Source organism: Brucella grignonensis, assembly GCF_002252505.1.
Taxonomy (GTDB): domain Bacteria; phylum Pseudomonadota; class Alphaproteobacteria; order Rhizobiales; family Rhizobiaceae; genus Brucella; species Brucella grignonensis.
This window is the reverse complement of the sequence record NZ_NNRL01000154.1, coordinates 1-56,091: the sequence shown is the minus strand read 5'-3', so window position 1 is coordinate 56,091 and position 56,091 is coordinate 1. Positions and strand designations below refer to the sequence as shown.

The window sequence follows — 56,091 nt, the reverse complement described above, 5'->3', positions numbered from 1 at the left end:
AATCCTGAAGCGCTTGCGCAGGCATTCCAGCAGCATAGCCAGGGTGTTCTTGGGCTTTTCAACATGTTTGCCGGTGGTGCTGTTGGTCGTATGGCCATTTTCGCACTTGGCATCATGCCCTACATTTCCGCTTCCATCATCGTGCAGCTCATGACGTCGGTTGTTCCGTCTCTTGAAGCGCTGAAGAAGGAAGGCGAATCGGGCCGCAAGATCATCAATCAGTACACGCGCTACGGTACAGTGCTTCTCGCACTCGTGCAGGCTTACGCGATTTCTGTTGGTCTTCAGTCGGGTAACGGCATTGTTACAAATCCCGGACCAATGTTCCTGGTTTCATCGGTCATCACGCTCGTTGGCGGTACGATGTTCCTAATGTGGCTCGGTGAGCAGATCACTGCGCGCGGTATCGGTAACGGTATTTCGCTCATTATCTTCGCCGGTATTGTCGCAAACCTTCCACATGCTATTTCCGGTACACTGGAACTGGGCCGCACGGGCGCTCTGTCCACCGGTCTTATTCTTGGCGTTATCGTTTTGGCTGTCGCGCTTATTGCGATCATCGTTTTTGTCGAACGTGCACAGCGTCGCCTTCTGATTCAGTATCCGAAGCGCCAGGTTGGCAATCGCATGTTCCAGGGCGATACATCGCATCTGCCGCTCAAGCTGAATACTGCTGGTGTTATCCCGCCGATCTTCGCTTCGTCACTCCTGCTTTTGCCGGCGACCGTTGCAGGCTTCGCAAATACGGCTGAAATGCCAGCCTGGGGTACGACCATTCTCAATGCTCTCGGCCATGGTCAGCCGCTTTACATGCTGTTCTATGCTGCGTTGATGGCATTCTTCTGCTTCTTCTATACGGCTATCGTGTTTAATCCCAAGGATACGGCAGACCAGCTCAAGAAGCATTCTGGCTTCATTCCGGGCATCCGCCCAGGTGAACGTACAGCAGAGTATATAGACTATGTGTTGACGCGCATTACGGTTGTCGGCGCCATCTATATTGTGCTTGTCTGTCTTCTGCCGGAATTCCTGATTTCTGCGACCGGTGTACCATTCTATCTTGGTGGTACTTCGCTGCTGATCGTGGTCAGTGTAACACTTGACACGGTTGCGCAAATTCAGGGACATCTTGTTGCCCATCAGTATGAGGGGTTGATCAAGAAGTCCAAACTCAGAGGTGGGAAACGTAGTAAATGAGACTGATACTTCTTGGGCCGCCCGGAGCAGGTAAGGGGACGCAGGCTGGACTTCTTACCAAGAAGCATGGAATACCTCAGCTTTCGACGGGCGACATGCTGCGTGCAGCAGTCGCTCAACAAAGCGAAATCGGGAAGCGCGCCAAGGCCGTCATGGATGCAGGTCAGCTGGTTTCCGACGAAATCGTAAACCAGATTGTATCCGAGCGCATCGATGCGCCAGATTGTGCAGCTGGTTTCATTCTCGACGGCTATCCGCGTACTGTTCCACAGGCACAGGCTCTTGGCGAAATGCTTGTCGGAAAAGGCCTTAAGCTTGATGCTGTCATTGAGTTGAAAGTCGATGAGAATGCATTGGTCAACCGGATGGAGAGCCGTGTTGCCGAGACGATTGCCAAGGGTGGTCAGGTTCGTTCGGACGACAACCCGGAAGCCTTCCGCAAGCGTCTTGTAGAATATCGCGAGAAGACAGCACCGCTTTCGGCTTATTATGCCGGTACGGGTGAGTTGCGTGTTCTCAACGGTATGGCGCCGGTTGAGGAAGTTACTGCAGAGATCGAAAGAATTCTCGTTCCTGCATGACGTGGGCCCTCAAGGCTCATTGGATTGAATAAGAATTACGGACAGAGGAACATTTAGTGTTTTTCTGTCCGTTTATTGCTTCTGAAAGTTGCTTTTAATGTCTGCAAAGTCGCTATGGTGACTTTACGGACAGTTAGGAGTTGACTTTTTCGGGCGATTCCGTCAAAGACTGCGCCACTTCAATTGGTTTTGAATGGTCGGTTCTGGCGGAAATAGTAAGAGGCCGGGACCGGTCAAACAATGCTGTCTGGTTGATCGCATCTGCCAGATGGATTTTTATGTAACTCAAGGAGAACAGACGTGGCACGTATCGCTGGCGTCAACATCCCGACGAACAAGCGCGTAATCATTGCGCTTCAGTACATTCACGGGATTGGACCAAAATTTGCTCGTCAGATCGTAACGAAGGTCGGCATTGCTGACGATCGTCGCGTGAACCAGCTTTCGGATGCTGAAGTCCTTCAGATCCGTGAAGCAATCGATGCTGACTACCGGGTCGAAGGCGACCTGCGTCGTGAAGTTTCGATGAACATCAAGCGCCTGATGGACCTTGGCTGCTATCGCGGTCTGCGTCATCGTCGTTCGCTGCCGGTTCGCGGTCAGCGTACGCATACCAATGCACGCACCCGTAAGGGTCCTGCAAAGGCTATCGCAGGTAAGAAGAAGTAATTTTCGGCAGAACCAATCGTTCTGCCGGGCTTGCCCGATAAACGGGTGGGTTCGGTGCTGGTCCTTATCAAAGGGCCGGTGGAGCCGCTGGAACTACGGCGGTGTCGAGATCGAGTTTTGAGAGGACTATCATGGCTAAGGAAGCCCAGCGTATTCGCCGTCGCGAGCGCAAAAACATCTCGTCGGGCGTTGCCCACGTAAATTCGACGTTCAACAACACCATGATCACCATCACGGATGCACAGGGCAATGCGATTGCCTGGTCGTCTGCAGGTGCTCAGGGTTTCAAGGGTTCGCGTAAGTCGACCCCGTTTGCCGCACAGATCGCTGCTGAAGATTGCGCCAAGAAGGCTCAGGAACATGGCATGCGCTCCCTCGAAGTCGAGGTTTGCGGACCGGGCTCTGGCCGTGAATCTGCGCTGCGCGCCCTTCAGGCTGCCGGCTTTGTGATTACGTCGATCCGCGATGTTACGCCGATCCCGCACAACGGCTGCCGTCCGCGCAAGAAGCGCCGGGTCTGATTTTCACTTATATGCCGCATGAGCCCCGGATTCAGGTCCGGGGCTCCTCTGCGGTTCTTCACAAGATCGCTACGATAGGATGGTAGCGACAGTTGATAGAGGAAAACCACATGATCCAGAAGAACTGGCAGGAATTGATCAAGCCGAACAAGGTGGAATTCAACACCAACGGCTCTCGCACGCATGCAACCGTCGTTGCTGAGCCGCTGGAACGCGGTTTTGGTTTGACGCTCGGAAATGCACTGCGTCGCGTGCTTCTGTCGTCGCTTCGCGGCGCTGCCGTGACCGCCATTCAAATCGATGGCGTTCTGCATGAATTCTCTTCCATTCCGGGCGTCCGCGAAGACACCACGGATATCGTTCTGAACGTTAAGGAAATCGCCATCCGTATGGAAGGCGAAGGCCCGAAGCGCATGGTTGTCCGCAAGGAAGGCCCGGGCGTTGTTACGGCTGGTGACATTCAGACTGTTGGCGATGTCGAGATCCTTAATCCGGATCACGTCATTTGCACGCTGGATGAAGGCGCTGAAATCCGCATGGAATTCACCGTCAACACCGGTAAGGGCTATGTGCCTGCCGACCGTAATCGTGCGGAAGATGCTCCAATCGGCCTTATTCCGGTTGACAGCCTTTACTCGCCGATCCGCAAGGTATCGTACAAGATTGAGAACACCCGTGAAGGTCAGGTTCTCGATTACGACAAGCTGACGCTCAACATCGAAACCAATGGTTCCGTGAGCGGTGAAGATGCAGTTGCTTATGCAGCGCGTATCCTTCAGGACCAGCTCGCGGTCTTCGTCAACTTCGAAGAGCCACAGAAGGAAGCTCCGCAGGAACAAGTTGCGGAACTCGCTTTCAATCCGGCTCTGCTCAAGAAGGTAGACGAGCTCGAATTGTCGGTACGTTCGGCAAACTGCCTGAAGAACGACAACATCGTCTACATCGGCGATCTGATCCAGAAGACGGAAGCCGAGATGCTGCGGACTCCGAATTTCGGCCGCAAGTCGCTCAACGAGATCAAGGAAGTTCTGGCATCGATGGGTCTCCATCTTGGTATGGAAATCCCAGCCTGGCCGCCAGAAAACATCGAAGATCTCGCCAAGCGCTACGAAGACCAATATTAAGACCGGCATATCCCGGTACGTTACGAATTAAAGGAGAAGGCCATGCGCCACGGTAATGGACAGCGTAAGCTGAACCGCACTGCCTCGCATCGCAAGGCAATGTTCGCCAACATGGCGGCTTCGCTCATCGAGCATGAACAGATTGTGACCACGCTTCCTAAAGCTAAGGAAATCCGTCCAATCGTAGAAAAGCTTGTCACTCTCGGCAAGCGCGGTGACCTGCATGCACGTCGTCAGGCGATTTCCGCCATCCGCGACGTTAAGCTGGTTGCTAAGCTGTTCGACACGCTGGCTGCACGTTATGCAACCCGCAACGGCGGCTACATCCGTATCATGAAGGCAGGCTTCCGCACCGGCGACAATGCGCCGCTCGCAGTTGTCGAATTCGTTGAACGCGATGTTGATGCCAAGGGCAAAGCTGATCGCGCACGCGTTGAAGCTGAAGTTGCTGCAGCAGCTGACGCAGCGTAATCTTACGCGACATAGCATATTGAAAGGGCCGCCTCGTGCGGCCCTTTTTGCATTTAGAGCGTGTTTCGATCTAATTGAAACAGATCGACGCTCTAAACCTCTGATTTAACGCGTATCTTTTCCCAGAGCCGTTTCACGCTTTTCGGGACGTGCTCTAAAAGCAATTTGATCTGATTGTAATCAAGGCTGATAGTCTTGCGATAATTCATTACGAAGCTGTAATGCGCTTTGCCTTATTCCAGCCCTTTATCCTTGGCCTTGTTATCTCCATATTGCCTGTAATGATCCGAGGAATCGGAATCTTGATTATGGAAACTGGAGTTTGCGAATGAATTGGCGACGTTATGGAATTACGGGTCTGGTTCTTGCATCGATCAGTATGGTCACCTTGCCAGCGATCGCTCAGGAAACCGCTGTTCCTGCTCAGGGCAAACAGATCCCTCTAAGTCGCGCAGATATGCAGCTTTCCTTTGCGCCTCTTGTGAAGGAAACAGCACCAGCTGTCGTCAATGTGTATGCCGCACGACAGGTGCAGGCGCGTTCGCCTTTCGCAGGTGATCCGTTTTTCGAACAATTCTTCGGTAATCAGTTTGGTGGTGGTAAATCGCGAACCGAGCAATCGCTCGGCTCGGGCGTCATCGTCGATGCATCTGGTATTGTGGTCACGAATAATCACGTCATCAAGGATGCTGATGAGATCAAGGTGGCTCTCTCTGATGGCCGACAGTTTGAGAGCAAGGTTCTGCTTCGCGATGAAACCACGGATCTGGCTGTACTGAAAATAGATGCCAAGGAGAAATTCCCGGTATTGGCTCTTGGGAACTCCGATGAGGTCGAAGTTGGCGATCTGGTTCTGGCGATAGGCAATCCGTTCGGGGTGGGGCAAACAGTGACGAGCGGTATCGTTTCGGCCCAGTCAAGAACCCAGGTTGGAGTTTCAGATTTCGACTTCTTCATTCAGACCGATGCTGCGATCAATCCCGGTAACTCCGGTGGTGGTCTCCTTGATATGCGCGGTCGTCTGATTGGTATCAATACGGCAATTTTCTCGCGGTCTGGTGGTTCGGTGGGCATTGGCTTTGCCATTCCATCGAACATGGTGCGCGCAGTTGTTGATGCCGCATTGAGTGGGAGTTCAAGCTTTGAACGCCCATTCATTGGCGCTACCTTCCAGAACATCACGCCTGATGTTGCCGAGAGCCTCGGCATGGATAAGTCGTTCGGTGTTCTTGTGACAGCTGTTATCAAGGGTGGTCCTGCGGAAGAAGCCGGACTGAAAGTCGGTGACGTGGTCCTGTCGGTTCAGGGGGTGCGTGCCGACAATGTTGATGTACTTGGTTATCGCCTATCGACAGCAGGTATCGGAAATACCGTTACGCTGGATATTGTTAGGAATGGCAATGAAAGCAAGCTGCCAGTGAAACTGGTGAAAGAGCCAGAAGCCAAGCCACAGCAAAAGCAGACCATCAAAGGGGACAATCCATTTGAGGGTGCAGTGGTTGAGGAGCTTACCCCCGCGATGGCATCCAAGATGCGACTGCGTGACGGTGCACGCGGCGTCATCGTCACAGATGTTATAGTCAATTCGCAAGCAGCCCAGCTTGGTTTGCGTCAACGGGACATTATTCGCGGCATCAATGGCAATCCGATCCGCACAATTGCCGATCTGATAACTGCGTTGAGCAACGGGCGTGGTCTGGCATGGCGACTTGAAGTGGAACGCAATGGCGCATTGATCCGCCAGTTTGTACGCTAGAGCGCGCTTCGATCTGATTGGATCAGATCGGCGCTCTAAATATTTGTTTTAACGCGCATCTTTGTCCGAAAACCGTTTCACACTTTTCGGGATGCGCTCTAATACACCGTCCCAAACAGTTGCATGTCGTTTCAGGCGAGACTATGCCTGAAACGACATTTGCTTTTCTGACATTGAGCGCCGCGAAATGAGTGATCTATTCTCCACTGCATCTGATCCGAATGCGGACCGTAACAGGCCACTTGCTGATCGCTTGCGCCCGCGTCATCTGTCGGAGGTAACCGGCCAGGAACACCTGACAGGACCGGAAGGTGTGCTAACGCGTATGATTGCATCCGGGTCGCTTGGGTCCATGATTTTCTGGGGACCTCCGGGCACTGGCAAGACAACCGTTGCCCGGCTGCTTGCTGGCGAAACCGAACTCGCTTTCGAACAGATCTCGGCGATTTTTTCGGGTGTAGCTGATCTGAAGAAGGTGTTTGAATCAGCACGTGCACGACGCATGTCGGGCCGTCAGACCTTGTTGTTTGTGGACGAAATTCATCGCTTCAACCGCGCGCAGCAGGATAGTTTCCTACCGGTGATGGAAGATGGTACGGTTATTCTGATTGGTGCCACGACAGAAAACCCTTCGTTTGAACTTAATGCCGCTTTGCTGTCGCGGGCGAGGGTACTGACATTCCATCCGCATGATGGCACAAGCATTGCAACGCTTCTGATGCGTGCGGAAGAACAGGAAGAACGTCCGTTGCCTCTGGATGATGAGGCTCGGGCAAGTCTTATCCGAATGGCCGACGGAGACGGTCGTGCGGCCCTGACGCTTGCTGAAGAAGTATGGCGTGCCGCCCGACCTGATGAAGTGTTCGATGCCGAAAAACTGCAGTACGTGGTTCAACGCCGTGCCCCGGTTTACGACAAGGGACAGGACGGGCATTACAACCTGATTTCGGCTCTGCATAAGTCTGTGCGTGGCTCTGATCCTGATGCCGCTCTTTATTATCTCAGCCGCATGTTCGATGCTGGCGAAGACCCGCTTTATCTGGGGCGCCGGCTGGTTCGGATGGCGGTTGAAGATATTGGCCTTGCCGATCCACAGGCGCTTGCAATATGCAATGCTGCGAAGGATGCCTATGATTATCTTGGCTCGCCCGAAGGCGAACTCGCTTTGGCGCAAGCCTGCGTTTATCTCGCGACAGCACCCAAATCAAACGCGGTTTATATGGCTTACAAAGCCTCCATGCGTGCGGCGAAGGAAAATGGCTCACTGCTTCCACCCAAGCATATTCTCAACGCGCCGACGAAGCTGATGAAGAATGAAGGCTATGGCGATGGTTATGCCTATGACCACGATCAGCCGGATGCGTTCTCAGGCCAGGATTATTTTCCAGAGGCGATGGGACGGCAGGTTTTCTATGATCCGCCGGAGCGTGGCTTTGAGCGCGAAATTCGTAAACGGCTTGATTATTGGTCACGCCTGAGAGCAGAACGCCAAACTCGGCGCTGAACGCATATTTTCGTTTCTGTGTCAGAGTTGTGTTTCAATGGCTGCTTTATCGAGAACAGACCAGACTTTACTGATTTTTTTGTCCGCAAATTCGTAAAAAACATTCTCGGAAAACTGGATCTTCCTGCCATTAATGGGGAGCCCAAGAAAGTCTCCGACTGGTGTGCAATCAAAATCCAAGCGGCTCGCAACGATTGGCGGCTCCACAACCAAGAGACCTATATTGAATTGCAGATCGGGTATTTGCTGAAAATCTCGAATGAGCATATCGCAATATCCCTCGACACCCAGCCTCCGACCATTGTGTTGGACACCCTCTGTCACATAAAGCTTTAGCGATGCCCAGTCCTGCGCAATTGAGGCAGGATATATACTCGTTATAAATTTCGCGAAGCATTTGCGCATTCATCAAACTTTCCTCTGCTGATTTGTATGTGGGTGCCATCTTCGATAGACGAGTTTTACCAGCACTTGTAATTTTGGTCACAATTCGGCCTTCATCCTGCAGGCCAGAGTTAAATCTCTGTCAATTATGAGTTGCATTTCATGGTTGCACCGGACGCTTGATTCATCAATGAATTCAATCGCTCAACAACCATGAGGGGCGGTGGTAAACCATGTGGTAACCATAATAAAATCAATGTCTTAGTTTAAGTCCTCCTTAATTTTTACAATTTATCAATTTTTCTAATTGCAATGAGGTTCCCTTATGACGCGCGTTTTGTTTCTCGTCGCGCTCGTTATTCTCGGTGGCTGCGCGACCGCCCCACGGCAGGTCAGCAATGTATGCGCAGTCTTTGATCAACGCGACGGCTGGATAAATAATTGGCAGAAGGATGCGACCCGTGCTTCACGCGAGTTCGGTGTGCCTGTCCATGTTTTGATGGCGACAATTTACACTGAATCCGGGTTCCGCCCCTATGCACGTCCGCCGCGTACCAAGCTGCTTGGCTTTATCCCGTGGAAACGCGCTTCAAGTGCGTATGGCTATTCGCAAGCGCTGAACGGGACCTGGGATCGTTACAAGCGTGAGACAGGTCGTTGGACAGCTTCGCGTAGCAACTTTGGCGACGCCATTCACTTCATCGGCTGGTATCACAATCAAAGCTATCAGAAGAACGGCATTAACCGGGCTGATGCCTACAGTCTGTATCTCGCTTATTATTCCGGTCACGGCGGCTATGCACGCGGTGCCTGGCGCGGCAACGCAACCGCGTTGAACGGTGCGAGACGCGCGCAGTCGATGGCCAATCGTTATGCCACACAGCTGCGCCAATGTGGGCGGATTGGCTGAAGCACTGCGATCAAGTGTCGGCAATCTGTTGCAAACAGAACAAAACGCGTTTTAAAAGTCGCGGATGGGGATTTAAAGACACCATCCGGCCTTAATCGAAGTTATCATTCGCGACGAATCGACAATTGAGGATAACCTATACATGCTGAAGAAAATCGGGATTGCCCTTATCGGTGCCACATTTCTGGCAGGCTGCACCACCGATCCTTATACCGGTGAACAGAAGGTGTCGAACACCGCTGGCGGTGCCGCAATCGGTGCCGCTGTAGGCGCTTTGGGCGGCCTTATGGTTGGCGGCTCCAGCCGCGCACAGCGTAACGCAGTTCTGATTGGCGCAGGTATTGGTGCGCTCGGGGGCGGCGCTATCGGCAACTATATGGATCGCCAGGAATCCGAGCTGCGCAACCAGCTGCAGGGAACGGGCGTCTCGGTTACCCGTAACGGCGATCAGATTATCCTGAACATGCCATCAGCTATCACTTTTGATACCGATCAAGATCAGGTTAAGAGCCAGTTCTACCCAACGCTCAATTCGGTTGCGATTGTTCTGCGTAAGTTCAATCAGACCCTTGTCGACGTGCTCGGTCATACCGACTCAACAGGCAGTGCGAGCTACAACCAGGGTCTGTCGCAGCGCCGCGCGTCGTCTGTTGCAACCTATCTCGGCTCGCAGGGCATCGATCCTCGCCGCTTCGCAGTTATTGGTTATGGCGCCAGCCAGCCGGTGGCAACCAATGCGACACCGGATGGTCGTGCACAGAATCGTCGCGTGGAAATTCAGATTTCACCGCTTCGTGGTGCAAGCTGATAAGTTCAAAGATTCGGATATTGATCCGTTTTTTGGCGCAGCTCTTCGAAAGGAGAGCTGCGTTTTTACGTTATGAGAGCGAATCGCCGAACCCAAACACCTATTTTTTTGAACTAAAGCGTGGACAGTCGTGCAGATTACGTGTTCCTAATGTTAAGGAACAATAATAGAACAAAAAATTTATATCTATTTAAATCAACTGCTTGACCTTATTGCAAAATGAGAACAAAACAGATACAAATAGATATTGGCGATGAGCCCCCGGGGCTTCTAGCGAGACAAGAGGATGGTGTAAGATGTCTCAGAAATCATTGCGACTTGTTGAGGAAAATTCAGTGGACAAGACAAAGGCACTCGATGCGGCGCTGTCGCAGATTGAACGGGCGTTCGGCAAAGGCTCGATCATGCGATTGGGCCAGAACGAAGTGGTCGATATTGAGACCGTGCCTACCGGCTCGCTTTCTCTCGATATTGCATTGGGCGTCGGCGGTCTGCCCAAGGGACGTATCGTGGAAATCTATGGCCCGGAAAGCTCGGGTAAGACGACACTTGCACTCCACACGATTGCGGAAGCTCAGAAAAAGGGTGGTATTTGCGCATTTGTGGATGCGGAACATGCGCTTGATCCGGTCTATGCCCGCAAACTTGGCGTCGATCTTGAGAACCTTCTGATTTCGCAGCCTGATACTGGTGAGCAGGCGCTTGAAATCACGGATACGCTTGTGCGTTCCGGCGCAATTGATGTTCTGGTCGTTGACTCGGTCGCGGCTCTGACGCCACGCGCCGAAATTGAAGGTGAAATGGGCGATTCATTGCCTGGTCTTCAGGCACGTTTGATGAGCCAGGCATTGCGCAAGCTCACGGCTTCGATCTCGCGTTCGAACTGTATGGTGATCTTCATCAACCAGATTCGTATGAAGATTGGCGTCATGTTTGGTTCGCCTGAAACGACAACTGGCGGTAATGCGCTCAAGTTCTACGCATCAGTGCGTCTTGATATTCGTCGTATTGGCTCGATCAAGGAGCGTGACGAGGTTGTGGGCAACCAGACTCGCGTGAAGGTGGTGAAGAACAAGCTTGCACCTCCATTCAAGCAGGTTGAATTCGATATCATGTATGGTGCAGGCGTTTCCAAGATGGGCGAACTGGTCGATCTTGGTGTCAAAGCCGGTGTTGTTGAGAAGTCGGGCGCGTGGTTCTCCTATAATTCCCAGCGTTTGGGACAGGGTCGGGAAAACGCCAAGCAGTATCTCAAGGATAATCCGGAAGTCGCGAAAGAGATCGAAATGACGCTCCGTCAGAATGCTGGCCTGATTGCCGAGCAATTTCTTGAAGATGGCGGTCCTGAAGCGGATGATGGTCCGGAAGCTGCAGAAATGTAGAATCCGTCTTATGATGAAATGGATGAAAGCCCTGCGTATTACGCAGGGTTTTTGTTTTTTTGCTTTTAGCGGTTTCAGTTAAGACTGAATCGCTGGAACCGCTGTAACTATTTGTTTTTGGGCATTATCCTACGCAAAGCCGCTTCGCACTTTTGCTGGAAATGCTATGAACACTGTTGCATAGTTGTCGTTTTCATACTTTCCGGGAGAAATTGCTTTTATAGCGCACACTGCTTATCTGGACAGAAAAGCGGTGCCCCGTTAAAAGCGGTCAACCGAAACTCCACCTCACGGACTTTCCATGATCGGGCAGTCGAAGCGTGGCGGCATGAAAATGCCGGATATCGTTGCAACCTTGCGGGTGGTGAAAAGATAATCGATGCGCCTTGTTAAGAGGGGCGTCTCATGCAGGGCAGAAAATGTCCAAGGGTGAATTATGGCTGGCGTCAACGAGATAAGGTCCACATTCCTCGACTATTTCCGCAAGAACGGACACGAGGTTGTTTCATCAAGCCCGTTGGTTCCGCGCAACGATCCAACGCTGATGTTCACCAATGCGGGCATGGTGCAGTTCAAGAATGTCTTCACTGGTCTTGAACAGCGCCCATACAGCCGCGCGACCACATCGCAGAAATGCGTGCGCGCTGGCGGCAAGCATAACGATCTGGACAATGTCGGCTATACGGCTCGTCACCACACCTTCTTTGAAATGCTCGGCAACTTCTCCTTTGGCAATTACTTCAAGGAAGAAGCGATCAACCATGCCTGGAACCTGATCACAAAGGAGTTTGGCCTGAACAAGGACAAGCTGCTGGTCACCGTTTATCACACCGATGATGATGCCGCGAATTTTTGGAAGAAGATTGCCGGCCTTTCTGATGATCGCATCATCCGCATTGCTACGAATGATAATTTCTGGGCGATGGGTGATACCGGCCCTTGCGGTCCTTGCTCGGAAATCTTCTACGATCATGGCGATCATATCTGGGGCGGTCCTCCCGGATCCGCTGATGAAGATGGCGATCGTTTCATTGAGATCTGGAATCTCGTTTTCATGCAGTTCGAGCAGCTCTCTCCTGAGCAGCGTATCGATCTGCCACGTCCGTCGATTGATACGGGTATGGGGCTGGAGCGCGTTGCAGCGGTTTTGCAGGGTGTGCATGACAATTACGACATTGATCTTTTCAAGGCGCTGATCCGCGCATCGGAAGATGCAACTGGCGTTAAGGCTGAGGGCGATTTCCGCGCCAGCCATCGCGTAATTGCCGATCATCTGCGTGCATCGAGCTTCCTGATTGCCGATGGCGTTCTGCCGTCGAATGAAGGTCGTGGCTATGTGCTGCGCCGCATCATGCGCCGCGCTATGCGTCATGCGCAGCTGCTCGGTGCGAAAGAGCCATTGATGTGGCGTCTGCTGCCAGCGCTCATTCGGGAAATGGGGCAGGCCTATCCGGAGCTGATCCGCGCGGAAGCACTGATTTCCGAAACCCTCAAGCTCGAAGAAACCCGTTTCCGCAAGACGCTGGAACGCGGCCTTGGCCTGCTTTCCGATGCTTCGGAAAATCTCGTTGAGGGTGATCGTCTTGATGGCGAGACGGCTTTCAAGCTTTATGACACCTACGGTTTCCCGCTCGATCTCACTCAGGATGCATTGCGCCAGCGCGGCGTAACGGTCGATACCGATGGTTTCAACGTCGCCATGGAACGCCAGAAGGCAGAAGCACGCGCCAACTGGACCGGTTCGGGCGAAGCCGCAACTGAAACCATCTGGTTCGGTATCAAGGATAAAGTCGGCGCGACCGAATTTCTCGGCTATGAAACTGAAAGCGCTGAAGGCGTTATCACGGCACTCGTGCGCGATGGCGCGGAAGTGGCATCTGCGGCCGAAGGTGAAACCGTTTCCGTCGTTGTCAACCAGACGCCGTTCTATGGCGAATCCGGCGGTCAGCAGGGCGATACCGGAACGATTTCCGGTGAAGGCTTTGTCATCACCATCAAGGATACACAGAAGAAGGGCGAGGGCGTTTTCGTTCATACGGGCGAAGTTACCAAAGGGTCAGCAAAGGTCGGCGAAGCGGTCGAGTTGAAGGTTGATGGTGAGCGTCGTACGCGCATCCGTTCCAACCATTCGGCAACCCATCTTCTGCACGAGGCCCTGCGTGAAACGCTTGGATCTCACGTTGCGCAGAAGGGGTCGCTCGTGGCTCCCGATCGTCTGCGTTTCGACTTTTCGCACCCAAAGCCGATTTCGGCGGAAGAACTGACGGCTGTCGAGAACTTGGCAAATGAGATCATCCTGCAGAACGCACCGGTTTCGACGCGTTTGATGGCCGTGGATGATGCTATTGCCGAAGGGGCGATGGCGTTGTTCGGCGAAAAATATGGTGACGAAGTCCGTGTTGTTTCGATGGGAACGGCTAAGCACGGCGAAAAGGCTGGCAAGGCTTACTCTGTCGAGCTTTGCGGCGGCACGCATGTTCGTCAGACGGGTGATATCGGCCTCGTGCGCATTCTGTCCGACAGTGGTGTCGCTGCCGGCGTTCGCCGCATGGAAGCACTGACCGGCGAGGCGGCTCGCTTGTACCTCGAAGAGCAGGATGAACGCGTCAAGGCAATCGCCGGTGTTCTTAAGACAACGCCATCAGAAGCACTTGAGCGTGTCAACGCTTTGGTTGATGAGCGTAAGAAGCTGGAACGTGAACTTGCAGAAGCCCGCAGACAACTGGCGTTGAGTGGCGGTGCATCTGATGGCGGCAGTGCTGTGGAAACCGTCAATGGCGTCAATTTCCTCGGCAAAGTTGTGACCGGCGTTTCGCCGCGCGATCTCAAGCCGCTTGCTGACGAAGGCAAGAAGCAGGTTGGTTCAGGCGTTGTTCTCTTCATCGGCGTTGGTGAAGATGGCAAGGCAAGCGCGGTTGCCGCTGTGACTGAAGATCTGGTTGGTCGTTTCAGCGCGGTTGATCTGGTGCGTGCTGCATCCGGCGCCCTCGGTGGTGCTGGCGGCGGCGGTCGTCCAGACATGGCGCAGGCCGGTGGCCCAGATGGCACCAAGGCAAACGAAGCGATTGCCGCTGTAAAGGCGCTGATCGTCTGATCGATTGCTGATTAGAGCGCATCCCGAAAAGTATGAAACGGTTTTCGGACAAAGATGTGCGTTAAAACAAATATTTAGAGCGCCGATCTGATCCAATCAGATCGAAACGCGCTCTAAAGCGAAAAGGCCGGGAATTTCCCGGCCCTTTTTATTCGGCGTGAACTTTCCGGTTATCGTCGGGAGCTTCTTCGCGTTCATCGAGACCATAGTCCCGCAACACGCTTGCGACGCGCAAACGGTAGTTTTCAAATACACCGCCGCGTCCTTTCGTCTGTGCAATCCGATGGGTGGGCAAGTTGCGCCACTGTTTGACAGCTTCTTCGTCACGCCAGAAAGAGAGCGACAACAGCTTTTCTGGCTTAACCAGACTTTGAAAGCGTTCGATGGATATGAAGCCGTCGATTTTGACCAGATCGGCCCGCAGGCTTGCAGCGATATCGAGATATTGCTCGCGCCGCTCATCATCCGCAGGCCAGACTTCAAAGATAACGGCGATCATGGCTTGATAAACTCCGCATGTGGGGCCGATTGCAGTTTGAGAAAGATACGCTCTTCCGAGCGGATAAACTGTTCTCGCTTTGCAAAATCATAGTTTGCCCGACCGATTGGATCCGCGGCCAGACGTGCGCGAAACTGTTCATAGGCAGCAAGGTCTTCGACGGAATAAACACCATAAGCTGTTGTGGTGGAGCCTTCATGCGGCCCGAAATAACCAATCAGGTTTGCACCGCAACGTGGGCTCGCTTGTCCCCAATTGCGCGCATATTCCGCGAAAGCGTCGGCTTTAAACGGGTCGATCTGATAGCGGATGAAACAGGTAATCATTTTTGTCTCCTGAAATTAACTGGTTTGCTGGAGACGTTTTAGCCTATTGAACTTCATCCATACTTCGGTTAGCATCGAAGTATGAAAGACGGACCGATCATAGCTTCTGTTGCAGCCCTGCTGGGTGATCCGGCGCGTGCAAACATGCTGACCGCGCTGATGGACGGACGTGCTTTGACAGTGAGTGAACTTGCTGCAGCAGCAGGTGTGACGATTCAGACTGCCAGCGGGCATCTCTCAAAGCTTGATGCAGCCAATTTGCTCGTAGCTGAAAAGCAGGGCAGGCATCGTTATTTCAGGCTTTCAGGTACGGATGTGGCGCAGGTTCTGGAAGGACTTATGGGGCTCGCGCAGCGAACCGGTGCCGTGCGGGTTCGCACTGGTCCTAAGGACCATGCGCTACGTAAGGCACGAATTTGTTACGATCATCTGGCAGGCGAACGTGGCGTTGAAATGCTCGACGCATCCCACAGGCTTGGTCTGATCGATGATGCCAGTGAACCTCTGCTCACGGATGAAGGGAAGTCATTTTTCTCTTGTCTCGATGTTGATGTGGATATGCTGCAAAAGGGTAAGCGACCACTTTGCCGTCACTGTCTCGACTGGAGCGAGAGGCGCAATCATCTTGGCGGCGCACTCGGCGCGGCACTCCTGAAAAACTTTATTGATAAAGGCTGGGCACGTCGGGAAGAAGGTCGGGTTATTACCTTCTCGTCTAACGGCGCCCAGGCTTTTGCCAAGATTTTTCAGCTTTAGCTATTGTTTTGAGCTGCTGCGGCGGCGTCATCCAGTTCATTGGCGCGCTTCATGGCCCGGCGATCTTTCAAACGATCCCAATAGGCCGTAAAGGCAGGCTTTCCTGGCAATGTGCCGAAGCGCAAACCCCAGCCGATGTGTGAGCCGACATAGACATCGGCTGCGGTGAAGCGTGAGCCGGTAATATAAGGGTGACGGGAAACCGCTTTTTCGAGCGTATTCACGACGGTATCGTAATTGCCATACCCCACCATGCCTTGTTTGTCGGCAGGTACTTCATAGCCCAACGCATGATTGGATAGGGCGGCTTCGACCGGACCCGATGTGAAGAAAAGCCAGCGATAGAAATCGGCACGCTCGTCAGGATGGGGAGCAAGACCAGCTTCAGGGAACGTGGTCGCAAGATAGGCACAGATGGCCGCAACTTCTGTCACGATATCTTTGCCGTGGCGTAGAGCAGGCACCTTGCCCATCGGATTGATGGCGCAATAATCAGGCCCTTTCATGGGCGGGCCGTAATCGAGGATTTCGACATCATAGGGCTGCCCGATTTCCTCTAACATCCAGCGCGCAATGCGCCCGCGTGACATGGGGTTGGTGTAAAGCTTCAAATCGCTCATTTTTCATCCTCCCTGCAAGCTGAGCAACAAGATGCTCTTTCTTGCATCAAAAAGAAACGGGAATCCGGCTTTTTAAAGAGCCTTTCGATACTGGATGAAGCCAGACTGTTGGGCGATTGCGTCATAAAGACGGCGTGCGGTGGCATTGCTTTCGTGTGTGAGCCAATAGAGCCTGCCTGCGCCTTCTGCGCGCGCGAGATCGGCCACTGCCTCAATCAGGGCAGCACCGGTGCCTTTTCCACGCTGGCTGTTTTCGACATAGAGATCCTGAAGATAGCAGGTCCATTTTGGCAACCAGCAGGAGCGGTGAAAAATCGCATGCACGAAACCAACAAGACGTCCGTCGTCGTCGAATGCACCTAAAGCATGCATTGGTTCCGACGCGTCGTGAAAGCGGCCCCATGTGATGCCGGTTGTCTCTGCGGGAATGTCGACCTCGTAAAAGACCTGATAGGCTTTCCATAATGGTTCCCAAGCAGTCCGGTCTTGTGGCGTTAATGCCCGAATTGCCGACATATCAGTCCTCCCTATTTCTGAATCAACAGACTATCGGGGAGCATTTGCGCTTGCGAGGGATAAATAGTGCCGTGCAAACGAAAAACGGCGGGAAAATCCCGCCGTCTCAATGTGACTTGGCTCAGGCTCAGGCAGCCATTGCCTTCTGAAGGTTTTCGTCGATCTTGTCGAGGAAGCCAGTGGTCGAGAGCCAAGGCTGATCTGGACCGATGAGCAGCGCCAGATCCTTGGTCATGTAGCCGCTTTCAACAGTATCGACACAGACCTTTTCAAGCGTGTCGGCAAAGCGCTTCAGCTCTGCATTGTCATCAAGCTTTGCACGATGAGCAAGGCCGCGGGTCCATGCGAAGATCGAAGCGATCGAGTTGGTCGAGGTTTCCTCGCCCTTCTGATGCTGGCGGTAGTGACGGGTCACGGTGCCGTGTGCAGCTTCAGCTTCAACAGTCTTGCCATCTGGCGTCATCAGAACCGAGGTCATCAGGCCGAGCGAGCCGAAGCCCTGTGCCACGATATCGGACTGCACGTCGCCGTCATAGTTTTTACAAGCCCAAACGTAGCCGCCGGACCACTTGAGAGCAGACGCAACCATGTCGTCGATCAGACGATGTTCGTACCAGATCTTGGCTGCCTTGAACTTTTCTGCGAATTCAGCCTGATAGACTTCTTCGAAGATGTCTTTGAAGCGACCGTCATAGGCCTTCAGAATGGTGTTCTTGGTCGACAGATAAACCGGGTAGTTGCGCTGCAGGCCGTAGTTCAGCGAAGCGCGTGCAAATTCACGGATCGATTCGTCGAGGTTGTACATGGCCATTGCCACGCCAGCAGCCGGAGCCTGATAGACTTCGTGCTCGATGGTTTCGCCGTCTTCACCGACGAATTTGATCGACAGTGTGCCTTTGCCCGGGAATTTGAAATCGGTCGCGCGGTACTGGTCGCCGAAAGCATGACGGCCAACGATGATTGGCTGCGTCCAGCCCGGAACCAGACGAGGAACGTTTTTGCAGATGATCGGTTCGCGGAAGATAACGCCGCCGAGGATGTTGCGGATGGTGCCGTTAGGCGACTTCCACATCTTCTTGAGCTTGAATTCTTCAACGCGGGCTTCATCGGGTGTGATGGTTGCGCATTTTACGCCAACGCCATGTTCCTTGATGGCATTAGCTGCATCAATGGTAACCTGGTCATTGGTTTCATCACGATGTTCTACTGACAGATCGTAGTATTTCAGATCAATGTCGAGGTAGGGATGGATCAATTTGTCCTTGATGAACTGCCAGATGATGCGGGTCATTTCATCGCCGTCGAGTTCAACGACCGGGTTCGCAACCTTGATTTTTGCCATTGATAAAGCCTCTTATTTAATGCGTCGCGACCGTATAGCATCGGTGAACGCGAAGGCAAAGTGTCGGAGGCTTATTCTTTGGCCTATAGGCACATTTTCAGGCGGCGTGATGTGCAGGTTTTTGCCATTTTGAGCGTTGATCACGATAAGTTTCCTGCTCGCGTAACAATATGGCATCCGCGTCGAGTGTTGAAATTGCCGTTGTCTTATCTGTTGGGACAAGGCCGTTGACCTGCAGGGCGAGATATCGGCCACAGCAAACACGCAGGAACGATGCGAAATTATCGAGATCGTGGCCTTCGGCACGCGATTCATCATAAAGGCGACCCAGCAGGCGATTAACAGACAGATTGTCACGCGCAGCAATATCTTCCAGCGCGAACCAGAAGAAGTTTTCGAGCCGCACACTAGTCACGACGCCATCAATGCGTAATGAGCGAGTGACGCTTTGCCAAAGTTCGGGGTTCGCCCCGATGAACAGTCTGCACATAGGTTCCTCCCGAAATATCTCCCGCTTTAGTGTTGCGTAGTTTGTTGCTGCCTGCAACTGGGTTAGAGTTGCAGGCAGCCTATAATCAGCTATGCGTGATTTTGGTGCCGAGAACAGCGAGAAATTGCGACAACCACGCCGGATGGGCAGGCCAGGCAGGTGCCGTTACCAGATTGCCGTCCGTGACGGCCTGATCGACAGGGATATCCGCATAAGTTCCACCTGCAAGTTCTACTTCCGGGCGACATGCAGGATAGGCAGAGCAGGTGCGACCTTCCAGAACGCGCGCAGCCGCGAGCAGCTGTGCGCCATGGCACACAGCTGCAACAGGTTTGCCATTTTCAAAGAAGTGTTTGACGATGGCGATGACTTTATCATCAAGGCGCAGATATTCTGGACCGCGACCGCCAGGAATGACGAGCGCGTCATAGCTTTCAGCCTTCACATCGGCAAAGGTGGCGTTAAGTGTGAAATTATGACCTGGCTTTTCGGTGTAGGTCTGATGTCCTTCAAAGTCATGAATGGCTGTTGCAATTGCATCGCCTGCCTTCTTGTTGGGGCATACGGCATGTACTTTATGTCCGACGGCGAGAAGCGTCTGGAACGGAACCATGGTTTCGTAATCTTCGCAGAAGTCGCCGCAGATCATGAGAATCTTTTTGCCGGACATAATTTCCTCCCTGTAAACTTCGATGTCGATAGCGACAGTCTGGCATGGACGAGAAGGAAGTCGGTATTATTCCGCTACTACAGCTGATTTTCCATATCAAATGTAAGGGGAATCTTTGCGAATTTTTGTCAATTATGTCAGGGAAGCGCCATGATCCTAAAGCATCAGAGCGTATCGCACGTAATTTTACCGGATTTGCTCGCTCTGATTTCTTACAATTGTCGCATGGTCGCGGACGCTAAAATGAAACAGTTAGCACGCGCTATGCTTTAGCGGAAAATATCATGGCAGGAACAGACAAACAGCGCCCGATGATCACTGAAGGACCAGCGATCATTCTGGTTAACCCGCAATTGCCGGAAAATATCGGCATGGTGGCGCGCGCCATGGCGAATTTTGGTCTTGCCGAGTTGCGACTTGTCCAGCCACGTGAAGAATTCCCGAGCGAAAAGGCGCGGGCTGCCGCCAGCAAAGCGGATCATATCATCGACAATGCGGTCGTTTATGATGATCTGCCTTCGGCGATTTCTGATCTGAATTTCGTTTACGCAACCACCGCGCGCGAACGCGATGGCTTCAAACAAGTGCGTAGCCCTGTGGAAGCGAATGGCGAGTTGCGCCGTCGTTTTACGGCAGGTGAGAAGACAGGTATTCTTTTTGGGCGCGAGCGTTTCGGCTTAAGCAACGAAGAGGTTGGCCTTGCCGATGAACTGGTGACTTTCCCGGTTAATCCGGCCTTTGCCTCACTCAATATCGCACAAGCCGTACTGCTTATGTCATATGAGTGGATGAAATCGGGTCTCGAAAGCCAGACAGATACGGTTTTCCGTGGACCGGAAATGGAAGCGGCCCCTAAGCAGGAATTGCAGAGTCTTTTCAGTCATCTGGAAGAGGCGCTTGATGTACGCGGTTATTTCCGCCCTGAGGCGAAAAAAGAAATCATGGTCAATAATCTGCGCTCGGTGCTGACGCGTGCAGGTTTTGCATCGGCAGAACTTAAACTTCTGCGTGGCGTCATTACATCGCTTGATGTGTTTACGCCGAAAAAGCCGCGTGGTTCCGGTGCACCGGAAGGACGCGCTCGCAAACCCGCAACCGAGGATAAGGCTGAATGAAACACGCGTCCGCAGCTCACCTTTCCGAGACGTCGTCTGCCACCTGTGAAAAGCCCATATTGGTCTTTGACAGTGGTATCGGCGGTTTGACGGTTCTGCGTGAGGCGCGGGTGCTGATGCCTGACCGGCGATTTGTCTATATCGCGGACGATGCCGGTTTTCCCTATGGCGGATGGGAAGAAGAAGCGTTGCGCGCACGCATTGTCGAGCTTTTTGGCAAGTTTATTGCGGAGTACGATCCCGAAATCGCCGTTATCGCCTGTAACACGGCTTCAACACTGGTGCTGGATGATCTGCGGCGCGCTTATCCGGCCGTGCCTTTCGTTGGCACCGTGCCTGCGATCAAACCGGCCGCTGAACGTACAGCATCGGGGCTTGTTTCAGTTCTGGCAACGCCGGGCACGGTCAAGCGCGCCTATACTCGCGATCTTATCCAATCATTTGCCACGCAATGTCATGTGCGGTTGGTCGGAGCTGACAGGCTTGCCGCAGTCGCCGAAGCACATATTCGCGGTGAAAAGATCGATGAGGCGCTGGTCATCGAGCAGATTGCGCCGTGCTTCATCGAAAAAGACGGCGAACGCACGGATATCGTTGTGCTGGCCTGCACCCACTATCCATTTCTGGCAAATGTGTTTCGCCGATTAGCCCCCTGGCCAGTTGATTGGCTTGATCCGGCGGAAGCCATAGCACGGCGCACCGTATCCCTATTGCAGCCACGGCGGATTGATGAGGAGCTGCATCATCACGATGATCTGGCGGTGTTTACATCGCAGAAGCCGGATTATGCCATTCGTCGCCTGATGCAAGGCTTTGGCTTGCAGTTCGCCTGATCTGGCCTATGTTTTTCGATGTCGCAATTTTATGCGCATCCTGCAAGCATCAAGAGGCGAGCCATGACCGGAACAATCCCGCAAGTGAAACTGGCATCGGGTGCTCATGTGCCTGCACTTGGGCAGGGCACATGGTATATGGGCGAGGATCCGCACCAAAGGCGGCTGGAAGTCGAGGCGCTGCAATGCGGCATCGAACTTGGCATGACGCTGATCGACACTGCTGAAATGTATGCGGACGGCGGTGCAGAAGAAATCGTGGGCGAAGCGATCAAAGGTCGCCGTGATAGTGTTTTTCTCGTCAGTAAAGTGCTGCCGTACAATGCCTCCTTACAGGGTACGATTGAAGCGTGCGAACGTAGTCTCAAGCGGCTTGGTACTGAAAAGATCGATCTTTATCTGCTGCATTGGCGTGGGCGTTATCCGCTGGAGGAAACTCTGACTGCCTTTGAAGAATTGCAGCAGGCAGGCAAGATTGGCGCATGGGGCGTCAGCAATTTCGACACCGGCGATATGAAAGAAATGGCAGTCGTTACAGGCGGCAAAGCCGTGGCGGCCAATCAGATACTCTATAATTTGATCCGGCGTGGGCCGGAATTTGATTTAATGCCATGGTGCGCAGGGCAGAAAACTCCGCTAATGGCCTATTCACCGATCGAACAGGGCAGGCTTTTGGGGAATAGTGTGCTGCATGAAATTGCTGATGAATTAGGGGTTTCTCCGGCAGCGGTTGCGCTTGCCTGGACCATGCGCAATGGCGATGTGATTGCAATTCCGAAGACATCGAAGCTCGGTCATGTTCGTGAAAATCGCAACGCTGCGGATATAAGATTGACGGAAGAACAGCTGACTCTACTGGACAGAACTTTTGCTCCGCCGACGTGCAAGACAGCGTTGGAAATGCTGTAGACGAACAATGTTGCTGGAATAAAGGCAGCATGGTGCCTTGAACTCTGCGGCCTTTTTGCTTCGTTGTGTAAAAAGTGAGGTGTCACGTCCTCCCACAATTTGCAGGAAAAAAATTTCAACATCCAACAGGTTCATTTTCGGGAACTATCGGAGCGGTTGGCCGTTGTTTCTGGAGGTGAAACGCGGAGGTGAAGCTATGGACATTGTTGAAACACGTGTCAGTTCGCTTGGTGGTTTTGCAACCTATATGGTCGAATTCGTAACCGAGAGCGAAGAGCGGATTACGGTCAAGGTTGAGAATGATACTGAGGCCGAGCTTTCGCGGGATGCTGTGATACGCAAAGCGATACTCAAGCTTGGAGAGGCCTTAAACGTTGCCTGTATTGAGTGCGGTATTGAACCTGCAAGCTTGTTGACTGTTCCAAGTGCGCGTCGCGCAGGCGACAAATCAGAACTCGAGCGTCAGCTGGATGAAGGATTGGAAGATACATTTCCGGCAAGTGATCCAGTGTCGGTCACGAGCTCGACGATTGCCGGATTTGCAGGCCCCAGGCACTGATAGAACTCATTGATGGGACTTTAAGACAACGAAGCCAGGCTCTTTACCTGGCTTCTCAAGAGGTTCAGAAAATGAGTCTCTTTTCTTGTTTATCTAATTGAATATATTATAGATTGCGGCGCTTGCCTTCCATAAGATCAAGCACTGCACGTGCACAATCGAGTACATTGGAGCCGGGGCCAAAAACTGCAGAGACACCATGGTCGAACAGATACTGGTAATCCTGGCGTGGGACGACACCGCCACAAACAACAATGATATTTTCGGCGCCCTTCTTGCGAAGCGTATCCACGAGCTGCGGCAACAGCGTCTTGTGTCCGGCTGCCAAGGATGAAACACCCAATACGTGAACTTCGGCCTTGATGGCCATATCAGCTGCTTCTTCCGGCGTTTGAAACAGTGGGCCGGCGAGCACTTCAAAGCCAATGTCACCGAAGGCTGAAGCGATGATCTTCGCGCCGCGATCGTGGCCATCCTGACCGAGCTTGGCCACCATGATGCGCGGCTTGTCGCCTGTATATTTGGATAACTCTTCCAGACGATTCACGAGGGTCAGATATTCAGGCTCATTCTCGTAGGCTGCACCATAGACTTCTCTGACGACCTTCGGCACGGCTGCATGATCACCGAACGCGTTGCGCATGGCGTCGGAAATTTCGCCAACGGTTGCGCGGGCGCGCGATGCTTCGACGGCTGCCGCCAGAATATTGCCTTCGCCGGTCTTTGCGACCTTTTCCAACTCGGAAAGGGCTGCTTCGACTTTTGCCTTATTGCGAGTTTCCTTAATCCGGTTGAGGCGGGCGATCTGCGACTGGCGAACCGCCGAATTGTCGATCTCCAGAATATCGATTTCGTCTTCCTGTTCGAGGCGGAACTTGTTTACGCCAACGATGACTTCCTCGCCTTTATCAACCGCCGCCTGCCGTTTGGTGGCAGCTTCTTCGATCAGTCGCTTGGGCAAACCGCTTTCGACAGCTTTGGTCATGCCGCCGAGGCTTTCAACTTCCTCAATCAGCGCCCATGCTTTTTCGGCCAGCTCATTGGTCAGGCTTTCAATGTAATAGGAACCTGCCAATGGGTCGACGACCTTGGTGACGCCTGTTTCATTCTGCAAAATGAGCTGTGTGTTGCGGGCTATGCGCGCAGAGAATTCCGTTGGCAAAGCAATGGCTTCGTCGAAAGAATTGGTATGCAGCGATTGGGTGCCTCCGAGTGCTGCGGACATAGCTTCAAAAGCCGTGCGAACGATGTTGTTATAAGGATCCTGCTCTTGCAACGAGACGCCTGAAGTCTGGCAATGAGTGCGTAGCATCAGCGATCCCGGCTTCTTCGGATCGAACTCCTTCATGATACGCGACCAGAGCAGGCGCGCCGCGCGCAGCTTGGCGATTTCCATGAAGAAGTTCATGCCGATGGCGAAGAAGAACGACAGACGCCCTGCAAACTCATCGACATTGAGGCCCTTGTTAAGTGCTGCACGCACATATTCGCGACCATCGGCAAGTGTGAAGGCCAGTTCCTGAACCAGTGTCGCACCCGCTTCCTGCATATGGTAGCCAGAAATGGAAATCGAATTGAATTTCGGCATTTCGGCTGCCGTATAGGCGATGATATCCGCTATAATCCGCATGGATGGTTCCGGCGGATAGATATAGGTGTTGCGGACCATGAACTCTTTCAGAATATCGTTCTGAATGGTGCCGGAAAGCAGATCGCGCGACACGCCTTGTTCTTCACCTGCGACGATGAAATTGGCGAGGATCGGGATCACCGCGCCGTTCATGGTCATGGAGACGGAGATTTTCTCAAGCGGAATGCCGTCGAAAAGGATCTTCATGTCCTCGACGGAATCGATGGCAACGCCCGCCTTGCCGACATCACCTTCAACGCGGGGATGATCGCTGTCATAGCCGCGATGAGTGGCGAGATCGAAAGCCACCGACACGCCCTGCTGACCGGCGGCAAGTGCCTTGCGGTAAAACGCGTTGGAGGCCTCCGCCGTGGAGAAGCCCGCATATTGACGAATAGTCCAGGGGCGGCCCGCATACATCGTAGCGCGTGGACCGCGCAGAAACGGCTCGAAGCCGGGCAGGGTGCCAAGATGCCCAACTTGATTGAGGTCATCCGCAGTATAAAGCGGCTTGACGTCTATGCCTTCCTGTGTGTGCCAGACAAGGCTGTCTGCGGGGCGTTTCAGTTCCTTTTCGGCCAACGCCTCCCAGTCCGCACGGGTCTTCTGCGTCATTGGCTTATTCTCCATCCCACGAAGCCTTCACTCGAATTCCATAATGAGTTCATCAACCGCCAGGCTTGCGCCTTCTTCCGCAGCGATGCGTTTTACGGTAGCACGGCGTTCCGCACGCAGCACGTTTTCCATCTTCATGGCTTCCACCGTGGCAAGTGGTTGGCCAGCTTCGACCGTATCCCCGTGTTTCACAAGTACGGATGTAATGACGCCAGGCATTGGACAAAGCAGCATTTTCGATGTATCGGGCGGCAATTTGACAGGCATGAGTTTTGCCAGTTCAGCCACGCGTGGCGACCGCACATGTGCAACGACATCCATGCCACGCCAGCGCAGGCGCCAACCGGTTCCTGAACGCAAAACCTTTACGGCGATTGGTTTGCCTCCGACTGTGAATGATCCAAGCTGACTGCCCGGATGCCAATCGCTGGCGACCGGCAGACTTGAACCATCGACAAAGTTGATTATCGTTCCGCCTTCGCCTTCAGCAATCCGAACCGGCAGGCTGAAGCCACTGAATGTGACCACCCAGTCGGTTGGAATAGACTGTTTTTGTGCGGAAAGTTTGCCGGTAATTTGGCTGTTGCGCTGCTCGATAACCATGTTGATCTGGGTTGCTACCGTAGCCAGCACATGGGCATCTTCCTCGGATACTGTTACGCCTGCAAACCCATCGGGATATTCTTCCGCGATGAAGGCTGTGGTCAATGCACCAGCCCGAAATCGCGGATGATCCATAACGGCCGAAAGGAATGGCAGGTTGTGGCCAATGCCTTCCACTTCAAATGCATCGAGCGCTTCGCCCATGGCGTCGATTGCGCTCAACCGATCTGGTGCCCATGTGCAGAGTTTTGCGATCATGGGGTCATAATACATCGAGATTTCACCACCCTCGAAGACACCCGTATCGTTGCGGATGACTGAGCCATTTTTGTCGTGGCCTTCGACCGGAGGACGATAGCGCGTTAGTCTGCCAATGGAGGGCAGGAAGTTGCGATATGGATCTTCTGCATAGAGGCGGCTTTCAATAGCCCAACCGTTGAGCTTCACGTCAGCCTGCGTAATGCGCAGCTTCTCGCCTGAAGCCACACGGATCATTTCTTCAACCAGATCAATGCCGGTGATGAGTTCTGTCACCGGATGTTCGACCTGCAATCGCGTGTTCATTTCGAGGAAATAGAAATTGCGCTCGCCATCAACGATGAACTCGACAGTGCCTGCCGAATAGTAGCCGACTGCCTTGGAAAGCGCGACAGCCTGTTCGCCCATGGCTTTGCGGGTTGCTTCATCAAGGAAGGGCGAGGGTGCTTCTTCGATGACCTTCTGGTTACGGCGCTGGATGGAGCATTCGCGCTCGCCAAGATAAATGACATTGCCGTGCTGATCGCCGAGGACCTGAATTTCAATATGGCGAGGTTGCGTGACGAATTTTTCGATGAAGATGCGATCATCGCCGAAAGAGGATTTCGCCTCATTACGCGATAACTGGAAGCCTTCGCGGGCTTCGTCGTCGTTCCATGCAATGCGCATACCCTTGCCGCCACCACCGGCAGACGCTTTGATCATTACCGGATAGCCGACAGAAGTTGCAATTTTCACCGCCTCGTCGGCGTCTTCGATCAGCCCCATATGACCGGGAACGGTAGACACGCCTGCCTCAGCGGCCAGTTTTTTCGAGGTGATCTTGTCACCCATGGCTTCGATGGCATTCACCGGCGGGCCAATGAAGGTGACATTGGCGGCTTTCAATGCTTCGGCAAAGCGCGGGTTCTCGGACAGAAAACCATAACCTGGGTGCACTGCATCGGCACCGGTTTCCTTGATGGCCGCCAGAATTTTATCGACAACGATATAGGACTGGTTCGAGGGCGCTGGTCCGATATGTATGGCCTCATCAGCCATTTTGACATGCAGTGCATTTCGGTCGGCATCGGAATAAACCGCGACCGTCGCAATGCCCATTTTCTTTGCCGTTTTGATAACCCGGCAAGCGATTTCGCCACGATTGGCAATGAGGATTTTCTTGATCATTTTGTTCCCACCCATCGCTATCAAAGCGGAATTGTGTCGTGTTTCTTCCATGGCGTGTTCTGGCTCTTGTTACGCAGAGCAGAGAACGCGCGGGCAATGCGGCGGCGGGATGAATGCGGCATGATCACCTCATCGATGAAGCCGCGTTCGGCAGCAACGAATGGATTGGCAAAACGCTCTTCATATTCCATCGTTCGGGCAGCGATTTTTTCGGCGTCGCCAAGCTCTGAGCGGTAAAGAATTTCGGTGGCACCCTTGGCACCCATGACGGCGATCTCAGCTGTCGGCCATGCATAATTCATATCGGCGCCGATATGTTTGGATGCCATCACATCATAAGCGCCGCCATAGGCTTTGCGGGTGATGAGCGTAACCATCGGAACGGTAGCCTGACTATAGGCAAAGAGCAGTTTTGCGCCATGCTTGATGACGCCGCCATATTCCTGTGCCGTGCCGGGCAAGAAACCCGGAACGTCGACAAGAGTGAGGATCGGGATGTTGAAGGCATCGCAGAAGCGCACGAAACGTGCAGCTTTGCGCGACGAATCGATATCGAGGCAGCCAGCCAACACCATCGGTTGATTGGCAACGACGCCAATCGTCTGGCCCTCCATGCGGAAGAAGCCCGTGATGATATTCTTGGCAAAAGCTTCCTGAATTTCGAAGAAATCGCCTTCATCCGCCAGCGCGAAGATCAGCTCCTTCATATCGTAGGGCTTATTGGCGCTATCGGGGATCAGCGTATCAAGTCGCATTTCAAGACGCGCGGGGTCGTCGTGGAAGGGACGGGTTGGTGCTTTTTCGCGATTATTAAGCGGCAGGAAGTCGAACAGAAGACGCACTTGTTCCAGCGTCTCAATATCATTTTCGTAAGCGCCGTCGGCAACAGATGATTTTTTCGTATGGGTCGAAGCGCCGCCCAGTTCTTCCGCCGTCACAATCTCATTGGTGACAGTCTTCACCACGTCAGGACCGGTCACGAACATGTAGGATGAGTCGCGCACCATGAAGATGAAATCAGTCATGGCTGGAGAATAAACTGCGCCACCGGCACATGGGCCCATGATGACTGAAATCTGCGGAATAACGCCAGAGGCATCTGCATTGCGCTTGAAGACGTCTGCATAGCCAGCGAGCGAAGCCACACCTTCCTGAATACGTGCGCCACCCGAATCATTGAGGCCGATCACTGGTGCGCCGTTCTGCATCGCCATTTCCATGATCTTGCAGATTTTCTGTGCGTGAGTTTCAGAGAGCGAGCCGCCCAGAACGGTGAAATCCTGACTGAACACATAGACCTGTCGGCCATTGATCGTGCCCCAGCCGGTAACGACACCGTCACCCGCAATCTTCTGCTTTTCCATGCCGAAATCGGTGCAGCGATGGGTGACATACATGTCAAACTCCTCGAACGATCCCTCGTCGAGCAGCACGTCCAGTCTTTCGCGGGCCGTGAGCTTGCCCTTGCCGTGCTGGGCATCAATACGTTTTTGCCCGCCGCCGAGGCGCGCTTCGGCGCGACGTGCTTCAAGTTGTTCGAGAAGTTCCTGCATTCGCTATGCCTTTGGAAAGCTATGAAATTGCGGATTGTTATCCCAATGATTAGAGCCAGTATGCCGCATTCTGAAAGCTTGAAAAGGTGTGGCTGTGTAATTTATAAATTTGCAAATAGCGAAATGCGAATTTGCAAATATGGCACCGAGAAAACTTTACGTTGGCAGAAAGATCCGTGAGATACGCGAGCAGCATCGGACAACTCAGTCCGGATTTGCGGAACGCTTAGGTATTTCAACGAGTTATCTCAACCAAATCGAGAATAATCAGCGACCGGTTTCAGCTGCTGTTCTTTTGGCACTTGCCGAGAATTACCAGATCGACATTGGCGCAATTTCACTGGGCGATGATGATCGTTTGTTATCGGCGGTGTCGGAAGCCCTGGCTGATCCGGTCTTTGATAACTACAAGCCGAATTTGCAGGAGCTGAAGCTGATCACGCAGAACGCGCCGGGACTGGCACATGCGCTGATCGCCTGCCATCAGGCCTATCGGCGCAACAGCGAGCAGCTTGCGAGCCTTGATAATCAGCTTGGGCGCGCGCCATCGGTTGCCGAACCAGCGCCTTATGAAGAAGTGCGCGACTTTTTCCATTTTATCGACAATTACGTACATGAGATTGATATTGCAGCCGAAAAGCTTGCTGCGAAACTTGATATTCCGGGACGTGATATTGGTGTGGCGCTGTCGCAATATATGGAAAATCATCATCGGGTGCGGGTCGCACGCGCTGATCCGGATGAGGCAATTCTGCGTCGGTTCAATCCTGAAACCCGTATTCTACATCTCAATCCTTATTCGCCTGCTTCGACGCGAAATTTTCAGATCGCATTTCAGATTGCAGAACTGGAAATGGAGGAAATCGTCACGGCAATTGCGAAGCGTGCAGATTTTCGCTCAGCGGAAGCTGTCGAAATTTGCAAAATCGGACTGCGCAATTATTTTGCTGGCGCATTGATGCTGCCCTATCAAATATTTTTGTCGACTGCGAAGGAACTGCGGCATGATCTGGAATTGCTCGCCTCACGTTTTGGCGCAAGCCTTGAACAAGTCGCGCATCGGTTAAGCACCTTGCAGCGCTCGGGCCAGCGCGGTGTGCCAGTATTTTTTGCGCGTATCGACAGAGCGGGAAATATCACCAAGCGTCACAGTGCTGCCAAGCTGCAATTTGCGCGTTATGGTGCAGCCTGTCCGCTCTGGAATGTGCATCAGGCGTTTGAAACGCCGGGGCGCATTATTCGTCAGCTCGCCGAAACGCCTGATGGTGCACGTTATCTCTGTGTTGCTACGGAGCTTACAAAGAGTGAAGGCGGTTTTAATGCCCCGCAGCGCCGCTATGCCATAGCACTTGGCTGCGAGGTCACACATGCGCAGGACTTTGTCTATGCGGATGGGCTTGATATCGCCACGCGGTCGGCTTTTGATCCGATCGGTGTTTCTTGTCGCATCTGTGAGCGCGCTGAATGTGTTCAGCGCGCCGTGCCGCCACTCAAAAGTCGTATATCAGTCGATCACGACCGTCGTGGAATTCTGCCTTACAAGCTTTTGTGAAATCAGAAGCCTGCATGTTCTTTGAGGAATTCCGCTTCTTCGCTGGTCGTTTCGCGATCCAGCACCTTATTGCGGTGCGGGAAGCGGCCAAAGCGTTCGATAATGTCGTGATGCTGGTGTGCAAAGCCCAGTGAGAATTCATCGCCAAGCTTTTCATAAAGATCAACACAGCGCTTCTGATCGCTGAGATGTTCGCTATGCATGAAAGGCAGATAGAAGAACTGACGCTGTTCGGCCGACAATTTGCGGTCGAAATCATGGTCGAGGGCCTGAGCTGCCACATCGCGAGCGAGACCATCGCTTTCAAATGAGCGTGGAGAGCCGCGGAACATATTGCGTGGACACTGATCAAACAGAATGGTCAGTGCGAGAGCGCTTTCCGGCTGTTGTTTCCAGTCTTCGAGCTTATCGGCGCGAGCGTCTTCGTAGGCAGCCAGAAACTTCTCGCGGATTTCAGCATCGATTTCGTCGCTCTTGGTAAACCAGTGCTCCCGCATTTTGGCGGAGAACCAGAAATCGAGGATGTCTTTGGGTTGGTTGGCCATGGCTGCCTCTTTCCGGGGTTATGGAGTCTGGTTTGGCTGGTTTGGACTATCAGGCTGGGGGCAGGGCGGTTCGCCTTTGAAATTGCGCGAAGCGCAAGCGAATCGGTCGAACCCTTTACCTGCATCCATTGCCGCTTTTCCGGCACCGCAGCCGGAAAGGACAGCAAGCGAAATCAGTAGGACAGCTTTGGTCATCTGAAGTGTTTCCGGTTTCAATGTTGATGCTGATAATAGGTATCGCTGTGCATAGCGGCAATAGATACTCATATTTGTGATCAGCCGCGACCGCGATAATTGGGTACAGACTGCTCAGGAATCCAAACATTCTGAGGCGTTGCACCTGTTTGATAAAACACATCAATCGGGATGCCGCCACGCGGATACCAGTAGCCACCAATGCGCAGCCATTCTGGTTCCAGCAGATCAACAAGCCGCTTGCCGATTGTCACTGTGCAGTCTTCATGAAACGCGCCATGATTACGGAATGAGAACAGGAAAAGCTTGAGCGACTTGCTTTCAACCAGCCATTCTCCCGGAACATAATCGATCATCAGATGAGCGAAGTCTGGCTGTCCTGTCATGGGGCAGAGGGAGGTGAATTCAGGCGCTGTAAAGCGGACGCAGTATGGTGTTCCAGCCTGCGGGTTTGCAACCCTCTCAAGCACGGCCTCTTCAGGTGATTGCGGTACTGTGCTGTTCGATCCGAGTTGTTTCAGATCGGAATATATTGTCTTTTCAGACATTTGCGTGCCTTTTTAAAAGCCACGGTGCAGTCTTTACGCTTGCATATCAAGCGCTTGTCCTTGTTTTGACCGGGTAGGCTGCGACCGGTGGCAGATTGCCAATGGTTCCGAGTAGCAGTCATAGCCGAGCAGGTAAAGCCCATAAGAAAACCCGCGCTGTGGAGGCGCGGGTTAGTCAGGAGGAGTCTTTATGTCAGTTAGCGGCGATCAGAGAGCGCGCAGCCAATCGCCACGCCAATCAGGATTCCCAAAATGCCAGCAGTTCCGAAGAGTGTCGTTGCCGTGCCGGGATTTTCTTTGACCGTTTCTGCCACCGCCTGCCCGCGTTCGCGGACAACCTGAGCTGCATGGCGGAAACGACCGGAAGCATCTTCCAATGCGTCTTCTGCGTTATCTCTGAAGTCACTTGTGCGGGATGCCAAAGACTTAGACAGGCGTTTCAGCTCACCACGCAAATCAGAAATCTGTTGTTCCAGAGCCTGCTGAACGTCGTTAGCTGTTTTGTTATCGGCCATTTCAAACCTCCGTTGGAATTGATGCTGATAAAACGCTCATGCATCGGTTTGGTTCCAACGGGAGAAACAGAAGTCTAAGTGCTAACTCCCGGTCTTCTTTGAAAAGAATGGCAGAAAACTAAGGCCTCGCCCAATACAAACACCGCTGACGGCACCCACTGCTTTGAAGAGAAAGTCCGCGAATTCGCCGTGACGACCCGGAGCTAAGCGTTGGAGCAGCTCAAACATGCCCGCGCATCCAACAGTTAATAGCAACACAGCCATCCAGTGGCGTGGATAAGCCAGGGCAAACAGGAAGCCGACGAGGAAAAAGGCTACAAAGCGTTCCACATCGGCAGGTTCACCGGTGATGGGACGGAACTGGATCGGGCTTATCGTCACGATAAGAATTACTGCCAGAACCAGCCACGCGGCAAGGCGCAAAAGTCGCGTCATGAATTAAAAGGCCTTCTATTCTGCCGTGTAATTTCCGACAGGTTCGTCCTGATTGGGATCGCCGCAACGCTGATACATTCGATCAGTTATCGTCTTTTTCAGTCCATTGCCAAATGGCAATTCGTAATGCGCGATAACATCGACGCCCATACACCATTTAACATTCTCGGGAGAGAGGCCATAATTGGTCTCCAGAAAGTCAATGGCATAGTTCATGCCTTCTTCACAATCATCCGTTGTGCAGAAATTGCCGTCTCTCGCCAGTTGCCGGATCGAACCTTCGCCGATCTTCTGGACCACAGGTTCAACCGCAAAAGGTGCTGCGCCGGCAAGCGCAACAATAACCAGTCCAATGAAGGTATATTTTATAGAACGCCGCATGAATCGCTGTCAGTTACCAATCCTGTTGTTCCTGTTGTCACTTCATAACGCATGAGCGGCACTATGATGGCAAGGCTGTGTGATGAATGTGGTGGCTAGTTATGGGCAATATTAATGATTGTGACGGTTTAATATTGACTTTTACGTAAATGCGGTTGCACAACAATTGCCTGCATATTGCAAGACTGGGATGTTGTAGTGCGCGAATATTATACGATTACGGAACTCACGCGGGAATTCGGGATATCGACCCGGACGTTGCGTTTTTATGAGGATGAGGGGCTGATTGCGCCGGTACGGCGTGGTCGCACACGCTTGTTCAGGCCGTCCGACCGGCACCTTCTCAAGCAAATCATGCGGGGAAAGCGTCTCGGATTTTCGATCGCCGAGATCCACGAGATTGTGCAGATGTATCGTGAACCGCCGGGTGAAACCGGTCAGCTCAAGCTCTTGATGAAGCGCGTTGAAGAAAAGCGTAGCGATCTTAGGCAAAAGCGTCGCGATATTGACGAGACGCTTGCTGAACTCGATCAGGTTGAAGAAGCTTGTATTGAACGTTTGGCGGAGCTTGGCGTTTCAACATAACAATCAGGGCTGATTATCTGGCACTGGTGAGCAGATTTCCGCGATTTGCTGGACTGTGCTGTTGTTATTCTGGTCAGCTTTTCCGCTGAAGACATCGTCAAACAGCTTCGCCTTGTCGAGCTCACTGACCACGCAACCACAGAATTGGGCACAGAGTGCTTCGCTGCCATTCTGCATGCAGGATGATACGCAGGATTGTGTGAACGCTTCACGCGGCGCTGGTTGTGCTGCTGGCATGATCTGCGAAAAGACATAGACCAGCCCGATCAATACTGGCTGGTGGATCAGATAGAATGCAAGGCTATGGCGACCGATAAAGGTCAACGGCTTTTGCAGAAATTGTGGTTGAATGCCGCCTGAAAGCATGGGTAACCAGTTGAAGCGCTCGAAGATGCGCGCAGCCGCAATACCAAGCAAAACAGCACCAAACCATGGAAACAGTGGTACATAATCGTTGGAACGGGGCGGAACCGTCGAAAGTCCGATCCAAGCAAGCCACATCCGGTTGAAAATATCAGATTGTGCGTAAAGCGGCGCTGTAATGACAAAGGCTGCCACTATGAGCGTTACAACGGCGGGCAGGCGTAGAAACAATAGACCGAGTACGCTGGCCAATGCGATTTGGTGCAAAATGCCAAAGAAGATGAAGTTATCCGGCGACATGTAATAAGTCACCGCTGAGATTGCCGCTGCAGCCGCCACAATCTGCAAGAGACGCTTTCCTACAGCATTCCACCGAATGGCGCGACCATGTGCGAGAACAAGGCTGAATCCGACCAGAAACAGGAAGCTTGATGCGATGCAGCGGGCAAAAATCTTCCATCCGCCGTGCGCCGTGGTGGCTGGCGCCATATAGCCGAAAAACTCAAGATCCCAGCCGAAATGGTAAATCGCCATCGCAATGAGCGCTACGCCGCGCGCAATATCGATTCGCTCCAGGCGCGGGCGGGTTGACGGCGTTACGGTCGCTTCGGCATTGCTCTGCATATTTCTTCCCGAACTATGACATTAGAGCGCGTTTCGATCTGATTGAATCAGATCTGCGCTCATACCTTTGATTTAACACGCATCTTGTCCGAAAACCGTTTCACCCTTTTCGGGATGCACTTAAGAGTCGAGCAGATTTCTATCACATGCGATTGCATGGCTATAGTATGTCAGAGAGCCGGATTCGTCCGGATCGGATTGACTGTGCACTTTATCGGCGGAGCTCGCGTTGTTTTTCAGTATTTCCAAGCTTTTTTGGCTGTTTTTTCAGCCGCTGACAATCATCTTCGTGTTTCTGCTGCTTGCATTTGTGCTGATCTGGACCGGGTTTAAAAAACTTGGGCTGACAACGCTTGTTGTCGGTGCAATCGTCTTGTTTGTCAGTGGATATACAACGCTTGGTTCCATGCTCCTCGTTCCGCTGGAGGATCGTTTTCCGAAACAGACCGAGCTGCCGCAACGTGTCGACGGCATTGTGGTTCTGGGCGGCTATATGAACGGCGATATCAATGCTGGCCGACCGGGATTTGAGCTGAATAGCGCTGCTGATCGTATCTTTGAAACAATGCGACTTGCGCGGCTTTATCCTGACGCAAAAGTTATCGTATCGGGAGGAGATGGTGCCTTCTTTGAAAAAGCCGTACCTGAAGCCGATAGCACACGCACAATGCTGACTGATCTCGGCTTTTCCGGCGAACGCTTCTTTTTTGAGAACAAATCACGGAATACGGTGGAGAATGCCGAGTTTTCCAAGGTGTTGGCACAGCCAAAACCCGGCGAAACATGGCTTCTTGTCACGTCGGCATATCATATGCCTCGTTCGATCGGATGCTTCCGGAAAGCGGGTTTTGAGGTAGTTGCATGGCCGGTCGACTACAAAACACCTGCAAAAGAGAGTTTTTCTCTCTATCTCGAATCGCCCAATGAGGCCTTGTCGCGCTTTAGCGTGGCGATGCGTGAATGGGTGGGGCTCACCGCATATTGGCTAACCGGTAAGACAGATATGTTGTTGCCTCACACCTGATGCCGCATTTCTGCCGCGACTTTAAAGCTTTTGTTAAGTATAGCTATTGTTAAGGTTCTGATACTAAAACAGTTTTCGAAGCGATGGGGAATGAGGTAGTGGAAGGCGTCGCATTTCCGCCATTTTTCACAGTTGCGTTTCATTGGCTTCAGGATTATATCTCCGGTAACAGCGTTGTGAAGGACGCTGATTATAAGAGTTGCACAACAAGGTTGTAAAAATCTCCATGGACGAAACCGTTCAAAAATCCTGCTGGGGCGTTACGCTCTGGGCAGTCGTTGGCCTCGCCACTATCATCATCATGGCCTACCTTTTCTCCGCTTGATGCGGGTGCGATAGTTTCCGAAAAGATGAAGAACTTTTCGGATAGAGCTTTCCATTTGATATGGACAGAACGAACGTTTGCATTCGGACTGGAATGCGAAGGTTGCTGCTTTGCGTAAACCGGAAATTTAATGCCGCATTTCGGCATTCTGTTGGCGTTGCTCCTCTCCTACACTATCTGATAATGGTGTAATATTATTGCGCGTGTCTGATAGACCGATGCTATAGATTGCACTCCCCATTTGTGGGTCGGAATAGGTGTAGAATGTTTCTGTCGGTATTCGATCTTTATAAGATTGGCATTGGGCCTTCGAGTTCACACACGATGGGCCCGATGACGGCTGCCCACATGTTTCTTGATGAGCTGATCAGTGGCAATTGGCCGAAGCCGACCAATGCCAAGGTTTATCGATTGAAGGCCAGCCTTCATGGCTCGCTTGCCTATACCGGTGTTGGGCATGCCACAGATCGCGCAGTGATTCTCGGTCTCTGTGGCTACACACCTGATTCGATTGATCCCGATATCATGGACAACGAAGTCGAAAAGGTTTCGCGCGCAAAGACTGTGCAACCTGCTGGTCATCCGGCCTATCAGTTTGATCCTAAAACCGATCTGGTTCTTGATCGTAAAACGCCTTTGCCCGGCCATGCCAATGGCATGGCTTTCGAGGCTTACGACAAGAGTGATCGACTATTGCTTCGTCGCGTCTATTTCTCGATTGGCGGTGGCTTTGTTGTTACTGCGGAAGAACTGAGCCGTGTGCAGACTAGCGGGGGTAAGCGCGAGGAAAAGGCTGATGTGCCTTATCCATTCAACAATGCCGCTGAAATGCTCGAGATGGCGCGTAAAAGCGGCCTTTCTATCGCTGATATGAAGCGTGCCAATGAAGAATGTCATATGTCCTGTCTTGACCTCAACGAAGGTCTTGATCGCATATGGGGCGCAATGCGCGGCTGTATTGAGCGTGGTCTGAGCCGCGATGGCATCATGCCTGGCGGCTTGAAAGTGCGTCGCCGTGCACGCCAGCTTTTTGAACGGCTGGAAGACGATTGGCGCAATAACAAAGTCAATCCGTTGCTCGCCAATGACTGGTTGTCTGTCTATGCGATGGCAGTCAATGAAGAGAATGCTTCGGGCGGTCGAGTTGTGACTGCCCCGACCAATGGTGCGGCGGGCGTTGTGCCTGCAGTTCTACGTTATTATTTGCATTTCCATGACGATGCAGATGAGAAGGGCATTCGCGATTTTCTGCTGACCTCTGCCGCTATCGGTGGCGTGATTAAGCATAATGCGTCTATTTCAGGCGCAGAAGTGGGATGCCAGGGTGAAGTCGGTTCGGCTTCAGCTATGGCTGCGGCTGGTCTTGCCGCCGTTCTTGGTGGCACACCGGAGCAAATCGAGAATGCTGCTGAAATCGCTCTGGAGCATCATCTTGGTATGACCTGTGACCCTGTGGCCGGACTTGTTCAGGTGCCTTGCATCGAACGCAATGCGCTTGGCGCTGTGAAGGCTGTAACTGCTGCATCACTGGCGGTTAAAGGCGACGGTCAGCATTTCGTGCCGCTTGATGCCTGTATCGAAACCATGCGTCAGACAGGCCATGATATGAGCGAACGTTATAAGGAAACCAGCCAGGGTGGTTTGGCTGTCAATGTGGTTGCCTGCTGAGATAATGTTCTTATCACTTGAAGCCTTCATTGAGCTTGGCTAAATCAGCTCCATGGCACTTAATCTCGTCAAACTTTGCGTCGGTTGCGACAGCATCGAAGATCTCGCAGCCTGGATCGATTTCAGGCTTGCTGAGCAGCGTGCTGCTGGGCTGGTTCCCGAGCAGTTTCACACCACGCGTATGGTTCCCAAGCGTGTTGATGAACTGCTGGAAGGCGGTTCGCTCTACTGGGTGATCAAGGGCAATGTGCAGTGTCGGCAACGCCTGCTGGATATCCGGCCATTTACAGATGAGCAGGGCATCAATCGCTGTCATCTGATACTGGAGCCAAAGATTCATCCGACCCAATGGCAGCCGCGGCGCGCCTTTCAGGGCTGGCGTTATCTCAGTGAGAATGAGGTTCCGCTGGATGAAGCTGCCGGAAAGCCCGGTAGGGCTGCTTTGCCATCCGAGTTGCGGCAGGAGCTTGCTGCTCTGGGATTGCTCTGACTATTTGCTTTTGTGCATTGTCCCAAAAGTCGTTCAGAAATGAAAAAGGCCTGCCAAAACTGGCAGGCCTTTCGTTTTGGCTTGTGACGGCCTCAGCTTTCGATGGTGAGACGTACTGCAACTTTGTCTGATGTCACCGGCAAGGTCATACGCATCATTGTACGCGGCTGTATCATGCGACGGTTGCGAGCGGCGTGGCTTACCAGCAATCCAACCAGATCGCGCGTATGGAAGCCTTTTCCATGACGCACGTCAGCAATGCGAATCGCTGCCTGCTTCAAAGCCTGAACAGAGAACAGGGAACCCAGTCCTGAGGGGCGAGGTGCCTGTTCAGTCCATGTGTGGGCCTTTAGAGCATATTGTCCGATCGGTTCATTCATATTCGACATCTCGAAACCCTTTACACAGTACAAATCTCGGGTTTAAAGCGGTGCAAGAGGGGTATCCCTCCTGCGTTCGGATTGTTCTCTCGTCGCATTGTCCCGCGCAAATCCGCTTCGCACTTTTGCTGGAAACACGACTTTTTCGACGCATGTCTTTATCCCAAAACCGGTTTCCACTTTTGGGAGACATGTTTAGTTCGCGACTGCGTAGCAGCCGAAGTTCTTCTTTTTCAGCGATGCGCATGCATCCCATGCAGCCTGCTTCGAGGAGAAGCCTACAAAGCGTGCACGGTAGAAAGTGGAGCCGCCCTTGGTGAAGGTTTCAGTGTAAGGCGAAGCCGAGCGCAGCGAACCACCGACCGAAGCTGAAGCTTTGGTGAGCATGTCGCGTGCCTGACCTTCACTTGGAAGCGAGCCAACCTGAATTGCCCAGCCACCGCTTGCAGGTGCTGACGCGGTCGTAACGGGATCAATGTCGTGAGCAGGAGCGGCGGGAACCGCTGCTTTCGGTGTTGGGCGAACTGCTGCCTGCGCGGCCATTGCTGCGGGACGCTGCGTTGGAGCTGCGAGAGCCAGAACCTGCGGCTGATCAACGTCACCTTCGCCGCTTTCGTCGTTGATGGCGTCTGCTACCTCCGTGATCTGGCGGGCAACCGGAACGGGAGCATTCCGTGCTTTTGGAAGATCGACAGATGCAACGACCTGTGGAACGTTCCCGCGCATTGCGACGAGTGGTTCGGAAACGCGGCCACGCGTGGCTAGCGGCAGATATTTGCGGATCAGCTGGGCCATGTGGGCGTCACGGCTTGCACCGGTGTTGCCACCCATCACAACTGCAACCAGACGACGGCCATCGAGATTGACCGAAGAGGCGAGGTTGTAGCCGGATGCATTGGTGTAGCCGGTCTTGATGCCGTCAACGCCTTCAACGCGACCGAGCAAACGGTTGTGACCGTTGATTGTCTGGCCACGGAATACGAAATTGCGGCGCGAGAAATAGGAGAATTCCTGTGGGAAATGCTGACGAAGCGCGATGCTGAGGATCGCCATGTCGCGTGCTGTCGTAACCTGCGACATGTTTGGAAGGCCCGACGCATTGCGGAATGTCGTGTTGCTCATACCAAGGCGACGGGCTTTAGTTGTCATCATCTGGGCAAAGCGTTCTTCGGAACCACCGAGGAATTCACCCGATGCTGTGGCAACGTCATTGGCCGACTTTGTCACCATGGCAAGGACAGCGTCTTCAACACGAATGCTCTGGCCCGGCTTGAAGCCGATCTTTGTTGGAGGACGTGCGGCAGCATAGGCAGAGATCGGAATGCGGGTATCTTTATTGATGCGACCGGATTTCATCGCTTCAAAAAGCATATAAATGGTCATCATTTTGGTCAGCGACGCAGGATAACGCTTGGCGTCTGCATTGGATGCAAACAGTGTTTTGCCTGTGTTCGCATCGATTACGATCGCAGCATACCGATCGCTAGCCGCTACGGCTGGCACCGTTGTAGAGGCTGTGGAACAGCCTGTTACGACAGCGAGAAGAAGGGTGGCTTGCGCCGCTCTTTTCAAGGCGTATGCGACTTTACTGAATGCGGTACGCACGATGATGACCTGCCTGTATCCCGGTTTTTTTGAACTGCGGCGCAAAGGGCACACAGCAATCTAATTCCGTGACCTTACTGTCATCAGCGTTACCAATCCGTTTATGGTAACCGGCTTATTCATAAAATTTGAAAAAATTGCCTGTCAGTTTTTTCAGTCGAACTGTGGATTCCGCTGAAGCGACAAGGTTTGCCTTTCGAGGGACTGTGATTTCCCGATAAACTTATTGAGATAATTGTGCCAATGCTGCGGCTTGTCATAAGTCTCGGTTGCAAGTGTCGCCGAAGGGCTTAAAATCAGCGCATGACGTCCTACATATATGGGCAAGCAGGCAGATAGTAGGGTCCAGATGTCTGGGTCCTCAAACTGGGCATTGGGTGATAGTTTTTATGCGGCATTCTAATCCAGTCATGCAGAGCAAGACCAACGGCGGGAACGGACCGGACAACGGCACCGTGGTGGTCACGCGTACGCAGCCGAAAACAAAGAAGCCAAGCCTCTATCGCGTCCTGCTTCTCAATGATGACTATACTCCCATGGAGTTTGTCATTCATGTCCTGCAGCGTTTTTTTCAAAAAAACATGGACGATGCGACGCGTATCATGTTGCATGTTCATAACCACGGTGTCGGCGAGTGCGGCGTATTTACATACGAAGTTGCCGAGACCAAGGTTAGTCAGGTCATGGATTTTGCCCGCCAAAACCAGCATCCATTACAATGTGTAATGGAGAAAAAGTGAGGTCATATGCCATCGTTTTCTCCCAGCCTTGAAAGGGCGCTGCATCAGGCGCTTACCATCGCGAACGAGCGGCATCACGAGTATGCGACGCTCGAACACCTTTTGCTTGCCCTGATCGACGATCAGGATGCAGGTGCAGTGATGCGCGCCTGTAACGTCGATCTGGAGCATCTCAAACGGATCGTTACAGATTACATCGACCGTGAACTGGATAACCTCGTCACAGGCTATGATGAGGATTCCAAACCCACGGCAGCTTTCCAGCGCGTGATTCAACGCGCAGTTATCCACGTTCAGTCCTCAAACCGTGAGGAAGTGACTGGCGCAAATGTGCTCGTTGCCATTTTCGCGGAGCGTGAAAGCCATGCTGCTTACTTCCTGCAGGAACAGCAGATGACGCGTTATGATGCCGTCAATTATATCTCGCACGGCATTTCGAAGCGTACACAGAGCAGCGAACCACGCACGCCGCGTGGTGCGGAAAGCGCCAGCGAAGAGCGCACAAGTGTAGAGCCGGAAGAAGGCGCAAAGAAAAAGCAGGATGCTCTTTCTGCCTATTGCGTCAATCTGAACGAAAAAGCCAAATCCGGTCGCATCGATCCGCTCATCGGACGTGACAGCGAAATCAGCCGCACCATTCAGGTTCTTTGCCGTCGCTCGAAGAACAATCCGCTCTATGTGGGTGATCCTGGCGTCGGTAAAACTGCGATTGCCGAAGGTCTGGCCAAGCGTATCGTTGAAGGCGAAGTGCCGGAAGCGCTCGCCGATGCTACGATCTTTTCGCTCGATATGGGTACGCTGCTTGCTGGCACCCGCTATCGCGGTGATTTCGAAGAGCGCTTGAAACAGGTTGTGAAAGAGCTCGAAGATTATCCGGGTGCGGTTCTCTTCATTGACGAAATTCATACGGTAATCGGCGCAGGTGCTACGTCGGGCGGTGCAATGGATGCATCGAACTTGCTCAAGCCTGCGCTGTCTTCCGGTGCAATCCGTTGCATCGGTTCGACCACCTATAAGGAATATCGTCAATTCTTCGAGAAAGACCGCGCACTGGTTCGTCGCTTCCAGAAGATTGACGTCAATGAGCCGTCCATCCCCGATGCGATCGAGATCATGAAGGGGCTGAAGCCGTATTTTGAAGACTTCCATAAGGTCAAATATACGGGGGATGCCATCAAGTCGGCTGTGGAGCTTTCCGCGCGCTACATCTCGGACCGCAAGTTGCCGGACAAAGCCATCGACGTGATCGATGAAACTGGTGCAAGCCAGATGCTTCTGCCGGAAAACAAGCGGAAGAAGACGATTGGCGTGAAGGAAATCGAAGCAACGATTGCCACAATGGCGCGGATTCCGCCCAAGTCGGTTTCCAAGGATGATGAGGTTGTGCTTTCGCATCTCGATGCGGAACTCAAGCGAGTCGTCTATGGTCAGGATCTGGCAATTGAAGCACTTTCGGCTGCAATCAAGCTCGCTCGTGCGGGCTTGCGTGAGCCGGATAAGCCAATCGGTTCTTATCTGTTCTCCGGTCCAACAGGTGTTGGTAAGACGGAAGTGGCCAAACAGCTGGCAAGCTCGCTTGGCGTGGAACTGCTTCGTTTCGACATGTCCGAATATATGGAGCGCCACACCGTATCGCGTTTGATCGGTGCACCTCCCGGCTATGTCGGTTTCGATCAGGGCGGCCTTCTGACCGATGGTGTTGATCAGCATCCGCATTGCGTGCTGCTGCTCGATGAAATCGAGAAGGCACATCCAGACCTTTACAACATCTTGTTGCAGGTCATGGATCATGGTTCGCTGACCGATCACAACGGCAAGAAGATCGACTTCCGCAATGTGATTCTGATCATGACCACCAATGCCGGTGCTGCCGATATGGCAAAGGCTGCGATTGGTTTTGGTTCTACACGCCGCGAAGGCGACGATATGGAAGCGATCAACCGGCTGTTTACGCCGGAATTCCGCAACCGTCTCGATGCAATCGTGCCGTTCGGTCCGCTTCCGGTGCCTGTCATTCATCAGGTTGTGCAGAAGTTTGTGCTTCAGCTTGAAGCCCAGCTTGCAGAACGTGGTGTGACTTTCGAACTGACAGAAGCCGCTATCGCATGGCTTGCGGACAAGGGGTACGACGAGCGCATGGGCGCGCGTCCGCTGGCTCGTGTTATTCAGGAGCACATCAAGAAGCCGTTGGCTAATGAAGTGCTGTTTGGCAAGCTCAAGCATGGTGGTACAGTCCGGGTCGATGTAACGACGAAGGACGATGGTAAGACCGATCTCGTGCTTGAAAGTGTCGCTGACAAGCCTGTGAAGCCTAAGAAGGATATTCCTCCGGAAAAGAAGCTTCCGCAGCGCAAGAAAGCCGCACCTAAAAAGGCCGAGAAGGAAAAGGTACTGGCTGGCAAGGACGATGAAGTCTCTGCCAAGCCTGCAACCAAATCCACCACGGCAAAGTCGTCAGTACCCAAAGTGCCGCGCAAGAAATAAGCTCTACGGAAAGGCCCTTCTTCGGAAGGGCCTTTTCATTTTAAGTGTTTTTGAGCGGACAGGTCGCGTTAGAGTGCCTCCCGAAAAGTGTGAAACGGTTTTCGGACAAAGATGCGCGTTAAAACAAATATTTAGAGTGCCGATCTGATCCAATCAGATCGGCACTCTAAATGCAGATGCTCTTTTCTGCGTCATGATCTATTTTTAGGATATGTCTTCGAGTCGCTCCCCCAGTTCTCAACCTCATTCAGCAGAACAAGCCAAAGCCTTGCGTTGGTTTTTTCGCGGTACGCGACGCATTATCAGCGTGCCAGCAATCTTGCTGATGAGTTCCTTCATTGGCTTTTCAGGATTGGCGATTGAAAGCGGGATAACTGTCGGGCAGGCCGTTTTCATGACGCTGACCATCTGGGCACTGCCTGCGAAGGTGGTTCTGATCGGCGCAATCAGCGCTGGCGCCTCAATCCCTGCGGCAGCATTGGCCGTTGGATTGTCGTCTGTCCGTTTGATGCCCATGGTCGTAGCGCTTCTGCCGGAGCTGAAAGGACCAAAGACCCGAAAACTGACGCTCGCAGCTCTTTGCCATTTTGTGGCAGTTACCGCCTGGGTCATGGCAATGGAAGAGCTGCGCAATATACCGCGCGACATGCGTACAAGTTACTTCGCTGGAATTGGTACGGTTCTTGTCGGCACAAATGCGCTGGTCGTCGCGGTGGTTTATTTGCTCTCCGCGTCATTTCCACCGGTGGTGTTCGCAGCGCTTTTCATGCTTACGCCGATGTATTTTCTTACATCACTCTGGCGTTCGGCGCGCGAACGGGCAGGGCAGATTGCCATGGTATCGGGGATCGTGTTGTTCCCGATTTTTCATCAGTTCGTACCAGGCTACGATTTGTTGATGACGGGTATCGTGGGCGGATTGATTGCGTTTGCTTTTCACCGATCGCGTAATCCGGGCAAGGATGTGGCCAAATGAACTGGGATAGTTTTTCCGACTGGTGGTGGCCGTTTGTCTTCATCCTGCTTGCAGGCGCGCTTCCGACTTATTTCTTCCGCGTCATGGGGGTGATCGTTGGCGGTCGTGTACGCGAAGATTCGGAAGTGCTGGTGTTTGTTCGCTGTGTCGCAACAGCACTTGTTGCAGGTGTGATCGCGCAACTTATTCTGTACCCGAACGGGGAGCTTGCCAACTCCCCGATGTGGCTGCGTGTTGGATCAGCTGCGGCTGGCTTTGCCGCCTATCTCATTGCTGGAAAGCGCCTGCTTGTCGGTATTCTGGTAGCAGAAGCGCTGCTGATAGCCGGTTTGCTAAGCTTATAAAGTCATTTCTCATCAAAGTGCTGCGCGGATCTTCTCAGCATTTGCTGTAAGTACGGCAGCGTCTTCCATTTTCCCCGTATGTGGCTTGAGTTCTACGCCTTCAAAACGCGGGATAACGTGGAAGTGCAGATGGTAAACTGTCTGGCCTGCGGCAGGTTCATTGAATTGAATGACAGTGACGCCATCGGCGTTGAACGCCTTCTTGACCGCATTGGCGATCTTCTGCACGACCTGAATGGTTTCAGCCAGAGTTTCGGGCTTGGCGTCCAGCAGATTGCGGGATGGCGCTTTGGGAACCACGAGCGTGTGACCCGTTCCCTGTGGCATGACATCCATGAAAGCGACAACATTATCCGTCTCGTAAACACGCGTTGACGGAATTTCGCCGCGCAGGATTTTTGCGAAGATGTTGTTGTCATCATAGGTGGCGGACATGCTGTTTTCTCCAGTTCAGTCTTTTATTCGTGTGGTGGCGGTCATTCGTGCCTGAAAGGTGTATGCTCTTCCAGTGCCGCATGTATCTGTTCAACTTCGCGTCGTTCGTGTTCCAGATAGTCGCTAACCGCTCTACGGAAACCTTCATGCGCAATGTAATGCGCGGAATGCGTTGTAATCGGAATATAGCCACGGGCGAGTTTATGTTCACCCTGCGCTCCTGCTTCGACGATCCGTAATTTGCGGTTGATCGCGAAGTCGATTGCCTGATGGTAGCAGACCTCGAAATGAAGATAGGGATGATCCTCGATACAGCCCCAGTGTCGTCCATAGAGCGTGTCGCTGCCAATGAAATTGATCGCGCCTGCGATATAGCGTCTGTCGCGACGCGCCATGACGAGCAATATGTCGTCGGCCATCGTCTCGCCAATCAGCGAGAAAAACTTACGGTTGAGGTAAGGACGTCCCCATTTGCGGCTGCCGGTATCGATGTAGAACTCAAAAAAGTCATCCCATACGGCTTCAGTCAGATCGCTACCGGTCAGCCAGTCGACTTCAATGCCTTCTGAAAGAGCGTCGCGCCGTTCTTTTTTGAGTGCTTTGCGCTTTCTGGAAACGAGCTCATTTAGAAAGTCATCATACTTGGAAAAGCCATTGTTTATGAAATGAAACTGTTGATCCGTCCGATGCAGAAAATTAGCCGATTCAAGCGCAAAAATCTCGCTTTTCGGCGCAAAAGTGACATGAGCTGAAGACGCACCGGTCTGGTCCGTCAATTGGCGTAGCCCGTTTGCGAGAGCAAGTTGAACCGCATCGGGTTCAAACTCTGCGTGATGGAGTAAGCGTGGGCCCGTTGCAGGCGTGAAAGGAATTGAAGCCTGAAACTTGGGGTAGTAGCGCCCGCCAGCGCGCTCGAAGGCATCGGCCCAACCATGGTCGAAGACATATTCGCCCTGACTATGCCCCTTGAGGTAGTTTGGCACAGCGCCGATAAGATAGCCCTTGTCGTCTTCAAGGCGCAGATGTCGCGGCAACCAGCCCGCATGCTGCGACACGGATCCGGATTGTTCGAGTGCGTTCAGAAAGGCGCGAGAAATAAAGGGATTGTAGTTTCCGCCTTGCCGGGACGTGCCGGCAAGGCGGTTCCATTCGTCTTCCGAGAAATCGCCGATGCCTTCGACGACGCGGAGAACGAAGCTTTGCTCTGTCTGCCTTTCATCGTCGCCCATCGCCGAATTTTCCTGTTAAGCCAACATCGACCGAGGATCGAAACCTTCAAAGGTAATCTGATCCACGTTGAGATCGCTATGCTTCTTGGTCTCCGCATCGCGGACTGTCCAGCTGATAACCGGAAGGTTGAGCTTTTCGCGCACAAAGCTGACAAACGGATTCGGCAGATGATGCACATTGTAAGACACGAAGGAAATCTGATGCGCGAGCATCGAGAAGTGGGCTTCAAAATCCTTGGTGCGCGTGCCTTCCGCAGTCAGTCCGCCGGGAATTCCTGGCGCGTCGCTTGCAAACAATCGAACCAGGTGGTGGTCGAATGACATGATCGCCGCTTCGCCGTTATAGGAGGCCAGCTCTTTGGCTACAGCGGCAACCAGACCATCGTCACGGCCTTCAATGCCCTTAAGCTCGATGACGACCGGCACACGACCGGCAACGAGCTCAAGCATCTGGCGCAGTGTCGGCGCATGATCTTGAGTGCCGCCAATGCGCAGCTCAGAGGCTTCTGTAAGTGTGAGGTCACTGATGCGGCCTTCGCGCCCGGCGAGGCGCTTGAGGTCGTCATCATGAAAAACGATGACACCGCCATCCTTGGTGAGATGTACGTCGCATTCGATTGCAAAGCCTGCTTTTGCGGCAGCATCAAAGGCTGCGAGCGTGTTTTCCCAGCGCTCATTGTTGAGATCGTGCAGGCCACGATGCGCAATTGGCTGTTTTTTGAGCCATTCAGGAGATGACATTATGCAACCTCGATGATTGCTTCGATTTCAACCGGTGCATTGAGCGGCAGGCTTGCAACGCCGACGGCCGAGCGTGCATGCTTGCCCGCATCGCCAAGGACTGCGACGAGAAGATCAGATGCGCCATTGGCAACTAGGTGCTGTTCGACGAAATCGGCGGTTGAGGAAACGAATACGGTGATTTTTACGATCCGCTTTATGCGGTTCAGGTCACCGAGGGCTGCCTTTGCCTGCGCCAATATATTGACGGCACATGCGCGCGCTGCAGCCTGACCATGTGCAACGGTAAGTGCATCGCCAACCTGGCCGGTGTGTACGAGCTTGCCATTTTCGAGCGGAAGCTGGCCCGATGTGAGCAGCAGAGAGCCCGTTTGTGCGAAAGGTACGTAGTTTGCAGCTGGTGCTGCGGCTTCTGGCAAAGATATACCCAGATTTTTAAGACGGCTGTCGATTGTGTCGGTCATTCCATTAATCCTTACTAACTTAACGCCTTTCGCACCCGATATATGAGATAGAATCGGTGAAGCTTTTGGGGAGGGTGCGTTTTTTGCCTCGCTTCCGCCATGAGTTTTTTTATCATGCTCCTCAACAGATCGGGAGATTCATGTATGCGTTTTTTGAGTATGGCATTTGCAGCAAGCGGAGCAGCGGTTTGCGTTTGGGGTAGTTCGGTCGGCGTTGCCGCCGCTGCTTCAACGGTTGCGTTGGTTCCGCATCGCGCAGTGTATGATCTCACATTGGATCGAGCCGATGAAAAATCCGGGATCAGTGGACTTACCGGTCGTATGGTCTATGAGTTCAACGGCTCGGCCTGCGAAGGTTATACGACGAATTTTCGTTTCGTAACGCGCATCGATATGGATGAGCAGCCACAGCGGGTGACCGATCAGCAGACGACGACCTTTGAAAGCGGCAACGGCAAGGACTTCCGTTTCGTCAACAAGACCTTTGTCGATAAGGAACTGGTCAAGGAAGTGCGCGGCGATGCCAAGGTTGAAGGCGGCAAGACGGTTGTCTCCCTGTCCAAGCCCAAAGAAGACAATATCGATCTGAAGGCGACACAATTCCCGACGACTCATATGGAAGAGCTGATCGGAAAGGCACAAGCAGGTGAGAAGTTCTACCAGACTTCTCTTTATGATGCGTCGGAAGATGCCGATCGTGTTGTCGCAACGACGGTTGTTGTCGGCAAGGAGCAGGAAGCCAACGGCGACGAAACCAAGGCTATGGGCAAGTTCACGAAGGACAATGTCTGGCCGGTGACGATTTCCTATTTCGATGACAAGGAAAAGCAGGATGGTCTGCCGATCTATCGCATCAACTTCAAGCTCTACCGAAACGGCATCACGCGCGATCTGACCATGGATTATGGTGATTTCTCCATGCGTGGGAAACTGGTCAAGCTTGATGTGTATGATGATAAAGCGGATAAGAGTGCGTGCGATAAGTAGGTTATCTTTTATTTAATAGAGTAACTTGTATTTTATTGGCGCTGTCATTATTATGGCAGCGCTATTTTTATTTCAAATAATTAAACAATATTATTTTATCAGGTGCTGATATGGGGAAAATTCCATTATTTGCATTATTGCTTATTACTGCATCGACTTATTCTTTTTATGCAAATGGCAAAAGTAATTCTCTGCCGCGTGCTACACTAATGCAGTGTAAGGCTATCAACAAAGCACAGGTCGCAGCGCTTTTTGATCGCTGGAATGCATCTCTTAAAACGGGTGATCCGCGCAGAGTTGCCCATAACTACACGCATGATGCTGTGCTTCTGCCAACATTGTCGAGCAAGGTTCGCCTGACGGATGAGGAGCGCATTGATTACTTCAAGAGCTTTCTGAAAAAAGGCCCCGTCGGTCGTATCGACAGCCGGAAAATTCGTATCGGATGTAATGATGCCATCGATACGGGAAACTATACATTCAGCTTTAAAGACGGCACAAAGGCCGCAGCTCGCTTTACCTTTACTTATGCATGGAACGGCAGAGCGTGGCTGATTACCAGTCATCACTCATCGGCATTGCCTGCTACACAATAGAAAGCGAAGCGTATCTCGACGCTCGTTTAAGGTCTTTGGGGTGCGCTTTAAAAAGGGGTTCCATATATATGGAGAGAGAAATACGATCTCTCCTGAAGCTATGTAACCGTGTTTTCAATTTTGTAATGCAGATGCAGGGCTTGCATTTATTGGCGCGATAAGTTAACAGCGCGCCTATTCCACACACGGGATTGGGCTTTTGCAGGGAGAAATCCTGCCTCAGCCTCCGGTGGCGAGTAATCGCCTCAGCCCGTGGAGGTTCAACCGGAAAAGGAAAATACAGATGGCATTGCCTGAATTCAGCATGCGTCAGCTTCTGGAAGCTGGTGTTCACTTCGGTCACCAGACCCACCGCTGGAACCCAAAGATGGCTCCTTACATCTATGGCGACCGCAACAATATCCACATTCTCGATCTGTCACAGACCGTTCCTCTGCTGCATAACGCGCTGAAGGTCGTTTCGGACACCGTTGCTCGCGGCGGTCGCGTTCTGTTCGTTGGTACGAAGCGTCAGGCTTCGGACATCATTGCTGACGCAGCAGCCCGTTCGGCTCAGTACTACGTCAATGCCCGCTGGCTCGGCGGCATGATGACCAACTGGAAGACGATCTCGAACTCGATCCAGCGTCTGCGCAAGCTTGACGAAATTCTCGCAGGCGACGCAGTCGGCTATTCGAAGAAGGAACGTCTGAACCTCGAACGCGAACGCGAAAAGCTTGATCGCGCTCTCGGCGGCATCAAGGACATGGGTTCGGTTCCTGACCTTATGTTCATCGTCGACACCAACAAGGAAGCAATTGCTATCCAGGAAGCCAAGCGTCTTGGCATTCCAGTTGTTGCTGTTATCGATTCGAACTGCGATCCAGACCAGATCGACTACCCAATTCCAGGCAACGACGACGCTGCGCGCGCTATTTCGCTCTATTGCGATCTGGTTGCTCGCGCTGCTCTCGACGGCATTGCACGTCAGCAGGGCGCTATGGGTATCGACGTTGGTGCACAGGTTGAAGCTCCTGTTGAGCCAGCTCTCGAAGCTCCTGCTGAAGGCGCATAATCAGCGCTCATGAATTTCATCCATCCGTCACATGACGGGTGGATAACTTCATTCGTTCCGATGCAATCAGCGTCGGTTAAAAGTTGGCACACCCATCCGGTGTGCCTTCGCTTTCGTGAAAGGCGACACAATGAGCATTTCCGCATCACAGGTTAAAGAACTCCGCGAACTGACCGGCGCAGGCATGATGGACTGCAAGGCAGCGCTTGCTGAAACCAACGGTGACATCGAAGCCGCTGTTGACTGGCTGCGCGCCAAGGGTATGGCAAAGGCTGACAAGAAGGCTGGCCGTACGGCTGCTGAAGGTCTGGTTGGTGTTGCAGCTTCCGGCAACAAGGCTGTTGTTGTTGAAGTCAACTCCGAGACCGACTTCGTTGCTCGTAACGATGCATTCCAGGATCTCGTTCGCAAGATCGCTCAGGCTGCTCTGTCGACCGATGGTTCGTCGGAAGCTGTTGCTGAAGCAAACATTGACGGCAAGTCGGTGACGCAGGCTGCAAAGGACGCAGTTGCAACCATTGGTGAAAACATCAGCTTCCGTCGTTCGGCAGCTCTTGAAGTTTCGCAGGGTGCAGTTGCTACATACATCCACAACGGCGTTGCAGACGGCCTCGGCAAGCTCGGCGTTCTCGTTGCAATCGAAACCGCTGGCGACGTGGAAGCTGCAAACGCATTTGGCCGTCAGGTTGCAATGCATGTTGCTGCGATCAACCCGCTCGCTCTGACTGCTGCTGACGTTGATCCGGCTGCTGCTGAGCGTGAAAAGGCTATTTTCATCGAGCAGGCTCGTGAATCCGGCAAGCCAGACAACATCATCGAAAAGATGATCGAAGGTCGTATGCGCAAGTTCTACGAAGAAGTTGTTCTTCTTTCGCAGGCTTTCGTTATCAATCCAGACCTGACTGTTGAAGCAGCACTCAAGGAAGCTGAAAAGTCGATCGGCGCTCCTGCGAAGATCATTGGCTTTGCACGCATCGCTCTCGGTGAAGGCATCGAGAAGGAAGAAAGCGACTTCGCTGCTGAAGTTGCTGCTGCTGCCAAGGGCTAACAGCCTTTCGAAGTGTATTTTGTTTTTGTCTTGCCGCATTATCCCATGCAAAAGGCTCAGGCACTTTGCTGGAAATGCTTAAAAGGCTTTTGATTATGAAGGGCATCGCGTGACAACGCGGTGCCCTTCGTGTATCGGAACCCCAATAGTAACAGTTGATCATGATCTGCGGAGAACACTCCATGCCCGTTAAGTCCGCCTATAAGCGCGTTGTCCTCAAAGCATCCGGTGAAGCATTGATGGGCAGTCAGGGCTTTGGCATTGATGTGTCGGTTGCTGATCGCATTGCCAGTGACATCGCTCAGGCGCGGGATCTGGGTGTTGAAGTGGGGGTCGTGATTGGCGGCGGAAATATTTTCCGCGGCGTAGCAGTTGCCTCGAAGGGTGGAGACCGAGTCACCGGCGACCACATGGGTATGCTTGCAACGGTGATCAATTCTCTGGCTCTGCGTACTTCGCTTCACAAGATTGGCGTGGATGCCGTTGTTCTTTCCGCCATAGCAATGCCTGAAATCTGCGAGAGCTTCTCCCAAAGAAAGGCGACTGCTTATATGGACGAGGGAAAGGTTGTGATTTTCGCAGGTGGCACCGGTAATCCATTCTTCACAACAGACTCGGCCGCAGCACTGCGCGCTGCCGAAATTGGTGCGGACGCGCTTCTGAAGGGCACGCAGGTTGACGGTATTTATTCGGCCGACCCGAAGAAAGAGCCGAATGCAACACGTTTTGACACGCTCACGCACAAGGAAGTTCTCGATCGCGGGCTTGCAGTGATGGATACGGCTGCAGTTGCCCTTGCGCGTGAGAACAACATTCCGATAATAGTCTATTCCATCCATGAAAACGGCGGCTTGGCCGAAATTCTGCAAGGCAAGGGACGTTGCACGATCGTTTCCGATAATTGATCGGCAATATTGATCGTTTGTCTTGTTGCGCACTGAAGGAGAACACGTATGAGCGATGTTTTTGACATCAACGACCTGAAGCGACGCATGGAAGGCGCAGTCAATGCCCTGAAGCATGACCTTGGTGGTCTGCGTACGGGCCGCGCTTCTGCAAGCTTGCTCGAACCAATCACGATTACGGCTTATGGATCTGAAATGCCGATCAATCAGGTTGCCAATATTACTGTGCCTGAATCGCGTATGCTTTCGGTTTCTGTTTGGGACAAGACCATGGTCGGCGCGGTTGAGCGCGCGATTCGTGATTCCGGTCTTGGCCTCAATCCAATCACCGATGGCATGACGCTTCGCATTCCTTTGCCAGAACTCAATGAACAGCGCCGTAAAGAGCTGGTCAAGATCGCACATCAGTATGCTGAACAGGGCCGTATTGCTGCGCGTCACGTTCGCCGCGACGGTATGGACACGCTGAAGAAGCTCGAGAAAGACGGCGACATCAGCCAGGATGACAGCCGCGGTCTTTCTGAAAAGGTTCAGAAGCTCACTGATGATACGATCGCCGAAATGGATAAGATCGTTTCGGTCAAGGAAGGCGAGATCATGCAGGTCTAGTTTCCTGATTTCAAAGTCTGCACGATTTCATATGATGATCGAATACAGGCTTTGAAACCAAGTGTTACTAGAAACAATTTGTTGCCAGTGTCTGGTAAGTTATGAAATTCTGATTGCGTTTTTTGAAGCGCTAAAGATTTATGACGTTAGGCACTGGCTGTGCATGATTTATCAATGAGGAGAGCTTTGCCATGTCCGATCCGCGCCACATAGCCATTATTATGGATGGCAATGGCCGTTGGGCGAAGGCACGCGGTTTGCCGCGCAGCGCCGGGCACAGAGCCGGAGTTGAAGCTTTACGCGAGACAGTGAGGGGCGCGGGTGATCGCGGCCTTGGCTATCTTACCCTTTTTGCATTTTCTTCCGAGAACTGGTCACGTCCGAGCGGTGAAGTCGGCGACCTTATGGGGTTGCTGAAGCTTTTTATCCGTCGCGACCTTGCCGAGCTGCATCGCAATAATGTTCGGGTGCGGATTATTGGCGAGCGGGAAGGGTTGGCAGCCGATATTTGCGGATTGCTCGGTGAAGCCGAGACACTGACGCGGCACAACACTGGCCTTAATCTGATTATTGCTTTCAATTACGGTTCGCGTGATGAAATTGCGCGTGCAGTCAAAAGTCTGGCGCGTGATGTCGCTGCAGGACGTCTTGACCCGTCATCTATTTCTGCTGAACTGATCTCTGCCAATCTGGACACCGCAGGTATTCCCGACCCGGATTTGATCATTCGCACGAGCGGAGAAATGCGGCTTTCCAATTTTCTGCTTTGGCAGGCTGCTTATGCAGAATTTCTGTTTGTTCCTGGCCACTGGCCAGACTTCAAGCCTGCCGATCTCGATACAGCCTACGAAGTCTTCCGTCAGCGCGAGCGCCGTTTCGGTGGCGTGGAAGTGCGCGACAAGCTCGAAGAGTGTTCACCCGCAATCGAATGCACGTCAGCAAAAGGTGCAGCGGTTTGATGCGGCCTGTCCGCTCCATCGAAGGGTATAAATGTCAAATCTGCAAACTCGTATTCTGACTGCCATAGTTCTCGGCACCGCGGCCCTCTGGCTGACCTGGATAGGCGGGTTGGGGTTCACCCTGTTTTCTATCGTCATTGGGTTGGCGATGTTTTATGAGTGGACTGAACTCAGTGCGACGAAGCAGACGTCATTCTCACGCATTTTCGGTTGGGTCTGGCTGCTTGCCACCTTCATTCTTCTGATTCTTGATCGAAGCGCTTTGCTGACAATTGGCGTGTTGCTTGCCGGTTGTATCATTCTTTTGGCAACCCAGTGGAAGACCGGGCGCGGATGGCCTGCTGCGGGTCTTTTCTATGCTGGTTTTTCAGCTATCTCCCTTTCGCTGCTGCGTGGCGATGAGCCGTTCGGTTTCACAGCTATATGTTTCCTTTTTGCGGTCGTATGGTCGACTGATATTGCAGCTTATTTCAATGGACGCGCTTTGGGCGGCCCCAAGCTTGCACCGCGCTTTTCGCCAAACAAGACCTGGTCAGGGGCTTTGGGTGGTGCTGCGGCAGCTGTTGCCGGTGGCATTCTGGTCGCCTCGCTTGTGGCCGCTCCCGGTAGTTGGATCGTGCCATTGCTTGCCCTTTTGCTGTCTATCGTTTCGCAGATCGGCGATCTTGCAGAATCATGGGTAAAGCGTCAGTTCGGCGCAAAGGATTCAGGGCGTCTTTTGCCGGGACATGGCGGTGTTCTGGATCGGGTAGACGGACTTGTGGCGGCGGCAGCACTTCTATACCTCTTTGGTGCCATTATCGCCGAACCAGATGTGCCATCTGCAATCTTTTTTAGTTTCTGAGAGCGTATGAATTCGTAGGAGTGGTGATTTGCAGGAGGCTCTGGCCTTTTTTATCGGCAGTGAAAGTCTGCTTGTCGGAACCATAATTCCATTTCTGTTTGTGCTGACGGTCGTCGTTTTCGTGCACGAAATGGGGCACTATCTCGTGGGCCGCTGGTGCGGCATTGGTGCAAGCGCCTTCTCTGTAGGATTCGGACCTGAACTGATCGGTTTTACCGATAAGCACGGTACACGTTGGAAGCTTTCGGCGATTCCCCTTGGCGGCTACGTAAAGTTTCTGGGCGATGAAAGTGCTACGAGCTCACCTGTGGGTGTGGATAACTCCAATCTCAGCGCAGAAGAACAGAGCAGGGCTTTCCATACTCAGCCGGTCTGGAAACGCGCTGCGACGGTTTTTGCTGGCCCTGCTTTCAACATCATTCTTACGGTTGTCATCTTCAGCGTGTTCTTTGCGCTCTATGGTCGGCAGATTGCCGATCCGCTTGTCGCCGGCGTTCAGCCGGGCAGCCCGGCTGCTGAAGCCGGGTTCGAGCCGGGTGACCGCTTTGTTAGTGTTAATGGGGAGAAGATTACAACTTTCTCCGATGTTCAGCGGATTGTTTCTGGTCGTTCGGGCGATGTGCTGGACTTCACTGTCGAGCGCAATGGCAAGATGGTGGACCTGAAGGCCACGCCTGCGCTCGTTGAACGTACTGATCCTCTGGGCAACAAGGTCAAGATGGGAGCGATCGGCGTGGAAACCACGCAGGCGGTCGGAAATTTCCGCCGCATTGAATATGGTCCGCTCGAATCAGTCGGGCAGGCTATTGTTGAAACCGGGCATATCATCAGCCGGACTGGCGAGTTTTTTCAACGCTTTGCCGTTGGTCGTGAAGATAAATGCCAGCTCGGCGGACCGGTGAAAATTGCCAATATGGCGGGTAAGGCCGCAAGTCAGGGATTTGACTGGCTTATCCAGCTGACTGCGATGCTCTCCATCGGTATCGGGCTTTTGAACCTGTTTCCCTTGCCGCCGCTGGATGGTGGGCACTTGGTTTTCTATGCCGTGGAAGCGATCAAGGGCAGCCCTGTGTCTGTTTGGGCGCAGGAAATTTTTTATCGTGTTGGATTCCTCGTTGTGATGGGATTCATGGGGTTCGTACTTTTCAACGACCTGTTTGCCTGCTAGATCACTGTCCGGCTGGTTGACGGGGAACTGGGTCGCGCTGCTGATCTGGCGAGACTATCCACCGCAAGAAGCGCTACGCACGGCGAAAGCTGTGTAGAGGTGTTAATCAGAAATGAACGTTGGGAGTGAGGACTGGAAAAGCGTAGTGATTTGTTTACCATAACCGTTAAATCGCGTGGCACGGATGTCACGCTGGTTGCTTAAGTAAACAGATTTTAACCGTGACGCTTGCTTGTATAGAAAAACCGGCTATTACGGTTGTATCTATACGTGCATTTCTGGGAAATTCGCCCCGGGGACAGAAAGAAACGAAGGTTCGGAAAGCCTATGACGGCAAGTTCTAAATTCTTTGGCGCCGCTTCAGCGCTCGCCATGTCGGTGGCTCTTGTAGCTTCGGGTACAGCTGCG

Annotated in this window: 58 protein-coding genes and 1 pseudogene (1 of these 59 only partly in view); 35 read left to right on the top strand and 24 right to left on the bottom strand. The window is 52.8% G+C overall.

Annotated elements, in window-relative coordinates; genetic code table 11:
• The 8 genes from secY to CEV33_RS06935 form a co-directional block, all read left to right on the top strand.
• Positions 1–1,197, top strand: partial view of a preprotein translocase subunit SecY gene (gene secY, locus CEV33_RS06970; protein WP_024897025.1) — the 3' portion only. It extends 144 nt beyond the left edge of the window; the window shows 1,197 of its 1,341 coding nt (coding positions 145–1,341); its start codon lies off the left edge, out of view; its stop codon occupies positions 1,195–1,197.
• The gene (locus tag CEV33_RS06965) at positions 1,194–1,778 is read left to right on the top strand and encodes an adenylate kinase (protein WP_094539753.1); all 585 of its coding nucleotides are present in this window, start codon (positions 1,194–1,196) and stop codon (positions 1,776–1,778) included. The genes secY and CEV33_RS06965 overlap by 4 nt, the downstream gene beginning before the upstream one ends.
• A gap of 300 nt (positions 1,779–2,078) precedes the next feature.
• Positions 2,079–2,447, top strand: a complete 369-nt coding sequence (gene rpsM, locus CEV33_RS06960; protein WP_024897027.1) for a 30S ribosomal protein S13 — start codon at positions 2,079–2,081, stop codon at positions 2,445–2,447.
• A gap of 131 nt (positions 2,448–2,578) precedes the next feature.
• On the top strand, positions 2,579–2,968 hold the full coding sequence (gene rpsK / locus CEV33_RS06955) for a 30S ribosomal protein S11 (RefSeq protein ID WP_024897028.1): 390 nt from the start codon (positions 2,579–2,581) through the stop codon (positions 2,966–2,968).
• A 110-nt stretch (positions 2,969–3,078) separates the two neighbouring features.
• Positions 3,079–4,092, top strand: a complete 1,014-nt coding sequence (locus CEV33_RS06950; protein WP_094539752.1) for a DNA-directed RNA polymerase subunit alpha — start codon at positions 3,079–3,081, stop codon at positions 4,090–4,092.
• Positions 4,093–4,134: 42 nt separating this feature from the next.
• Positions 4,135–4,563, top strand: a complete 429-nt coding sequence (rplQ, locus tag CEV33_RS06945; protein WP_094539751.1) for a 50S ribosomal protein L17 — start codon at positions 4,135–4,137, stop codon at positions 4,561–4,563.
• Positions 4,564–4,891: 328 nt separating this feature from the next.
• Positions 4,892–6,319, top strand: a complete 1,428-nt coding sequence (locus tag CEV33_RS06940; protein ID WP_094539750.1) for a DegQ family serine endoprotease — start codon at positions 4,892–4,894, stop codon at positions 6,317–6,319.
• A gap of 187 nt (positions 6,320–6,506) precedes the next feature.
• Positions 6,507–7,823 (top strand): replication-associated recombination protein A, encoded by a 1,317-nt coding sequence (locus CEV33_RS06935; RefSeq protein WP_094539749.1) that lies wholly within the window; start codon positions 6,507–6,509, stop codon positions 7,821–7,823.
• Between the two features lie 21 nt (positions 7,824–7,844).
• On the opposite strand, the pseudogene CEV33_RS06930 reads toward CEV33_RS06935, so the two are convergent.
• Positions 7,845–8,232: pseudogene (locus CEV33_RS06930) on the bottom strand (ester cyclase).
• A 300-nt stretch (positions 8,233–8,532) separates the two neighbouring features.
• Between CEV33_RS06930 and CEV33_RS06925 the strand changes: the two are divergent.
• From CEV33_RS06925 to alaS, 4 genes are all read left to right on the top strand, one after another.
• Complete coding sequence (locus CEV33_RS06925; protein ID WP_094539748.1) at positions 8,533–9,117, top strand: transglycosylase SLT domain-containing protein; 585 nt, start codon at positions 8,533–8,535, stop codon at positions 9,115–9,117.
• A 142-nt stretch (positions 9,118–9,259) separates the two neighbouring features.
• Positions 9,260–9,925 carry an OmpA family protein gene (locus tag CEV33_RS06920; RefSeq protein ID WP_094539747.1) on the top strand — a complete coding sequence of 222 codons (666 nt, stop codon included), beginning with the start codon at positions 9,260–9,262 and terminating at the stop codon, positions 9,923–9,925.
• Positions 9,926–10,221: 296 nt separating this feature from the next.
• Positions 10,222–11,307: a recombinase RecA gene (gene recA / locus CEV33_RS06915; RefSeq protein WP_094539746.1), complete on the top strand. Its 1,086-nt coding sequence runs from the start codon at positions 10,222–10,224 to the stop codon at positions 11,305–11,307.
• Between the two features lie 436 nt (positions 11,308–11,743).
• Positions 11,744–14,401: an alanine--tRNA ligase gene (gene alaS / locus CEV33_RS06910; protein WP_094539745.1), complete on the top strand. Its 2,658-nt coding sequence runs from the start codon at positions 11,744–11,746 to the stop codon at positions 14,399–14,401.
• Positions 14,402–14,549: 148 nt separating this feature from the next.
• Here the strand turns inward: alaS and CEV33_RS06905 are convergent, their stop codons facing one another.
• Both CEV33_RS06905 and CEV33_RS06900 read right to left on the bottom strand, forming a co-directional pair.
• Complete coding sequence (locus CEV33_RS06905) at positions 14,550–14,900, bottom strand: antibiotic biosynthesis monooxygenase family protein (RefSeq protein WP_094539744.1); 351 nt, start codon at positions 14,898–14,900, stop codon at positions 14,550–14,552.
• The gene (locus CEV33_RS06900) at positions 14,897–15,226 is read right to left on the bottom strand and encodes an NIPSNAP family protein (protein ID WP_094539743.1); all 330 of its coding nucleotides are present in this window, start codon (positions 15,224–15,226) and stop codon (positions 14,897–14,899) included. The genes CEV33_RS06905 and CEV33_RS06900 overlap by 4 nt, the downstream gene beginning before the upstream one ends.
• An 81-nt stretch (positions 15,227–15,307) precedes the next feature.
• On the opposite strand from CEV33_RS06900, the gene CEV33_RS06895 reads away from it, so the two are divergent.
• The gene (locus CEV33_RS06895) at positions 15,308–15,982 is read left to right on the top strand and encodes an ArsR/SmtB family transcription factor (protein WP_094539742.1); all 675 of its coding nucleotides are present in this window, start codon (positions 15,308–15,310) and stop codon (positions 15,980–15,982) included.
• Here the strand turns inward: CEV33_RS06895 and CEV33_RS06890 are convergent.
• From CEV33_RS06890 to CEV33_RS06870, 5 genes are all read right to left on the bottom strand, one after another.
• Positions 15,979–16,602: a glutathione S-transferase family protein gene (locus CEV33_RS06890; RefSeq protein ID WP_094539741.1), complete on the bottom strand. Its 624-nt coding sequence runs from the start codon at positions 16,600–16,602 to the stop codon at positions 15,979–15,981. The genes CEV33_RS06895 and CEV33_RS06890 overlap by 4 nt on opposite strands.
• Before the next feature lie 72 nt (positions 16,603–16,674).
• On the bottom strand, positions 16,675–17,118 hold the full coding sequence (locus CEV33_RS06885; protein WP_094539740.1) for a GNAT family N-acetyltransferase: 444 nt from the start codon (positions 17,116–17,118) through the stop codon (positions 16,675–16,677).
• Between the two features lie 127 nt (positions 17,119–17,245).
• Positions 17,246–18,460 carry an NADP-dependent isocitrate dehydrogenase gene (locus tag CEV33_RS06880; RefSeq protein WP_094539739.1) on the bottom strand — a complete coding sequence of 405 codons (1,215 nt, stop codon included), beginning with the start codon at positions 18,458–18,460 and terminating at the stop codon, positions 17,246–17,248.
• A 97-nt stretch (positions 18,461–18,557) separates the two neighbouring features.
• Positions 18,558–18,950 (bottom strand): ribbon-helix-helix domain-containing protein, encoded by a 393-nt coding sequence (locus tag CEV33_RS06875; protein ID WP_094539738.1) that lies wholly within the window; start codon positions 18,948–18,950, stop codon positions 18,558–18,560.
• Between the two features lie 85 nt (positions 18,951–19,035).
• Entirely contained in the window at positions 19,036–19,620 is a 585-nt protein-coding gene (locus CEV33_RS06870) for a DJ-1/PfpI family protein (RefSeq protein WP_094539737.1), read from the bottom strand.
• 284 nt (positions 19,621–19,904) lie between these two features.
• Here CEV33_RS06870 and CEV33_RS06865 point away from each other — a divergent pair, with 284 nt between their 5' ends.
• The 4 genes from CEV33_RS06865 (at position 19,905) to CEV33_RS06850 (ending at position 23,036) form a co-directional block, all read left to right on the top strand.
• The gene (locus CEV33_RS06865) at positions 19,905–20,735 is read left to right on the top strand and encodes an RNA methyltransferase (RefSeq protein ID WP_094539736.1); all 831 of its coding nucleotides are present in this window, start codon (positions 19,905–19,907) and stop codon (positions 20,733–20,735) included.
• Entirely contained in the window at positions 20,732–21,568 is an 837-nt protein-coding gene (murI, locus tag CEV33_RS06860) for a glutamate racemase (RefSeq protein ID WP_094539735.1), read from the top strand. Before CEV33_RS06865 ends, murI begins: the two co-directional genes overlap by 4 nt.
• A gap of 63 nt (positions 21,569–21,631) precedes the next feature.
• Positions 21,632–22,477 carry an aldo/keto reductase gene (locus CEV33_RS06855; RefSeq protein WP_094539762.1) on the top strand — a complete coding sequence of 282 codons (846 nt, stop codon included), beginning with the start codon at positions 21,632–21,634 and terminating at the stop codon, positions 22,475–22,477.
• 196 nt (positions 22,478–22,673) lie between these two features.
• Positions 22,674–23,036: a hypothetical protein gene (locus CEV33_RS06850; RefSeq protein ID WP_094539734.1), complete on the top strand. Its 363-nt coding sequence runs from the start codon at positions 22,674–22,676 to the stop codon at positions 23,034–23,036.
• A 106-nt stretch (positions 23,037–23,142) separates the two neighbouring features.
• Here the strand turns inward: CEV33_RS06850 and scpA are convergent, their stop codons facing one another.
• From scpA to CEV33_RS06835, 3 genes are read right to left on the bottom strand one after another with little or no spacing between them, the layout of a single operon-like run.
• Positions 23,143–25,281, bottom strand: coding sequence for a methylmalonyl-CoA mutase (scpA, locus tag CEV33_RS06845; protein ID WP_094539733.1), 2,139 nt, complete (start codon positions 25,279–25,281; stop codon positions 23,143–23,145).
• 27 nt (positions 25,282–25,308) lie between these two features.
• Positions 25,309–27,312 (bottom strand): acetyl-CoA carboxylase biotin carboxylase subunit, encoded by a 2,004-nt coding sequence (locus tag CEV33_RS06840; RefSeq protein ID WP_094539761.1) that lies wholly within the window; start codon positions 27,310–27,312, stop codon positions 25,309–25,311.
• 20 nt (positions 27,313–27,332) lie between these two features.
• Complete coding sequence (locus CEV33_RS06835) at positions 27,333–28,865, bottom strand: acyl-CoA carboxylase subunit beta (RefSeq protein ID WP_094539732.1); 1,533 nt, start codon at positions 28,863–28,865, stop codon at positions 27,333–27,335.
• Between the two features lie 139 nt (positions 28,866–29,004).
• Between CEV33_RS06835 and CEV33_RS06830 the strand changes: the two genes are divergently transcribed.
• On the top strand, positions 29,005–30,417 hold the full coding sequence (locus tag CEV33_RS06830) for a helix-turn-helix domain-containing protein (protein ID WP_094539731.1): 1,413 nt from the start codon (positions 29,005–29,007) through the stop codon (positions 30,415–30,417).
• A gap of 2 nt (positions 30,418–30,419) precedes the next feature.
• On the opposite strand, the gene CEV33_RS06825 is transcribed toward CEV33_RS06830, so the two are convergent.
• From CEV33_RS06825 to CEV33_RS06805, 5 genes are all read right to left on the bottom strand, one after another.
• Positions 30,420–30,962 (bottom strand): DUF924 family protein, encoded by a 543-nt coding sequence (locus CEV33_RS06825; RefSeq protein ID WP_094539730.1) that lies wholly within the window; start codon positions 30,960–30,962, stop codon positions 30,420–30,422.
• A gap of 275 nt (positions 30,963–31,237) precedes the next feature.
• On the bottom strand, positions 31,238–31,705 hold the full coding sequence (gene queF / locus CEV33_RS06820; protein WP_094539729.1) for a preQ(1) synthase: 468 nt from the start codon (positions 31,703–31,705) through the stop codon (positions 31,238–31,240).
• A gap of 197 nt (positions 31,706–31,902) precedes the next feature.
• A complete protein-coding gene (locus CEV33_RS06815; RefSeq protein WP_094539728.1) occupies positions 31,903–32,220 on the bottom strand; it encodes a DUF883 family protein in 318 nt (105 codons plus the stop codon).
• An 81-nt stretch (positions 32,221–32,301) separates the two neighbouring features.
• Entirely contained in the window at positions 32,302–32,655 is a 354-nt protein-coding gene (locus tag CEV33_RS06810; protein WP_094539727.1) for a VanZ family protein, read from the bottom strand.
• Positions 32,656–32,670: 15 nt separating this feature from the next.
• Positions 32,671–33,036, bottom strand: coding sequence for a hypothetical protein (locus CEV33_RS06805; protein WP_094539726.1), 366 nt, complete (start codon positions 33,034–33,036; stop codon positions 32,671–32,673).
• Positions 33,037–33,234: 198 nt separating this feature from the next.
• On the opposite strand from CEV33_RS06805, the gene CEV33_RS06800 reads away from it, so the two are divergent.
• A complete protein-coding gene (locus CEV33_RS06800) occupies positions 33,235–33,621 on the top strand; it encodes a MerR family transcriptional regulator (RefSeq protein WP_094539725.1) in 387 nt (128 codons plus the stop codon).
• Between the two features lie 3 nt (positions 33,622–33,624).
• On the opposite strand, the gene CEV33_RS06795 is transcribed toward CEV33_RS06800, so the two are convergent.
• Positions 33,625–34,608 (bottom strand): heparan-alpha-glucosaminide N-acetyltransferase, encoded by a 984-nt coding sequence (locus CEV33_RS06795; protein WP_094539724.1) that lies wholly within the window; start codon positions 34,606–34,608, stop codon positions 33,625–33,627.
• A gap of 229 nt (positions 34,609–34,837) precedes the next feature.
• On the opposite strand from CEV33_RS06795, the gene CEV33_RS06790 reads away from it, so the two are divergent.
• The 3 genes from CEV33_RS06790 (at position 34,838) to CEV33_RS06780 (ending at position 38,115) form a co-directional block, all read left to right on the top strand.
• A complete protein-coding gene (locus CEV33_RS06790; RefSeq protein ID WP_094539723.1) occupies positions 34,838–35,632 on the top strand; it encodes a YdcF family protein in 795 nt (264 codons plus the stop codon).
• Positions 35,633–36,221: 589 nt separating this feature from the next.
• A complete protein-coding gene (locus tag CEV33_RS06785) occupies positions 36,222–37,625 on the top strand; it encodes an L-serine ammonia-lyase (RefSeq protein WP_094539722.1) in 1,404 nt (467 codons plus the stop codon).
• Positions 37,626–37,677: 52 nt separating this feature from the next.
• Complete coding sequence (locus CEV33_RS06780; protein ID WP_094539721.1) at positions 37,678–38,115, top strand: DUF1489 family protein; 438 nt, start codon at positions 37,678–37,680, stop codon at positions 38,113–38,115.
• Positions 38,116–38,207: 92 nt separating this feature from the next.
• On the opposite strand, the gene CEV33_RS06775 is transcribed toward CEV33_RS06780, so the two are convergent.
• Positions 38,208–38,504, bottom strand: a complete 297-nt coding sequence (locus CEV33_RS06775) for a hypothetical protein (RefSeq protein ID WP_094539720.1) — start codon at positions 38,502–38,504, stop codon at positions 38,208–38,210.
• A gap of 186 nt (positions 38,505–38,690) precedes the next feature.
• Positions 38,691–40,100 (bottom strand): D-alanyl-D-alanine carboxypeptidase, encoded by a 1,410-nt coding sequence (locus CEV33_RS06770; protein ID WP_094539760.1) that lies wholly within the window; start codon positions 40,098–40,100, stop codon positions 38,691–38,693.
• 389 nt (positions 40,101–40,489) lie between these two features.
• On the opposite strand from CEV33_RS06770, the gene clpS reads away from it, so the two are divergent.
• The 4 genes from clpS to CEV33_RS06750 all read left to right on the top strand — a co-directional run bounded on the left by clpS (position 40,490) and on the right by CEV33_RS06750 (position 44,644).
• Positions 40,490–40,840, top strand: coding sequence for an ATP-dependent Clp protease adapter ClpS (gene clpS, locus CEV33_RS06765; protein ID WP_024897070.1), 351 nt, complete (start codon positions 40,490–40,492; stop codon positions 40,838–40,840).
• Positions 40,841–40,846: 6 nt separating this feature from the next.
• Complete coding sequence (clpA, locus tag CEV33_RS06760; protein ID WP_094539719.1) at positions 40,847–43,324, top strand: ATP-dependent Clp protease ATP-binding subunit ClpA; 2,478 nt, start codon at positions 40,847–40,849, stop codon at positions 43,322–43,324.
• Positions 43,325–43,649: 325 nt separating this feature from the next.
• Positions 43,650–44,300 (top strand): AzlC family ABC transporter permease, encoded by a 651-nt coding sequence (locus CEV33_RS06755; RefSeq protein WP_235818375.1) that lies wholly within the window; start codon positions 43,650–43,652, stop codon positions 44,298–44,300.
• Positions 44,297–44,644: an AzlD domain-containing protein gene (locus CEV33_RS06750; RefSeq protein WP_094539717.1), complete on the top strand. Its 348-nt coding sequence runs from the start codon at positions 44,297–44,299 to the stop codon at positions 44,642–44,644. Before CEV33_RS06755 ends, CEV33_RS06750 begins: the two co-directional genes overlap by 4 nt.
• Positions 44,645–44,656: 12 nt before the next feature.
• Here the strand turns inward: CEV33_RS06750 and CEV33_RS06745 are convergent, their stop codons facing one another.
• Genes CEV33_RS06745 through CEV33_RS06730 form a run of 4 tightly spaced genes read right to left on the bottom strand, consistent with a single transcriptional unit; the run spans position 44,657 to position 47,513 of the window.
• The gene (locus CEV33_RS06745; protein WP_094539716.1) at positions 44,657–45,079 is read right to left on the bottom strand and encodes an HIT family protein; all 423 of its coding nucleotides are present in this window, start codon (positions 45,077–45,079) and stop codon (positions 44,657–44,659) included.
• 41 nt (positions 45,080–45,120) lie between these two features.
• Positions 45,121–46,308: a GNAT family N-acetyltransferase gene (locus CEV33_RS06740; RefSeq protein ID WP_094539715.1), complete on the bottom strand. Its 1,188-nt coding sequence runs from the start codon at positions 46,306–46,308 to the stop codon at positions 45,121–45,123.
• A gap of 15 nt (positions 46,309–46,323) precedes the next feature.
• A complete protein-coding gene (locus tag CEV33_RS06735) occupies positions 46,324–47,049 on the bottom strand; it encodes a glycerophosphodiester phosphodiesterase (protein ID WP_094539714.1) in 726 nt (241 codons plus the stop codon).
• The gene (locus tag CEV33_RS06730) at positions 47,049–47,513 is read right to left on the bottom strand and encodes a RidA family protein (protein ID WP_024897077.1); all 465 of its coding nucleotides are present in this window, start codon (positions 47,511–47,513) and stop codon (positions 47,049–47,051) included. Before CEV33_RS06730 ends, CEV33_RS06735 begins: the two co-directional genes overlap by 1 nt.
• 144 nt (positions 47,514–47,657) lie before the next feature.
• Between CEV33_RS06730 and eipB the strand changes: the two genes are divergently transcribed.
• From eipB to rseP, 9 genes are all read left to right on the top strand, one after another.
• On the top strand, positions 47,658–48,500 hold the full coding sequence (eipB, locus tag CEV33_RS06725) for a cell envelope integrity protein EipB (RefSeq protein ID WP_094539713.1): 843 nt from the start codon (positions 47,658–47,660) through the stop codon (positions 48,498–48,500).
• A 209-nt stretch (positions 48,501–48,709) separates the two neighbouring features.
• Positions 48,710–49,096 carry an SgcJ/EcaC family oxidoreductase gene (locus CEV33_RS06720; RefSeq protein ID WP_208620167.1) on the top strand — a complete coding sequence of 129 codons (387 nt, stop codon included), beginning with the start codon at positions 48,710–48,712 and terminating at the stop codon, positions 49,094–49,096.
• A gap of 283 nt (positions 49,097–49,379) precedes the next feature.
• Positions 49,380–50,150 (top strand): 30S ribosomal protein S2, encoded by a 771-nt coding sequence (gene rpsB / locus CEV33_RS06715; protein ID WP_094539711.1) that lies wholly within the window; start codon positions 49,380–49,382, stop codon positions 50,148–50,150.
• A gap of 130 nt (positions 50,151–50,280) precedes the next feature.
• Positions 50,281–51,198, top strand: a complete 918-nt coding sequence (gene tsf / locus CEV33_RS06710; protein WP_094539710.1) for a translation elongation factor Ts — start codon at positions 50,281–50,283, stop codon at positions 51,196–51,198.
• 182 nt (positions 51,199–51,380) lie between these two features.
• On the top strand, positions 51,381–52,103 hold the full coding sequence (gene pyrH, locus CEV33_RS06705; protein WP_094539709.1) for a UMP kinase: 723 nt from the start codon (positions 51,381–51,383) through the stop codon (positions 52,101–52,103).
• 48 nt (positions 52,104–52,151) lie between these two features.
• Positions 52,152–52,712, top strand: coding sequence for a ribosome recycling factor (gene frr / locus CEV33_RS06700; RefSeq protein ID WP_094539708.1), 561 nt, complete (start codon positions 52,152–52,154; stop codon positions 52,710–52,712).
• Positions 52,713–52,882: 170 nt separating this feature from the next.
• Positions 52,883–53,671: an isoprenyl transferase gene (locus CEV33_RS06695; protein ID WP_268875803.1), complete on the top strand. Its 789-nt coding sequence runs from the start codon at positions 52,883–52,885 to the stop codon at positions 53,669–53,671.
• 31 nt (positions 53,672–53,702) lie between these two features.
• Positions 53,703–54,515 (top strand): phosphatidate cytidylyltransferase, encoded by an 813-nt coding sequence (locus CEV33_RS06690; protein ID WP_094539706.1) that lies wholly within the window; start codon positions 53,703–53,705, stop codon positions 54,513–54,515.
• A gap of 28 nt (positions 54,516–54,543) precedes the next feature.
• Complete coding sequence (rseP, locus tag CEV33_RS06685; protein WP_094539705.1) at positions 54,544–55,683, top strand: RIP metalloprotease RseP; 1,140 nt, start codon at positions 54,544–54,546, stop codon at positions 55,681–55,683.
• 215 nt (positions 55,684–55,898) lie between these two features.
• Here the strand turns inward: rseP and CEV33_RS24230 are convergent.
• Positions 55,899–56,091, bottom strand: a 193-nt coding sequence (locus CEV33_RS24230) for a hypothetical protein (protein WP_208620166.1), incomplete at its 5' end; no start/stop codon positions are given.

Excerpts from the sequence above, each read along its gene's own strand:
- CEV33_RS06965 (WP_094539753.1), top strand. The coding sequence starts at position 1,194 with ATGAGACTGATACTTCTTGGGCCGCCCGGAGCAGGTAAGGGGACGCAG.
- rpsK (WP_024897028.1), top strand. The coding sequence starts at position 2,579 with ATGGCTAAGGAAGCCCAGCGTATTCGCCGTCGCGAGCGCAAAAACATC.
- CEV33_RS06950 (WP_094539752.1), top strand. The coding sequence starts at position 3,079 with ATGATCCAGAAGAACTGGCAGGAATTGATCAAGCCGAACAAGGTGGAA.
- rplQ (WP_094539751.1), top strand. The coding sequence starts at position 4,135 with ATGCGCCACGGTAATGGACAGCGTAAGCTGAACCGCACTGCCTCGCAT.
- CEV33_RS06940 (WP_094539750.1), top strand. The coding sequence starts at position 4,892 with ATGAATTGGCGACGTTATGGAATTACGGGTCTGGTTCTTGCATCGATC.
- CEV33_RS06935 (WP_094539749.1), top strand. The coding sequence starts at position 6,507 with ATGAGTGATCTATTCTCCACTGCATCTGATCCGAATGCGGACCGTAAC.
- CEV33_RS06925 (WP_094539748.1), top strand. The coding sequence starts at position 8,533 with ATGACGCGCGTTTTGTTTCTCGTCGCGCTCGTTATTCTCGGTGGCTGC.
- CEV33_RS06920 (WP_094539747.1), top strand. The coding sequence starts at position 9,260 with ATGCTGAAGAAAATCGGGATTGCCCTTATCGGTGCCACATTTCTGGCA.
- recA (WP_094539746.1), top strand. The coding sequence starts at position 10,222 with ATGTCTCAGAAATCATTGCGACTTGTTGAGGAAAATTCAGTGGACAAG.
- alaS (WP_094539745.1), top strand. The coding sequence starts at position 11,744 with ATGGCTGGCGTCAACGAGATAAGGTCCACATTCCTCGACTATTTCCGC.
- CEV33_RS06905 (WP_094539744.1), bottom strand. The coding sequence starts at position 14,900 with ATGATCGCCGTTATCTTTGAAGTCTGGCCTGCGGATGATGAGCGGCGC.
- CEV33_RS06900 (WP_094539743.1), bottom strand. The coding sequence starts at position 15,226 with ATGATTACCTGTTTCATCCGCTATCAGATCGACCCGTTTAAAGCCGAC.
- CEV33_RS06895 (WP_094539742.1), top strand. The coding sequence starts at position 15,308 with ATGAAAGACGGACCGATCATAGCTTCTGTTGCAGCCCTGCTGGGTGAT.
- CEV33_RS06890 (WP_094539741.1), bottom strand. The coding sequence starts at position 16,602 with ATGAGCGATTTGAAGCTTTACACCAACCCCATGTCACGCGGGCGCATT.
- CEV33_RS06885 (WP_094539740.1), bottom strand. The coding sequence starts at position 17,118 with ATGTCGGCAATTCGGGCATTAACGCCACAAGACCGGACTGCTTGGGAA.
- CEV33_RS06880 (WP_094539739.1), bottom strand. The coding sequence starts at position 18,460 with ATGGCAAAAATCAAGGTTGCGAACCCGGTCGTTGAACTCGACGGCGAT.
- CEV33_RS06875 (WP_094539738.1), bottom strand. The coding sequence starts at position 18,950 with ATGTGCAGACTGTTCATCGGGGCGAACCCCGAACTTTGGCAAAGCGTC.
- CEV33_RS06870 (WP_094539737.1), bottom strand. The coding sequence starts at position 19,620 with ATGTCCGGCAAAAAGATTCTCATGATCTGCGGCGACTTCTGCGAAGAT.
- CEV33_RS06865 (WP_094539736.1), top strand. The coding sequence starts at position 19,905 with ATGGCAGGAACAGACAAACAGCGCCCGATGATCACTGAAGGACCAGCG.
- murI (WP_094539735.1), top strand. The coding sequence starts at position 20,732 with ATGAAACACGCGTCCGCAGCTCACCTTTCCGAGACGTCGTCTGCCACC.
- CEV33_RS06855 (WP_094539762.1), top strand. The coding sequence starts at position 21,632 with ATGACCGGAACAATCCCGCAAGTGAAACTGGCATCGGGTGCTCATGTG.
- CEV33_RS06850 (WP_094539734.1), top strand. The coding sequence starts at position 22,674 with ATGGACATTGTTGAAACACGTGTCAGTTCGCTTGGTGGTTTTGCAACC.
- scpA (WP_094539733.1), bottom strand. The coding sequence starts at position 25,281 with ATGACGCAGAAGACCCGTGCGGACTGGGAGGCGTTGGCCGAAAAGGAA.
- CEV33_RS06840 (WP_094539761.1), bottom strand. The coding sequence starts at position 27,312 with ATGATCAAGAAAATCCTCATTGCCAATCGTGGCGAAATCGCTTGCCGG.
- CEV33_RS06835 (WP_094539732.1), bottom strand. The coding sequence starts at position 28,865 with ATGCAGGAACTTCTCGAACAACTTGAAGCACGTCGCGCCGAAGCGCGC.
- CEV33_RS06830 (WP_094539731.1), top strand. The coding sequence starts at position 29,005 with ATGGCACCGAGAAAACTTTACGTTGGCAGAAAGATCCGTGAGATACGC.
- CEV33_RS06825 (WP_094539730.1), bottom strand. The coding sequence starts at position 30,962 with ATGGCCAACCAACCCAAAGACATCCTCGATTTCTGGTTCTCCGCCAAA.
- queF (WP_094539729.1), bottom strand. The coding sequence starts at position 31,705 with ATGTCTGAAAAGACAATATATTCCGATCTGAAACAACTCGGATCGAAC.
- CEV33_RS06815 (WP_094539728.1), bottom strand. The coding sequence starts at position 32,220 with ATGGCCGATAACAAAACAGCTAACGACGTTCAGCAGGCTCTGGAACAA.
- CEV33_RS06810 (WP_094539727.1), bottom strand. The coding sequence starts at position 32,655 with ATGACGCGACTTTTGCGCCTTGCCGCGTGGCTGGTTCTGGCAGTAATT.
- CEV33_RS06805 (WP_094539726.1), bottom strand. The coding sequence starts at position 33,036 with ATGCGGCGTTCTATAAAATATACCTTCATTGGACTGGTTATTGTTGCG.
- CEV33_RS06795 (WP_094539724.1), bottom strand. The coding sequence starts at position 34,608 with ATGCAGAGCAATGCCGAAGCGACCGTAACGCCGTCAACCCGCCCGCGC.
- CEV33_RS06785 (WP_094539722.1), top strand. The coding sequence starts at position 36,222 with ATGTTTCTGTCGGTATTCGATCTTTATAAGATTGGCATTGGGCCTTCG.
- CEV33_RS06780 (WP_094539721.1), top strand. The coding sequence starts at position 37,678 with ATGGCACTTAATCTCGTCAAACTTTGCGTCGGTTGCGACAGCATCGAA.
- CEV33_RS06775 (WP_094539720.1), bottom strand. The coding sequence starts at position 38,504 with ATGTCGAATATGAATGAACCGATCGGACAATATGCTCTAAAGGCCCAC.
- clpS (WP_024897070.1), top strand. The coding sequence starts at position 40,490 with ATGCGGCATTCTAATCCAGTCATGCAGAGCAAGACCAACGGCGGGAAC.
- clpA (WP_094539719.1), top strand. The coding sequence starts at position 40,847 with ATGCCATCGTTTTCTCCCAGCCTTGAAAGGGCGCTGCATCAGGCGCTT.
- CEV33_RS06755 (WP_235818375.1), top strand. The coding sequence starts at position 43,650 with ATGAGTTCCTTCATTGGCTTTTCAGGATTGGCGATTGAAAGCGGGATA.
- CEV33_RS06750 (WP_094539717.1), top strand. The coding sequence starts at position 44,297 with ATGAACTGGGATAGTTTTTCCGACTGGTGGTGGCCGTTTGTCTTCATC.
- CEV33_RS06745 (WP_094539716.1), bottom strand. The coding sequence starts at position 45,079 with ATGTCCGCCACCTATGATGACAACAACATCTTCGCAAAAATCCTGCGC.
- CEV33_RS06740 (WP_094539715.1), bottom strand. The coding sequence starts at position 46,308 with ATGGGCGACGATGAAAGGCAGACAGAGCAAAGCTTCGTTCTCCGCGTC.
- CEV33_RS06735 (WP_094539714.1), bottom strand. The coding sequence starts at position 47,049 with ATGTCATCTCCTGAATGGCTCAAAAAACAGCCAATTGCGCATCGTGGC.
- CEV33_RS06730 (WP_024897077.1), bottom strand. The coding sequence starts at position 47,513 with ATGACCGACACAATCGACAGCCGTCTTAAAAATCTGGGTATATCTTTG.
- eipB (WP_094539713.1), top strand. The coding sequence starts at position 47,658 with ATGCGTTTTTTGAGTATGGCATTTGCAGCAAGCGGAGCAGCGGTTTGC.
- CEV33_RS06720 (WP_208620167.1), top strand. The coding sequence starts at position 48,710 with ATGCAGTGTAAGGCTATCAACAAAGCACAGGTCGCAGCGCTTTTTGAT.
- rpsB (WP_094539711.1), top strand. The coding sequence starts at position 49,380 with ATGGCATTGCCTGAATTCAGCATGCGTCAGCTTCTGGAAGCTGGTGTT.
- tsf (WP_094539710.1), top strand. The coding sequence starts at position 50,281 with ATGAGCATTTCCGCATCACAGGTTAAAGAACTCCGCGAACTGACCGGC.
- pyrH (WP_094539709.1), top strand. The coding sequence starts at position 51,381 with ATGCCCGTTAAGTCCGCCTATAAGCGCGTTGTCCTCAAAGCATCCGGT.
- frr (WP_094539708.1), top strand. The coding sequence starts at position 52,152 with ATGAGCGATGTTTTTGACATCAACGACCTGAAGCGACGCATGGAAGGC.
- CEV33_RS06690 (WP_094539706.1), top strand. The coding sequence starts at position 53,703 with ATGTCAAATCTGCAAACTCGTATTCTGACTGCCATAGTTCTCGGCACC.